Genomic DNA, 56,628 nt, shown 5'->3' with positions numbered 1-56,628 from the left:
GGCAGGCAGCGAAGATCGGCTACGACCGGCTCGCCGGGGAACTGGACGGCGGCATGGACGCCTGGCGCGCCGACGGCGGCCCGGTCGAGACCACCGGGATCGTGACGGCCGATCAGATCGGAGACCGTCCGGTCCTGGACGTACGTCAGGACGCGGAGTTCGCCGCCGGGCACCTCCCCGGCGCCGCGCACACCGAGCTCGGTGACCTGACCGCCGACGGCCAGGGGGTACGCGACGGTGCGGTGGTGATGTGCGGGCACGGCGAGCGTGCGATGACCGCCGCCAGCCTCCTCGCCCGCCGGGGCGGCCGGGACCTTGCGGTGCTGGTCGGCGGCGCCCAGGACTGGGTGAAGGCGACCGGCCGGCCTCTGGAGGGCGGCCGGTGACCACCCCGGCCCCCGCCACCACTGACGGGATCCGGCTCGGGCTTCGCGCCAACCTCGCCCAGTTCTCCCTGCTCGTCACGGTCAACGCCCTCGTCGGCGGCATGCTCGGCCAGGAACGCACCGTCCTGCCCCTCCTCGCCGACCGGACGTTTCACCAGTCCGCCTACACGGCCGCGCTCACCTACATCGTGGCCTTCGGCGCGACCAAGGCGGTCACCAACTTCTTCGCCGGCACCCTCTCCGACCGGTACGGCCGCAAACCCGTCCTCGTCGCGGGCTGGCTGGTCGCGCTCCCGGTGCCGCTGCTGCTGATCTGGGCTCCGTCGTGGGGCCTGGTCGTGTTCGCCAACGTGCTGCTCGGCGTCAACCAGGGCCTGACCTGGTCGACCACCGTCATCATGAAGATCGACCTCGTCGGCCCGGCCCGCCGCGGCCTGGCGATGGGCTGCAACGAAGCCGCCGGCTACGTGGCCCTCGCCGCCACCGCGATGGCCACCGGCGCGATCGCCGCCCACTGGGGACTACGGCCCGAGCCGTTCTTCCTCGGCATCGCCTACGCCGCGCTCGGCCTCGGCCTGTCGGCCCTCGCCGTGCGCGAGACCCGCGACCACGCCCGGGCCGAGGCGGCCCTCCACCCCGCCCCGGCGAAACCGGGCCACCACGATGAGTCGACCACCGGCCGGATCGCCCGCATCACCAGCCTCACCGACAAGGCCTTGTCCTCCGCCAGCTGGGCCGGCATGGTCAACAACCTCAACGACGCCCTCGCCTGGGGCATCTTCCCCCTCCTGTACGCGGCGCACGGCCTGAGCATCGCCCGGATCGGCCTCCTCGCCGCCCTCTACCCCGCCGTGTGGGGCCTCGGCCAGATCCTCACGGGCTGGTGGTCCGATCGCATCGGCCGCAAACACCTGATCACTGCCGGCATGCTCCTGCAGGCCGCCGCCATCGCCCTGGTCGCCGCCGGAACCACCTTCCCCGTCTGGGCGCTCGCCCAAGTCCTGCTCGGCGCCGGGACCGCGATGGTGTACCCGACCCTGCTCGCCGTGATCGGAGACGTCGCCCACCCCGCCTGGCGAGCCCGCGCGGTGGGCGTCTACCGGCTCTGGCGCGACGGCGGCTTCGCCGTCGGCGCCCTCCTCGCCGGAGCCCTGGCGGACGCCTACGGCATGACCACGGCGATCTGGGCCGTCGCCGCCCTGACCGCCGCTTCCGGTGTCATGGTCGGGGTACGGATGTACGAGACCCGTCCGCGGCCCGGCACGCCGTAGTGGTCCGGCCGGTCTTCAACGAACGTGCGCCTCGGTCCGGGAGCATGGAGGTGTGGACGGGAACCGGGATTTCGGCGGGGCCGAGCCGTTGAGTGTGCTCCAGGTGGTGCCCACGGCCCGGACGGCGGTGGCGTGGATGCCGCCGCAGGAGCTCTGGCCGGCGATTCAGGAGATTCGGTGGGAGCACGATCCGCAGGTCCGGCGGTGGCCGCCGCATGTGAATCTGCTGTTCGGCTTCGTACCGGAGGAGGAGTTCGTACGGGCTGTGCCGCTGCTGTCCGCCGGGGCGGCGGAGAGCGCGGCGTTCACGGCGCGTCTGTCCGGCGTGCGCTACTTCCGGCACCGGCATTACGCGACGGTCTGGCTCGATCCGGCCGCGGCCGGCCCGGCCCCGTGGGCCCGTCTCCAGCAGGCGCTGGGGTCGCGCTTCCCGCTCTGCCGCGGGCACGGCGGCCGCTTCACCCCACACCTGTCCCTCGGCCGCACACAGGATCCGCGGCAGCTCGCCGCCGAGTGCGCCGCCCGGCTCGGCGCACTGCCGGCAGTGGTCGAGGAAGTGGTCCTGCTCTCCCGGCGCGGCGACGGGCCCATGCTGCCCCGGGCCGTGATCGCGCTGGGCACGGGGGAAGTCCGCAGACTGCCGGAGTACGAGCTTTAGGACCGGCGGGCTGACGAGGGCTTGCCCAGTGCCGCCCGCGCCGCTGTGACCATGGCCGTGATCCCGGTCGGCAGGGCGAGGCGCGGGCTCGGGGCGAAGAGGGGGGAGTGGTTGGGCGGCAGGGCGGCGAGCTTCTCGGCGGCCGTGGTGCCCGGGGCGGCCGCCCACTGGCGGGGGCCGGCCGTGCCCAGCATCCAGTACACCGTGGGCACGCCGTCGGGCGCGAGGAGCGGGAAGTCCTCGGTGGCCATGGACGGCGGCCAGCCGGTGACGCGGGCCTCGCCGAAGGCCGCCGTGTGCGCGTCCCGGACGGCCGCCGTGAGCTGCGGATCGGGATGGTTGACGGGCGAGCGGGAAGCGAGGGAGATCTCCGGAGGCACCGGGCAGCCCGAGGCGTCGCACTCCGCACGGACGATCCGGTGCACGGCCGTCACGACCCGGTCCAGCGCGGCGCCGGAGAAGCCGCGGACGGTGAGGCCGAGTTCGGCGCGGTCAGGGATGACGTTGCCGCGGGTGCCCGCCTGGAGGCGGCCGACGGTCAGGACGACCTGTTCGGCCGGTGCCGTCTCGGCGGCGACCACGCTCTGCAGGCGCAGGACCACCGCGGCGGCGGTCACCACCGGGTCGACGGCCAGGTGAGGCGTCGCGGCGTGTCCGCCGCGGCCGTGGACGACGACGTCGAGCGAGACACTGCCCGCCGTCATGGGGCCCGCGCCATGGGCGACCATGCCCGCCGGCAAGGGCGCGGCGTGCTGGGCCAGGACGGCGTCGGGCCGGCCGAACCGGTCGTGGAGCCCGTCGTCGAGCATGGCCTGCGCACCGCTCAGCGTCTCCTCCGCGGGCTGCCCGACGACCATCACCGTGCCCCGCCACAGCCCCCGCTCCCCGGCGAGCACGCTCGCCGCGCCCGCGGCCGCCGCGAGGTGGAGGTCGTGCCCGCAGGCGTGCATCACCGGAACCGGGGCACTCACCCGGCTCGCGTACGGCAGGCCGGTGCGCTCCTGGACGGGCAGGGCGTCGAGTTCGGCGCGCACCATGACCAGCGGCCCCGCGCCGTTCTCCAGCAGGCCGACGACACCGTGGCCCCCGACGCCTGTCGTCACCCGGTAGCCGGCCCGGGCCAGCCAATCGGCGAAGCAGGCCGCCGTGCGGGACTCCTCCCCGGAGAGCTCGGGGTGGGCGTGCAGGTCGAGGTAGAGCGTCGTGACGGCCTTGAAGAGGTCGCGCGGGAGCGTGGACATGGGCTGGTGCGCCTTTCGGGTCGGCCGGTTGGCCGGGCCGCGCACAGCCGCTGACACCTGTTGTCAGCGGCATGCACAGAGATCTGTCAGCGGGCCCTGCTGGACTGATGGGGCAAGAACGGACGTACGGGCGGATCGCCGGCCGTACGCGACACCGACAGCGACACCGACAACGCAAGGAGACGCACCATGGCTCAGCAGGCCGAACTCGCCACGCTCGCCCAGGAGATCCTGGAGCTGGAGTCGGAGACCTTCGAGATCTCGGACTACTCGGACGCGAGCGAGGTCGTCCTCGCCGGTTCCACCAGCTCCAGCTCCACGAGCACCTGCTCCAGCACCACCAGCACCACCAGCTGCTCCGCCTGATCCCAGGCAGCGCGGCCGCCCGGCGTACGGCCGGTGAACCGGAAGCCCTCGTCCCCGCCCCGGCCGAGGGCTTCCGGCGCGTCGTCTGCCGGGGACGACGTTCACGGGAACGGGTGCGGCACCCGCCTGATCTCCTCCTCCCGCAGGTCCGTCGACCGCCACCCCGCACGCCGGAAGGCCGTCCGCAGCCGGTCCATGCCCAGGACCCGCTGCCGGTCCCAGCCGAAGTCGATGGGCACCAGCCCGGGCACCACCGTCGATACGGTGCACAGCCCCATCCGCTCCTGCTCCGGGGAGGTCTGGTCGACGACGATCACATCGAAGCCCGCGCCCGTCAGCTCGTCGCGGCACAGGAGCACGTCGTCCAGCAGATCGCCCGTGGCGGGCCGCCGCCGCTCCCAGCCCCCGTAGAGATCCGCCGGCGGCCGGACGGACTCCGGTTCCAGGTACTCGCGCGCGTGCCGCGCCATCCGCGGCAGGCCGTACAGCCGGGCGTGGTGGGTGAGTTCCCGTACCAGGGAGAAGTCGTCGGCCATGGCCTCCAGCGCGGTGCGGTGCTCGGCCACCTGCCGGTCGAGGTGCGGCAGGTACGTGAGCACCTCGGACAGCGCCGCTTCCACCGCCTCCTCCGGGTCCAGCCGGGCGCCTGCCGCGAAGGAGAGCGTGCCGGGCCCGCCGTCGCGGCGTACGGCCACGGCGGTCACCACGGGCACGGCGAGGTCGACGCGGTTGTCGAAGGCGTGGACGTCGTAGCCCTGGAGCGCCGCGCGGTCGGCCATGGCCCGCACCGCTCCGCCGCGGCACGACGCCAGGTCGATGCCGGGAAGACGGGCCCGCCCGTACCAGCCGAGCAGGAACGCGTCCCGCTCGATGAGTTCCAGCAGCCCGAACAGGACGGCCTCCTCCAGGCAGCTGCCGGTAGCGCAGCCGTTGGAGCTCTCGAAGACGAAGTTGTCGCTGTCGCGGCCGGCGCCGTAGTGGACCGCCCGCTGAGGCACCAGGACCGTGCGGTCGTCGCGCAGGGAGTACCCGTGCACCCAGGGGATGGGCCGTGCGGGGTCGAACGGGGCGAGCATCGGGTCGGTGCGGTAGACCTCGGGCGCGTACGTGCCGCAGGTACGCGGGTCGACGGCCTCGTCGCACACCTCGTCGTAGGCGGCGACGAGCGGTTCGCCGCGGTGGCGGCGGTGGATGCCCGCGTACCGTTCGAGGCCCTCCAGGTACGCCAGGGTCCGGCTCGCGGCGAAGGAGTTGGCCTGGCCGCTCCAGGTGACGTCGGACAGGCCCGCGTACGTCCGGACGAAGACGCTGCCCGCGACCGGGGAGGTCGTGGGGGAGGCGACGTTGAGCCAGGTCCCTTCGCCGAGCGCGCCGCACACGGGGTTGGCCAGGGCTCCTTGCGGCAGCGGGTACGTCCCGGCCGGCACCAGCCGGGACGCGCCGGGGCCGGGCTTGGGCCGGGTGACCAGCTCCGGCGGGGCGTACGGGCCCGGAAGGGGGCCGCACGCGGGGCACAGCGGATCGCCGAGCAGCGGCAGCGTGGTGACCCGCAGCGTGGCCAGGTCGACGCGCGTGACCTGGGGCAGCGGGAGGTCCGCGGACGTGTGCCACTCGCCGTCCGGCCGGCCTGCCCCGGCCGGGCGCCCGGAGAGGAGGACCGCTTCGTACACGGTCCAGATCGCGTCCACGGCGTGGTCGGGCAGTACGGGCCACAGGCCCGCCCCGGTCATGTCCGTGCCCACTTCGAGCGCGTCCCGCTCGGAGCGTGAACGCAGCCGCTGCCAGCGCCGCGCGAGACAACCGCCGCACGCTGCAGGGGCACCCTCCTGCGCGCCCCAGGGGCCGATCAGTGCCGCCTGCGCGCTCAGGTGCACGGTGGCGCGGGGGCGCAGCGCGCCGTACGGGTCCGCAGCCGGCCGGAAGGCGTCGGCCGCGCCCACCGGGACGACGATAGGCGCCGGCGCCGGGTGGCCGGGGACCTGCCGTCCCGAAGCCCGGAAGCGTTCGGAGAGGGACTGCTGGAGCCGTCGGCTCGCCGCGGCCATGGGGTCGCTGACGGGCGCAGTGTTGGTGGTGGTCGGGGCGGCAGTACTCATGACGCGTTGCTCCAGCGGAAGGTCTTCACCGCGATCCCGCCGAAGACCAGCGCGAAGAGCGCCAGCCCCCCGCACGCCACGGCGGTGGAGGCGAGGTCGGCGCGCCCGGAGACCGCCCGCGATATGCCGTCGTTGAGATAGTGCAGCGGCAACACCTTGGACGCGGTCTGCAGCCAGGAGGGCATCGCGTCCAGGGGGTAGAACGCCCCGGACAGGAACGCCATCGGCACCATGACGCAGTTGGCGACGGCCGCCACGGCCTCCGGGGTGTCGGCCCGCGAGCCGATCACCATGCCGATCGCGAGGAACGCGGTGATGCCGCTCACCAGGACCGGCACGGCCCACGGCCAGGTGGCGTCCACGTGCAGCCCGAAGACCGGCAGCAGGGCCACGCCGATGAACAGCACGGCCTGCACGGCTCCGACGGCCAGGGCGATGACGTACCGCGAGGCGAGTACCGAGCCGAGCGGGGTGGGCGTCAGCCGGATCAGCCGCAGCAGGTCGTCGCGGCGCCACTGCATCAGCGTGAACGCCACCCCGAAGACGGCCGCGTTGCCCACGCCCCACGACAGGACGCCGGGGGCGATGTAGTCGATGTAGCCGCGCCCGCTCTGCTCCACCGTCTTGCCGCGGAAGATCAGCCCGAAGACGACCAGGAAGATCAAGGGGAAGGCGAAGGTGAAGAAGACGGTGGTCCGGTCGCGGACGGCGGCCCGGTAACTCGCCCCGGTCAGTGCGGTGTAGGCGCTCATGCGTGCTGCTCCGTTCCGGCGAGCTCGCCCGTGAGCTCCAGGTAGACGTCTTCGAGGGTGGCGGTGCGGGTGCGGATGCCGTCGAGGCCGACGGCCGTGCCGAGGGCGGCCAGCAGCGGTCCTGCCGACCGGGTCTCGATGATCACCGAGCCGCCCTCGGCGCTGACCCGGTCTGCGCCCTCGAATGCCTGCGCCCGCTCCACGGTGATCCGGTCCGCCGGCACCAGCAGCCGGGTCGGCGCCTGCGCGGCGCCGACCAGCCGGTCCGGGCTGTCGAGCGCCACCACCCGGCCCGCGACGACGATGGCCACCCGGTCGCACAGCGCCTCGGCCTCGTCCAGGTGATGGGTGGTGTAGACGATCGTGCGCCCCTCGCTCTTGAGCGCGCGCAGCACCTGCCACAGGGCGCGGCGCGCCTGCGGGTCGAGGGCCGCGGTCGGCTCGTCGAGGAAGATCAGCTCCGGGCCGTGGACGAGCGCGGAGGCGATGGCGAGCCGCTGCCGCTGCCCTCCGGAGAGAACGTCGACGCGCACGTCGCGCTGCTCGGCCAGTCCGACGAGCGCCAGGGTGCGCTCGACTCCGGCGGGGTCGGATCCGTAGAGGGCCGCGACGGTCGCCAGGTGTTCACGTGCCGTCAGCCGGGTGAAGAAGGCCGAGGTCTGGGTCTGTACGCCCATGCGCGGCAGCAGGGCGAGGTTCCGGGGCCAGGGGGAGGTGCCCAGGACCGAGACGCTGCCCGCGTCGGCCTTGCGCAGCCCCTCCATGATCTCCACGAGCGTGGTCTTGCCCGCGCCGTTCGGTCCGAGCACGCCGAAGAACTCGCCGCGCTCCACGGTCAGGGAGATCCCGTCCACGGCCTGTTTGCCGCCGTAGCGCTTGCGTACGCCGTCCAGCACCAGGGCGGGGGCCGCCGCGCGTGCGGACGGCTTGGTGTCTGTCATCGTTCCTCAGTTCTTCTTGCGGGGTGTGTTACGCGGTGTGTTGCGTGATGCGGATGAGGTCTGCGAGTGCCGGTCGCCCCGCCGGGCCCACGGGCCCGTCACGGCCACCAGCGCGGCCACCAGCAGGGCCGGTACGACGGCGGACCACACGCCGTAGCGGCCCCCGGCCAGGTGATGGCACAGCAGGACGAAGCCCGCCCCGCTGCCGCCGACGAGGACCACCGCCCCCAGGCCGTAGGCGGTGTACGCGATCCGGGCCGTCCGCGGGTAGGCGGCGACACCGTCGCCCCGCCGTACGGCCCGCGCGCCCAGCAGCCGCAGGAAGCGGCGGCTCTCGGTCGCGTAGTCGGCCATGCCCAGGGCGTGGCCGAGCATCTTGTAGCCGTCCAGCGGCGGCAGCGGCACCAGATTGGTGAGCGCCAGCACCGAGCCGGTGAACAGCAGGCCGGCCAGCGGGCCGCGGGCCGAGTCGCCACCGGGCAGGAGGGACCACAGCAGCCAGAAGGGCAGCAGGAAGACCAGGTTCATGACCGTTCCGGCGGCCGCGGTGGCGACCCGTGCCCGGCGCGTGGGCAGGTAGGGATAGTTCTCGACCGTGCAGTACATGAACACCATGGGCAGGTGCCAGCGCAGCCCGATCTCGCCGACGGTCCCGCCGAAGTGCCGGGCGACGACCCCGTGGGCCAGCTCGTGCAGGGCCGTGCTCGCCCACAGCAGGGTGAACGCGGCGAACAGCGCCCCCGGCTGCCGGAACAGGCGCACGGTGTCGTCCAGGAACATCCCTGCGTGCACGGCGACATACGTCTCCATGCCGAGCACCAGCAGCAGGACGGGCACCACGACCACCGGCGCCAGTGCGAAGCCGACGGCCCCGTACAGCCGGTCGGTGGTGGCCGTGGCATCCGCGGCCAGCCGCAGCGTGCCCTTGAGGAGGGTGCCGGTGACCAGCTTGCGCGGCGCGGCCCCGTCCGGCTGCCGCCCGGAGACGGCGGGTCCGGGGCCGCCGGCGGACTCGGTGCTCTCGGCCCCCTCCAGCAGCCGACGCTCCCACAGCAGCTTCAGCAGCTGCTGCCAGTGGGCCTCGCCGAGCCGCCGCCCGAACCGCGCCGCGTACTCCTCGCCGACCTCACCGAGCGTGCGGGAGCCGTCCAGACGGGACATCAGGAAGTGCTCCTTGACCCCGACCTCGAAGGACTGGCCGCTGCACGGGTCCTTCACCAGGTGGACGACGGCCGGTCCGCGCCGCAGCGCAGAGCTGCGCAGGATCTCCGGGCGCAGGGCCGGCCGCTGCTCCAGCAGCCCATGACGCGTCGGGGGAGGCGTCTGCGGAGTCATCGGGAGTCCGCCTCGCGCAAGGCGCGCCCGAGGACGTACGACAGGTACGCCTCGTCGCGGATGGTCACGTGCAGCCGGTTGTTGGTCATGTGCATGTACGGCGACAGCAGCAGGGGCAGGGCGACCGCCGGGTCGGTGACCTGCTCGTCGGCCGTGCCGTCCCACGAACGGAAGACGAGGTCGCCGCGGACGGCCAGCGCGGTGGCCCGGTCGCGCAGTTCGGCACAGTGCTCGGCCCAGGCGCGCAGGAAGCGGGGCAGCTCGGTGAGCCCGTCGGCGCCTTCTCCGGCCAGGGCGCCGAGGACGGCGCCGAAGCGCCGCGCCGGCGCCGGGCCCATGGTCGCGTAGGCACGGTCGTACTCGTCCGCGCCGATGAAGTTCGTCCCGGAGAAAGCCTTCTGCCAGAACACGTGATAGCGGTCCAGATACTCCGCGAGCTCCGCCCGGCCGGGCAGGAACGTACCGGCCATCACCATCATCAGCTGGGCGGACGTGCCCAGGCGGACGGTCCGCAGATGGAGGTTCATGGTGCGGACGGCCTCGATGACCAGGTCGCTGGAGTGCCGGAAGTGCCACTCGGCGAGCTCCACGCCCGCCGGGCCGCCGTACTTGCCGTACTCGGGCTCGTACGCCTCCCGGCTGACGGTGTTGTTCGGCCGCAGCCGCATCCGCCCGTCGGCGTCGAGGAACCCGCCGCGCTCGTCCTCGGGGAACTCCAGCTCGAAGAGGGTGTTGTAGAACTCGTTGAGGAAGCCCGAGGAGTCCACCTCGTAGAGCGCGGGCCGCTCCCGCAGGAAGGCGGTGACGGCCTGCTCGGCGCGCTCGGCGACCTCGTCCGCGACGGCCTCGGACGAGGGCCTGAGCCGCAGCCGGACGTGCGGGCCCTCCAGCCAGTAGTTGATGAAGAAGTGGCCCGCCAGCAGCCCTTCGGCCGTGAGCTCCGCAAGGAGCGGGCCGATGCACCGGGTCATCAGGGGCTGAGGGCTGGCGGCGTAGTGGATGTGCAGGGCCTGCCAGGCGCCGGGCGTGGCGAGGGCGGGTTCGGTCATGTCGGCGCACCGGTTCCTTCGCGGTCGTGACGGGGCGTGCGGAGGGTTTCGACGGCCAGCTCGGCCATATGGGTGCCGCGTACGGAGACGGCGTGCAGCTCGTCCTCACCGGGCAGGGCCTCGCGGAGCACGACGCGGTCGGCCGGGTCCTTGAGCAGCCCCTCCAGGGCGGTGAGGGACAGCCGGCTGTCGAAGTCGACGTACTGCGGCTTCGCCCGGTCCGCCCCCGGGGCGGCCGCGGCCGGGGTGACGGTGGCGAAGACGCGGCGCGGCAGCCCGTGCCGCACGCGCCACCGCTGCCACTGCAGGAACAGGCCGGCGTCGCCGCCCCCGCCGGGCCCGCCGGCGGCGGGCAGCGCGGCGGCAGGGGCGGTCCAGCTGCGCCGGCTGAGGACGAGACCGCCGCAGCGCACCCGGGGCCGGGAGGTCACGCCGTCGTCGGGTTCGCCCTCCGGGACGCCGCCCCACACGTCGAGCGGTGCCATGGACGTGGGGGAGAGGAGCAGCAGGGTGCGGGGGATCTCGGGGAGCGCCAGGGGGACGAGGTAGCCGAGGTAGACGGGAACGACCTCGCGGTCCAGCCGCCGGGAGCGCAGCACCAGACGGTCGGCCTGTACGTCGTGCTCCACGTACAGGTCGTCGAGAGCGATCCGGCCCTCCTGCGGGACGCCGCCGTCCTCGCCCGGGCAGACGATGCGGTAGTCCGTCAGGCGCCCGTGCAGATTGAGGTTGCTGGTGACGGCCCCGCCGGTGATCTCGGCGAAGACGGCGCCCTCGGGTGGTGTGCCGGCCGCGGTGCGCCGGATCCGGGTGGAGAGCGCCCCACCATCGTTCTCGCGGTCTTCGCCGCCTTCACCCGCTGCTTCGCCGCCTTCGCCGTCGAAGCAGTGGGTGAAGCGGCTGAAGGGGAAGGCGAACCCGCCGTAGGACTGGTTGAGCACCGCCAGCGCTTCCCCGTCGCGGCGCACCAGCTGCAGGAAGTGGCTCTGCGGCGCGAAGCGGGGCGCGACGCCGGCGAGCCGCCCCGCGACGGCCTCGACCGTCTCGGGGTGGACGCGGACCTCCTCGGCGCCCCGCGCGGTGTCCCAGAGGCGGCGCATCCGGGACGCCCACTCCTGGCGGGCCGCGTCCACGGCCGTGATGCCGGGCAGGCCCAGCCAGTTCGGCTCGGGGACGTAGTCGCCCTGGGCGTCGAAGGGCTTGCGGCGTGCGGTGAACGTCAAGTACTGGTCGTAGAAGTCCTCGTGGAAGTCGTGTACGAGCTTCAGGAGGTCCTCGCAGCGGCCGCCGCTGCCGTAGCGCGCGACGAAGAAGCCCTTGAGCGTGATGCGCTGCGGCAGGGTCAGGTCGAAGGCCGGCAGGATGCGTTCGAGCGAGCGCAGGGTCTCCAGAGGCCCCTCGCCCCCTGCTGTGGCCGGAGTGCTCCAGGGCCGGAGGTCGCAGACGACGCCGGTGTCTCCGTCCTCGTTGCCGCTCCCGGCCCGCACGTCCTCGTACAGCAGGGTCCGCGGCAGCGTCGGCTCCACCGCCCCGAGATCGCGCTGGATGCCTGTGAGGGACTGCCGCAGCTCGGCCAGCAGTTCCCGGCGCGGCTCCGGCCCGGCGGCGGCGTAGCGGCCGATGCAGTCGATCGGCCGTTCCAGTGCCTCCGCGAGCCGTGCCGCCCACGGCCTGTCCAGGGTCTGCAGGGCGTCACGGAAGGCGCGCAGCGGGTCGGCGTCGTGGACGTCGGTGCGCAGGCACGGGATCTGCACCATGCCCAGGTCCAGCAGGGCCGTCAGATAGCGCTCGCACTCGTCCGGGCCGGCGCCCCGCTCCTCGGCCAGCCAGCGCGCGAGGTCCCGGTAGCGCAGTTGCGGCCGCTCGCCGAACAGTGCCAGCAGCTTCTCCAGCGTGCCGCTGCGGCGGAGGAAGAACAGGCGGTCGCGGGCCGCGTCGAAGGTGACCGCCGCGCCGTCGTCGCCCGCGGTCACCGAGCGGCGCACGTAGCGGATCCGGTCCTCGTCGTGCCTCCAGCCGGAGGACAGGGCGACGGGGAGGTCGCCGCGCCGTCCGGGGTCGGCGGCTATGAGCTCGGCGAGCCGGGCCAGGACCACCACGTTCAGGCGGGGGTGGCCGGTCCACTCCTCCGGAACGCGGACGATGCCGGGGACGCCCTCCGTGCCCTCGCCGCCGTCGGCGCCCTCGGTGAAACGGCCGAGGGCGACGGCCGTGAAGGTGCTGAACGGGCTGGTCTTGCAGGCCGTTCGGTAGAGGTAGGCGAGGGCGGAGCGCTCGGCCTTGCGCAGCCGCTTGTCCGGGCGACCTCCCGGGTCCGCGCCGATGTACGCGTCCAGCCGCTCCTCCAGCTCCGGCGACGCCAGCAGCAGCCCCAGCCGCAGCCGTTCCTCACCGAGCAGGCCGCGCAGCGCGGTGCGGGTGCGGGTGGTTTCCGCGGCCAGGAGCGGGGCGCCCTCGGCGAGCAACCCGTCCAGCGCCCGCCGGTCGCGCACCCAGCGGGCCGCATCCTCGGCGGCCCCCGCGTCGCCGGCGGCGAGCAGGGCGAGGGCCTGCTCGGGCGCGCCGGGCAGCCGGCCGTTGAACACGTCCCGCCGCAGCCGCAGCAACAGCCGCCGGGCGCCGTCGTCCTCCGCCGCCTTGACCAGAGGGTGCAGCCGGTCGCTGAGCGCGGCTCCGCGCGAGCGCAGCCGCTCCTCCTCGCGGAGTACGCGCTCCGCCCAGCGCACGGTGGCCGGGCAGCGCAGGGCCTGTACGGACTCGACGGGCAGTCCCGCCACGCGCAGCACGAAGTACGGGCTCAGCGACCAGTGCCCGGTCCCGGCCTTGTGAGAGACGGTTCCGGCCTTGTGAGAGCCGGTCCCGGCTCCGTGGGACGGGGATGATGTCGTGTCGGTCATGGTGTCCCCGTGCACTCAGGCGATCTCGTAGCGGAAGTCGGCGGAGCCGGGGCGTTCGTGTCCGACGAGCATGATCAGCAGCGGTGCCTCGCCGCTCTCCGCGAGCTCCAGCTCCTCGACGAACGACACGGTGTCGAAGCCCAGCGCGACCCCGCTGCCCACGCCGAGCGCGGTCGCCGCGGTGTAGAAGGCCTGCGCGACCGCCCCGACGGTGGCGTTGACCAGCCGGTAGCCGCGGTCGCCGACCGCGTCGAGCACGGCGGCGGTCCGCACGGCGGGCACGACGACGGCCGCGGCCTGTTCCAGGTTGTAGTTGGAGAGGAAGTAGTTCCGCTGGAGGAAGCCGCCCGGCGGCCCCTGCTTGACCAGCCGCAGCCCGTGCACGCTGCCCGGCTCGTAGGCGTACGCGCCGGGAGCGATCCCCTCGACGTGGTTGACGAAGACGTACAGCCGGGTGAGCCGAGGCGTGTCCGGCCCGGTCGCGTCGCTGCCTACGGACGCCGATGCGGCGGCCGCCAGCGTCGCGGCCAGCTGATCGGCGGCGAGCGGCCGCCGGGCGTCGAACCGGCCGAAGCTGCTGCGCCGCCGGCGCAGCGCCTCCCGCACGCCCATGCCCAGTGGCGCGGGTTCCGGCAGGGCCACGGGTGCCGCCCCCGGCGCGCTGCTCGGCGGCCGGGGCGAAACGGCCGCCGGAGCGAGCGCGCCGGGCTCCGGGCGGGCGGTGGCGTTCTCGAGGGTCGCGGCCTGGATCCGCCGGACGGTCTCGAAGGGGATCACGCGGAGGGAGCGCTCGCTCTCGGTGCGGCGCACCCGGGGCGCGGGCCCGGTGGCGCGTCCCGTGGCCGTGGCCGTGGCCGTGGCCGTGGCCGTGGCCGTGGCCGCCGAGCGTTCCCAGGAGAGCGGGACCACCGCGAAGACGCCCTCGTCCAGGACGTCGAGGCCGAGCAGCCGGGCGATGCGCTCCTCGTCGAACCACAGGGCGGGCTCGATGCGCAGGCCCCGGGCGCGTGCCCACATCCGCCAGGTCTGCAGCAGGGCACCGACGTCCATGCTGACCGCGTGCATGCAGAAGCTGTTGTACTTGAAGGCGTTCTGCCAGAACTTGACGCCCAGCACCAGGAACTGGTCGGTCGCCACGTCCGGGCCCACGCCGGCGGCCCCGCGCACCTCCGCCGAGACGTCGCCGGTCAGCAGCCGCTGCATGGCGTGGTGCGTCGTGGAGTAGTGGTGCACTCCCGGTGCCAGGGGCCCGCCGGGGCCGTTCACCCAGTAGACCGTCGCCGGGTAGAGGCCGCCGCCCGAGGCCGTTCCCCGCGACCAGTTGGCGTCGGTGTACAGGGGCAGCGACGGCAGGTCGGTGTTGGCCTGGACGCCCAGCCGGCGCCCGGTGCGGCCGTACGAGTCGAGCAGCATCCCGCCCAGCAGCGGCAGGGAGAAGAGCCCCTCCTGGAGACCGGTGCTGCCGAACACCCCCTCCTGCACGGTGGCCGCGGGCCCTGCGTCGTCGCCCTCCGGCAGCGGGAAGGACTCGGCGCCCGGGTAGAACTTTCCTTTGCGCGGCCGGTCCGACCAGTCGGGAACGAAGCCGACGGGCTCCATGGGAATCCTGCCGCGATGCATGATCGCGGTCGCGTATTCATGGGCGAAACCCACTGGTTCTCCTTACGTGACGTCGTGAGGGATCAGTCATGAGGGCTCAAGGGGACGGATGCCTCAAGGGGACGGGTGCCTCAAGGGATCAAGGGATCAAGGGAACGGATGCGGAGCCGGGTTGAGCTCGCTCGCCCGTAGCTCGCGCTCGCGCATCCCGGCCGCATACAGCGCCGTCCGCATCCGTGGCATCCGCAGCGCCCTCTGCCGCTGCCAGCCGAAGTCGATGGGCAGCAGACCGGGCACGATCACACAGACCGTGTGCAAGCCCAGGTCGCGCTGCTCGGGAAGGGTCTGGTCGACGACGATCACGTCGAAGCCCGCGCCGGTCACCGCGGCCACGCACTGCTCGACGTCGTCCCGGAGGTCGTCCGCGACGGGCAGCATGCGCTCGCCCGGTGCGTACAGCTCCGCCATGGGCAGCTTCGGCCCGCGGTGGCCGAGGAGGAACGAGGCGTGAGGGGCCATCTCCGGGAGGCCGTAGACCAGCGGATGGTCGTGCAGGGCCAGGACCTTGTCGAAGTCCGCCGCCATGGCCCGCAGCCGTGGCCCGTCCCGCTCGGCCCGGCCCCGGATGTTCACCGCGTCGGTCGCGATTTCGCACAGCCCTCCGGCCAGTGCGGCCTCCGGGTCGAGGCCGGCCCCCGCGCCGAAGCACAGCGTGCCGGTGCCTCCGTCGCTGCGGACCGCCACTGCGGTCACCACCGGCACCGGGAAGGTGATCCGGGTGTCGAAGAACCTCGCCTCGTAGCCGTACATCGCCAGCCGGTCGACCATCTGCCGCGTCCGGGGATCCGTGCTGGTCTGCGGGTCGATCTCGGGGAGCGCGGCCCGCCCGTACCAGGCGAGCAGGAAGGCGTCCCGCTCGATCACCTCCATCAGCCCGTGGTACACGGCCTCCTCCACAGAGCCGCCCGAGGCGCAGCCGTTGGAGCTCTCCTGGACGAACCGGTTCTCCAGGCCGGGCGTGCTGTAGTAGGTGAGGACCTCCGGTACGAGCAGCGGCCGCCGGTCCCGCAGGGAGTACCCCCACACCCAGGTGATCTCCCGGTCGGGGGAGAAGGGCACCACACGCGGGTCGGCCCGGTGGAACTCCTCCGCGTACAGGCCGCACTCGCGCGGGTCGAGCGCGTCGTCACCCAGGGCGGCGAGGGACGCCCGCACCTGCGGGGACCGGCCGCGGGCCCGCATGCCCGCCGCGCGTTCGAGGCCCTCCAGGACGCCGATGCGCTCGCTGTCGGCGTACGAGTCGGCGTGGCCGCCCCAGAACGTCTCGCGCAGGTACTCGCCCGAGCGCAGCTCGAAGCAACCGACCGTGGCCGATGTCGACGCCGAGGCGACGTCGTGCACGACACCGGGGCCGAGCGCCCCGCACACCGGATCGGCGAAGGCCGTCACGGGCAGCTCGTACTGCGAGACCGCCCGCACCCGGAACGAGCCGGGCCGGTACTTGGGCGCCGGCTGCAGGGTGAGCTCCGCGGCCTCCGCACTGTCGGGCACTCGGCGTCCGCAGTCGGGGCACTCCGCGTCCGGGACGAGCAAGTGGCGGCTGATGCGCAGGGTTTCGAGGTCGAGGAGGTGGACGGTGGCGAAGGGGCCGTCTTCGCCGGTGGTATCTGTGGCGGGGCTGTTTGCGGTACGGGCGGCAACCAGCGCGGCCACCGCGTCCGTCAGGAACGGTACGGCGTACGGGGGACGCCCGGCCGCCCGCGTGTCCGACCCCAGCTCCAGTGCATCGCGCAGGGCCCGGCCGCGTACGGACTGCCAGCGGCGGGCCAGGCAGCGGGGGCAGGGCACGCCGCCGCCGCGGTGCGCAACGTCCGGCCGGGGGAAGGGGCCGATGAGCGCGTGGTGCCCGTAGAGGTGGACGCGCGGCGCGAGGTCACCCTCGGGGAGGGCCTCCTGGGCCAGTTCGTCGCGTACGCCCAGCGGTGCCACTTCGGTCGGGGCGCCCGCACCCGCGGGTGATGCGCGCAGGAGCGCGGCGATGTCGCGGCAGGCGTGCTCCCACTCGGGCGGGGCGGGGGAGAGGCCGGTGCCGGTGTCAGTGGGAGTCATGGGAGCCCTCGGGAGCGTTCCCGGCGGAGCCGTCGCGGGTGAGCAGCACGCGGACCGTGCTGATGCCGCCCGCGAGGAGGTCGGCCGAGCCGGTGGGCACGACGAGCGCGTCACGTCCTGCGGCACGCAGCCGGTCCAGCACCGCGGCGTACGTCGTGGCGCAGGAGGCGTCCAGACGGCCGGCGCTCGTTCCCATGGTGGTGAGGGTCTCGGGGGCGAGATCGCCCAGCAGCGGATCGCCCAGGTCGACGGAGGAGGCGCGGCCGCTGTGGTCGGCTCCGGCGAGTTCGCGGCCGAGCTGTTCCCGGCCCAGCAGGTCGCGCAGGGCCGCCACGGCGGCCTGCCGCCGGTCCGTGCCGCCTGCCACCGCCCAGGCCCACGTGCCGGAGTGGGGGAGGAGCGCCCGGGCGAACAGGACGTGGGCGGAGGAGCGTTCCGCCTCGCCGAGGTCGAGGAGCTCGTACGCGATGCCGAGATTGCGGGCCGAGCTGACCAGGAAGGTGAGCTCCGGATCGTCCCCGTGGGCGTCCGGGGCGATCAGGGCCGCCCCGCCGGTACGGCGCAGGGCGCGTTCCAGCGCGTCGTGGCACAGTGCGGACAGCAGCCCCCGGGCCGTGGCCTCGGCGGTCGTACGGCCCGCGCCGGTGCCGGCGGACGTCGGGGTGTGGAGCCGGTCGCGGTTGTACGGGCCGAAGGTGCGGACCGCGCCGGCGGGCACGAGCGCCGGGCCTGCGCCGGTGAGGGAGGAAGCGCGTACCCAGGCGGTGACGTCTTCGGCGCGGGCGGGCAGGCCGCTGGCGACGGTGAGCGAGCCGGGACCGAGGACGCGGAGCCGGCCCTGTGCCCGGTCGGGGCGGACGGCGTCCGCGGGGAGCACGCCCACCAGGGGGACGACGTGCTCGGCGTAGACGCAGGCCGCGGTGTCCAGGGCCGTGAGCCGGGCGCCGGCGACGGTGTGCAGGTCGAACGCGGCGATCTCGCGGCTTCTCCCGTGCCCCAGGGACAGACGCACGGTGCCGGCCTTGAGGGGCGTCTGGGTCCACGGCTCGTCCGTGAACCGTTCGAAGACGCCTGTGTGCGGCCGGACGAGTATCTGACGGCTGTTGAGTTCGGCGAGGAGTGCGTCCGAGTCGATGCTGGTGGGGCTGGTGGGGCTGGTGCTTGTGGGGTCGATGCCGACGAGGTTGACGTCTGTGGGGTTGATGCCTGCGGGGGTGGTCGTGGTGGCGACCGGGGCGGGAGCCGAGGCCGGTTCAGGAGCCACGGCGCCGGCCGTGCGGCAGAACGGGCAGCGGGGGTGCGCGAGGAGGGGTTCGGCGACCACGTCGAACGACTCGGTGTCCTGGATGATCACCTGTCCGAGCGTCTCGGCGGGCAGCGCGCCCGTGGTGAGCCGGAAGACCTCGTAGCCCAGAAGATTGCCGATCATCGCCGAGAGGCTGCGGCCGGGCTGCTGCGCGAGGGGCTCTCCCGCTGCGGGCAGGCAGATGCCGCTCCACAGATCGGCGGCGGCAGCGGCGTCGCCCTGGGCGCCGAGGCGCAGCACGGCACAGGCCCAGCAGCCGGTGCTCCCGTGCGTCATGAGCGGGCCGACGACCGCGCGGCTGCCGAACATGGCTGCCGGTACGAGCGACTTGCCCTCCGGCACGCCGGCTTCGAGCAGGCGGAAGAGCGTGCGCGGGCCGTCCGTGCCGCTGGTGACGACGACGATGTCGTACGCGGTGAGGTCGCTCCACTGTGCTGCGGAGCCCGTCGCCTCGATCGGCTCGATCGGCCCCAAGGAGACGGGGCATCCGGTGGCGCGGAGGCTCTCCGCCTCCTCGTATGCGCGGGCGAATCGATTCTCCGCCCCGGCCGGATGGCCGACGCAGGCGATGCCGTTGCGGACCAGGCTGAGCGCGCACCAGGCCGCGACGGCATCGTCGCCGAGTACGGCCACCCGGGCCGTACGGAAGGTGTGGAAGCGTCGTTCCGCGTCGTCGGCGTAGTGGTCGACGTAGGCGATCTGCGGCGCGAAGCGCTCCGCGACCTCGGGGGAGAAGGCGGGGGGAGCCGAGGTGCCCGGGGCGGGTGTGTCACGGGCGAACTCCCGCTCGTACAGCGTGCTCACCAGGCTGCCGACCATGGCCCGCTGCCCGTCACCGAGCCCCTCGCACAGGTCGGCGACCCGGTGCTTCCCGTTCAGGTGCGGAACGAGGAGGGTGGCGAAGCGGTACGCGGACGGGGAGTTGACGTGGAATCCGCCGTGGGCGTTGTGGAACAGCACGCCGTCCGGGGTCCGGGTGAAAAGGACGTCACGGCGGATGCGGGGCCGTGTCCCGGAAATCTCTTCGTAGGCTTCCAGCATGTGTGTACACCTCATGGACTCGTGCTCGTGGAATCGTGACGCTGATTGTTGAAATCGGAAACGTGATGGAGGTGAAGGTTCGTGGTCTCGTAAAGATGTGGACTCGTAAAGATGCGGAGATGAATTCACTGCCGCGACGGCAATGCGAGGGAGTCGTCCTGGTACCCGGTGGCGCACCGGGCGAATGTCCGGAGCAGTTCGTGCATGCGGAAGCGACCGGCGGGCTCCTCTTCGAGCAGGCCTGCATCCGCCAGCCGCTCCAGAATTTCCTCCGCAGGCACCGGCGGTATCCCGAGGAGGCCCGCGGCGTCGGTGACCGAAAGCGGGGCCGGTGAAGCTCCGCCGACGCGGAGGAACGCTTCCGCGAGGCGGGGGTCGAGCCGCTGCAGGGCGCCACTCAGGACTGAAGGAACCGACATCCGCGGATCGTCGGGCAGGGACAGCCGGCGCATCGGGTCCTCGCGCAGCCAGGCCAGGCAGTCGGCGACCGCCAGGCGCGGGCGGGTGAGGAGCCGGGCGGCAGCGATCCGCAGAGCGAGGGGGAAGTGACCGCAAGCGGCCGCCAGCTCGCGTACGGCCTCCGGCTCCGCCCCGGCCCGGTCGTCCCCGAGGGCGGCCGACAGCAGTCGGCACGACTCGGCCTCGGCGAGGGCGTCCAGGCGCGTGGCCCAGCCACCGTGTGCCGCCACCAGCCCGGCCAGGCCGAACCTGCTGGTGAGGACGGCGGCGCTGCCCGTGCCGGTCGGCAGCAGCGGCCGGACGAGGGCGGGGTCCGTCACGTCGTCCAGGATCAGCAGCACTCGGCGGTCCGCACCGCAGGCACGTGCCGCGCCGGTCGCCGCCATGCCCTGAAGCTCGGCGGCGACTTCCGCCGACGTGCGCGGCGTGCCGTCCGTCCGCGTCATGCGGACCGCGAACCGGCCGTCGGGAAAGTGGTGCCCCACGAGCTGGGACACGTGCAGGGCGAGGGCGGTCTTGCCGATGCCCGGGGCGCCCGAGACCACCACCAGCGCGGGGCCCGAGCGGTCGGCGGTGAGACGGGCGGCGATCGCGGCGCTCTCGGCCGCCCGCCCGGTGAAGGAGGAGACGGCGGTGATGGGGAGGGTGGGAAGGGTGGGAGGCAGCGGGAGGGGAGGCCCGGATACCGGTGCGGAGGTCGGAGAAAGGGGCGGCGTGGTGACTTCGGCGGGCCCGGCGCCGGGATCCCCGCCGGCGACGTCCCGACCGGTGCGAGCAGACTCCCGGACGGGCGCGGCAATCGGCGGAGATCCCAGGACGTCACCGCGCAGGATGCCCAGCTCCAGGCGCTGCAGCCCGGGGCCGGGGTCCACCCCGAGCTCCTCCCGCAAGTACCGCTTGACCTCGCGGTACTCGGCCAGGGCGTCGGCCTTCCGCCCACTGCGGTAGAGCGCCTCGATGAGCTGTTCCCGGAACCGCTCGTGACCGGGGTGGGCCCGGGAGACGGCCCACAGTTCCACGAGGGCCTGGCCGCAGCGGCCCAGCAGCAGCTCGATGTCACAGGCCCGCTCGACGACCGACAACCGCTCCTCGACGAGCCCCGGCAGCTCGCCCCGGCGCAGGAAGTCCGAGGGGACGTTGGACAGCGGCGCGCCCTGCCATAGCGCGAGCGCCTCCCTCAGCAGGCACAACTCGGTCTCGGGGTCCTGCGCGGCCCGTGCCCCGGCCCGCAGTTCCCGGAAGCGCACCAGGTCCAGGGCGCCGTCCTCGACCACGACCCGGTAGCCGCCGGGCACGGACTCGATGACCGCCTCGGCGATCCCGTACTTGATGAAGGTCTTGCGCAGCCGCAGCACGCACGTGTGCAGGGCCGCCTTGGCGGACGACGGTTCGTCGTCACCCCAGATCGCCTGCCGCAGGAAGTCCGACGGGACCACCGCGTCCGGGCGCAGGAGCAGAGAGGCGAGCAGAATCGTGGGCTTGGAGGGCGGGAGGACGACCACCTCGGGCCCGTCGGCGATCCGTAACGGGCCGAGAACCTGAAAGCGCATATTCTGACACCCCCAATGATGGCTTATAGGTATCCAGAATCCGGACACGTGGACGCACGGACATACGGACACACCGGACACACGGACAGATGGGTACACGGGTACACGGGCATACGGGCATACGGGCATACGGACTTACGGCGCCGGACGCCATGGGACGTACTCGCCGCGACGCCTGCTTCGCTTCCAGAGTGTGCATCACGCAATCCGCCACTCGTAGTGTCGTGAGTTCCAGTGGTGGTACGGGTGAGGGCGGGACGTGGCCGTGTCGAGAACCGGACGGGAGGCGAAAACGCGCAATGAACTCGCCTCGAAGAAAAGGCGGATGACAAGGGCTGGTCAACGTCACCCAGATCAGGTAGAAACGGGCAGAGTAATGATCGTTTTCAAGACAGGCCCGTGAATCCATGGAACATCAGGACCAGAGTCCCGAGCGCCCGGCGACGGTGACGTGCGCCCCGCACGCCCAATCCGTCAGTCGGCTGCTGCGCGCTTGGAGGGAACGTGTCGACCGGCGGCGCATACCCGAACTGCGCCGCTGGGGACACCGGTCCGGAACGCGGATGTCGCAGGCCGACGTGGCCAGACTCACCGGCGTGAGCGAAGGCTGGTACCGCGCTCTGGAGACCGGCGCCCCCCGCGAATTCTCGGACGCCTTCCTGCTCCGGGTCGCCGAGGCGCTGCAGTTGAGCGAGACCGAGACCCTCACCCTCTTCCTCGGCGTCTCGGGCCGCCGCCCGCCCGTGTCCGGCACGCACGACGGCCTGCCGACGGCCGCCCCGGCCACCGTCGCCCTCCTGGAACACCAGGCCCCGCACCCGGCCTACCTCTCCGACGCCGCCTGGAACATCCTCGCCGCCAACTCGCCCATGACCGAGTGGTTCCCCTTCGCCCTCGGCCCCCGGCCCAACCTCATGCGCTGGGCCCTGACCTCGGCCGAGGCCCGCGAACAGATCCTGGACTGGGAGGACACCTGCGCCCGCACGTACCTCCCCATGCTCCGCGTCGCCAGCCACGGGGCCCCGAAGAACGCGGAGATCCGGGCCCTGATCGACGAGATCCTCGCCACCAACGGCACCTGCCGCCGCATCTGGGCCGAGCAGCACGCCGTAGTCGAACACCCCGGAGGCCACCGCCTCCGCCTGCGCCTGCCGTGCCACGGCGGCATGGAGACCCGGGTCACCAGCCACGTCCTGGTCCCGGCCGAGCAGCCGGACGTGCGGTTCGTCATCGTGACGACTGTGGACTGACGCGTGACCGACGGCGGACTGAGGCCCGCCGGGCCGGGGCTGACCCTGGCATCGGTGAACCCGCCTCCCTGAGATCCGTCGGGGTAATCCCCCATTTCCCCGGTCGGATGTTGCCGGTCTCCTGAGGCTGTCAGCAGACTGAAGCCATGGCAGGCGATCTCTCCAAAGCAACTGATTCTTCACTCCGTCGTCATGTGTCCGAGCAGCGGGTTTCTCATCGAGACCGGGATCAGGCCGTGGAGATCCTCCGGGTCGCGGCCGGTGACGGCCGGTTGACGATCGCCGAGCTGGACGAGCGCGTCGAAGCGGCTATGGCGGCACGGACCGCCTCCGATCTTGCGGTGCTGACCGCCGATCTGCCACTTGAAGGGATGCCGCGGCAGGCCCGCGAGGTGATCCGGATCGACCAGCGCTTCGGCGAAGGCAAGCGCACCGGTCGCTGGCTGGTTCCGCACCGGATGGAGATCCGGCTGATGTTCAGTGACCTGAAGCTCGACTTCACCGAGGCCGTGATCACCCACGACATCCTGCACATCGAGGTCGATCTGCGCATCGGCGGAAATCTGACCCTGGTCACCGGACCGGGGGTCTTGGTCGATGCCGACGACGTCACCTACAGCCGCGGCGAGATCAAGGTCCGCCCGGACACCGACCCGGAGGCTCCCGTACGACTGCGCGTGGTGTTGGCCGGCAGGTCGACCGGTGGTGACATCGTGGCCCGGCCCCCGCGCGGCACGCCTCGGCAGTGGCTTCGACGCAAGCCTCGAGCAGCAGGCAACCGCCCGTTGACGGGCTGACGGAGGACCGGCCTCCGCCGGAGACGGTCGCCACGACGTGTGATCTGCGACCTGCGACCTGCGACCTGCGACCTGTGACCTGCGACCCTGCGGCCTGTGAACCTGTGACCGGTTGACGAAAACCCTTCCCGTTCAGGCCTGTTGTTAGGGAGCATGAGCGACGGATCGTGACGGGGGCGACCGGGAGTGCATCCCGCTCCCCGCGACACGCCGGAAGCCGTTGAAGCCCGAAGGGAGAGCAAGCCCATGAAGCACGCTCGAAGAAGTCTCTGGAAAGTCCGGTTGTCCGCCCTGGCCGGGTTACTCGCTTTTGCAGCAGTATCCGTCCCCTCCTCGGCAGCACACGCCACCGACGGCGCCCAGTCCGGCCCCGTGGAGCCCGGCGTTCCGTACTACCTGGTGGCCACGAAGCTCGACCGGGGCATCACGGTCGGAAGAGCCAGTGAATACGGGGACTTGGTCCACTACACGGAACGGGCGGGGGACCGCGGAACACCCGTCGTCTTCGAGAAGGACACCAACACCACATGGGGCGAGGGGTATCAGATACGCCTGCAGCGCCGGGGCACTGCCACCATGGTCTGCCACACCTACCGCCGCTGGGTCGCCCTGATGGACAGCTGTCGGCAGAATCCCTGGATGCTGGAACCCAGTGGGGACGCATTCCGCCTCAAGACACGGTGGGACGGTACCTACCAGTACCTCGCGGCGTCCCCCACCTTCCCCAGAGACAAGACGCTCTACTGGCAGGACGTGTACGGGGGCGATGACCTTAAGGTGATGGAGTTCAAGCTGGTCAAGGCACCGCGGTAGGACAGGGCGCCCGCACCCCCTGTGGTGCCCCGGTGCCGCCGGCTCCGGCCGACGGCACCGAAGGACGTCCGTTTGCGAAGCCGCTTGGCGCCGGAGAGCGGGTCGGCGCGGACGCCCTGCGGGGCTGCCCCTTGGCGGCTCCTCACTGGCCCCGGCTCACCATTCCCGGCGGCGCCGCCACACGTCGTGGAGCGGCCAGTAGTACGGCGACGTCTCGTCGATGGTGCCGTCGAGGGCGTCCAGCAGCGCGTCACCGCGGTGGTCGTCGCGCAGGGCCAGTTGCACCGCGGCGGTGACCCGTACGGCCTCCTCAGAGTCGGAGAGGCAGGCGGCCAGGGCGTCGCAGGGGGCGGGGTCGTCGGCCCGGGCCCGGAGGAGGGCCCGGCAGGCGCTTTCCCGGACGTGGGCGTCCGTGTCCCGGGTGCAGGCCAGGACGGCGGCCAGGGCGTCGGCGTTCGCCTGCTGGACCTGCCAGTGCAGGCCGCCGACCGCCCAGGAGCGGACCTGGGCGTCGGGATAACGGGTGAGGGCGGGCAGCGGACCCTCGGCGCGGGGGTCCATCGCGTCGGCCAGTCCGGCGGCCAGAGGTCGCATCACGCGGGGATCCTCCTCCTGCTCCACCCAGGGGAGGAAGAGGTCGACGAGAGGGATGTCGAAGGGCGGTTCCTCGTCCTCACCGCTTTCGTCGTAGAGGTTGATGCAGCGCAGCACGTCCGCGCCGAAGTAGCGCGCCAGCGGATCGGGGTGGTGCCGAAGAGCGGCTGCGGCGTCCCAGACGGGCGGCAGTGCCGGGCCCTTGCGTCCGGCGGTCGCGACGACGGCCTCTCCCCACACCGGGTGGTCGACCTCGGGCTCGGCCATGGCGCGGTCCAGCAGTTCGGCGAAGGGCGTGGCGATTCCGGAGCACCGTTCCAGGTGGGTGAGGATCGCGGTGTGGCCGTCGCGGACGGTCTGCTCGCCGATCACCAGCTCGCGGCAGATCTCGCCGTTGCCGTCGCGCACGGTCCGCCGGTAGACCCCCGCTCCGGTGCCGGTCGTGTGCCAGTGGCGGGCCAGTGCGAGGGCGTCGCGACCCTCGCGGTCCGTGACCCGGGGGTCGGCCCCGGCGAAGTGCAGGGCGGTGGCGATGTCGTGGGCGCCGCGGTCGACGGCGCGCAGCAGGGGCGTACGGCCGTCGGCGTCGATGCCGTCCAGGTCCAGCGCGTCGAGATCGGCCAGCTTCAGCAGAGCATCGAGGACCTGGTGGTCGAGGGCACCCGCGGCCAGGCGCAGGGCGGCTGCGACGAGCGGGCCGCGCGCGTGAGTGGTGCCGTAGTCCTCGTGGAGCAGGGCGGCCACTGCCTTGGTGTCGCCGTTGCGGACGGCGGTGAGGAGCGGGTGTTCGGGGGAGGGCATGCGCACAGAGGTGGAGGAGCCTTTCGGGGATGAGAGATGAGGGATGAGGATAAGGGACGGGGGATGAGGTACGAGTGTTCCCGCCGCAGCAGGTTACGGGCGGCGGGCGAGGTCACGGTCATGGACCGAGCCGTGGACGGTCCGGGCGAGCATCGATGCCTGGGCACCAGGTGGCCCGCAAGTGAGCTCTTGTCAGTGCCGTATGACAAGGTCTGTCGCACGAACAAGGAACGGCACAAGGAGTTCGGGATGACGGGGGCCTGGGACAAGGCGCGTGTAGTGGAGCTGGCACGACGGCTGAGGGGAGCGGAGACCGGCGGCTGGAGAGGGTCGGCGCTGCGGGCAGTGGTGGAAGGCCTCGGCTGGCAGTGGCAGGAGGGCGCCGCGGGACCGCGGCTGGTCACGGGTACGCAGCCGGACACGTCCCCGCGCTGGACGCCCCGGCTCCGCCCGGTGGACCGCTTCGAGAAGGACTACGTGCACGACGGCGAGGAGTACGTCGGGCTGTATGTGCCCGTCGCCCTGCCGGAGGGCGGCGCCGCGGGGAAGGCCGCGGCCTTCCGGACGGTTGCCGAGGTGCTGACGCAAGAGTTCGGCCCCGCCCACATCATGGGTGCCTACGGCGACCCCGGTCCGTTCTACGACTCCGCCCCGCTGTGGGGCAGCCCGTTCCTCCGCTGGCGTGAACGGGAGAACACGCTGGAGCTGCACGCCGGCGAGCACGGCCCCGAACTGCTGCTCCAGCCGACCGATCCGGTGGAGAACTGGCTCTGGCGGCAGGGGCACGGCGAGCACTACGCCCTCGGCGGGTTCTTCGGCAGCAACCGTGACCCCGCCAACGCGGGCCTGGGCTACCCCGGCCGCTGGCGCACCGACGACTGGGACGTCTTCTCCCACACCCTCGGCGACTTCCTCGACACTCTCCCCGCCGAGACCCACGCTCTCGGCATCGAGCTGGACTTCGGCTTCCACGCTCTGGTGCCCGGCACCTATGGCCCGATCCTGTTCAGCCTCCTCTGCGGCGAACAACTGGAGATCATCTACGACCCGGAGCGACTCGGAGAGGGCGTCACCGATCCGAGCTCTTTTGGCTGGATCCCGCAGGCCACCCGCCCGGCCGCCCTGGACCACTGGCACGAGGCCCCCTACCACTCGGGGGACTTCGGCATCGGCGAGGTGGACGGCCGCCGACTGGCCCGCATGATGGTCGACACCTTGCGTGACCTGGGCGTCTCCTCCCCGAAGGACCTCAGCCTGACCGATCACGCGCAGCAGGTGGGGGACTACCACATCTACTACTACGGCCTCACCTTGCAGGAGAACCCCTAGCCGTTTTCGTTCGGATCACGGAGCCCGGCTACATCGCGATGCCGCGGCACGGGTGAGGCTGGTTTTGCACCGCTCGTCGTCTTCATCTCCCTCGACGGCGTCGTGGAGGTGCCCGGGCGGCGAGCGTCGAACCGGGGCGAGACCACGAATCTGCGCTCACTCGACGCCGCCGCCCTGAAGGAGACCGAGGGCAGCCCGATCATCGTGCACGGCATTCGACGGCGCCCCGCCCGTCGCCTGACGACCCTGGATGCCCGCGCCGGCGCGCCCCGATGCCCTGCCGGGCAGCAAGGGCTGTGGCAGTTGGGCCCGTCTGCTGGGCCGGCGGCGCGTCAGCACGGCATTTGGACCAGGCGGATATCGCCATGAAAGCCTGCACCGTATGCATGTTTTGGACATCCTCGTACCCTTCGCCCGGACCGGCCGCATTGGCGCGGTCCGCGTAGGCGCCCAGCTCAGGGACGTCACCAGGGAGTTGGGACCCCCGTGGGCGGAAGGCTCCTCGACCGGAGCCGACGGGCTGCCTTATCTGTACGCGTACGGATGCCTGGAGATCGCCACCTGCCACGCCCACTGCCAGGTGATCGAGTCGATCGTCGTCCAGACGGACCAGGCCACGATGCAATGGCCGTCGCGGGAGCCGGGCCGGGCGGAGTCGTTTCCCGGATATCCCACGCACAGGGAAGTCGTGCGGGCGCTGAGCGAGACCGGCTGTTCCTGGGACGACTACGCGCCGCTGACTTGCGATGACCAGTGCGCGATCCGTGTCCCCGCCTCGGGTGCCATCTTCGTCTTCACTACCGAGGACGTGGAAGAGCCCACGCTCTGCAACGCGTCGGTGGCCGACCACCGCCCCCGCTCCTGCGGCTAGTGCTGTGACCGGGAACTTTCACCGGGGTGGGGTTGCGGTGGTGGATGATGCTGCGGGCCGCTTGCAGGACTGCTCCGAAATCGTTGGACACCCTTCGGGTTGGTCGGTGAGCATCCGCAGGTGACAGATGGGGCCGATCATCAGAGACCGCTCACGCGGAGCCCGAAATGTGTGCGTTTTGTTGAGCTGTCCGGGAGGACGATGGCCGCTTTGCTCGATGGAGACCTGTCCGGGGCCAGCAGGATGGCCGGGGTTTTGCTGACCGAGTACTTCGTGACCGACAGAGCACGGTGGCTGTGGCAGTTCCGGCTCGACCAGATGACCGCCGATCCCGGCCGTGCGCGATGGATGGTGCGGCAAGCGGTCGTCGGCGAAAAGGGGCTCGTCGTCGGACATGCCGGGTTCCACGGACCGCCTGATGAGGTCGGCATGGTCGAGATCGGCTACTCCATCGCTCCCGACTTCCGTCGCCAGGGATATGCCCGATCCGCGCTGATCGAGTTGCTTCGCCGGACAGCAGCCGAAACCTCTGTCACGACCGTGCGGGCGACGATCAGCCCCGACAACGTGGCATCCCTGGCCACGATCTCGGGCTTCGGCTTCGTTGAGGTTGGAGAGCAGTGGGATGAGGAGGAGGGTCTCGAGCTCGTCTTCGAGGTCCCTGCCCGCCGGGTTCTACCTGCTTGATGGGAAGGTTCGCGGCAGAACGCTGAGCTGCGACCGCGGAGTCGGCGCGGTGGTCAGGCCGCAGCGGCAAGTGCGCGTCCGCCCCAGCGGATGCCTTTCTCGATGCAGATGCGGATGCGGGCGCGTTCGCGGCGTTGAGCGGCCAGGACGTCGGGGTAGTGGGCATTCGCGTTGCGCCACCGCAGGTAGTGGTGCAGGGCCCGGGATTGCACGGTGTGGTTGGGGTGCTCGGAGTTGGCGATGGTGAACTGCCGCAGCCGGCCGAAGTGCGCCTCGATCGGGTTGGCCCAGGAGGCGTTGGTCGGGGTGAAGCACAGCTCGACCTTGCTCTTCTTCGCCCTCTGCTGGATCTTGGCTCCCTGGTGGGCGGAGAGGTTGTCGAGGACCACATAGATCGGGGCACCGTCCAGGCGGGCTGCCCGGATCGACTTCAGCGCCGCCAGGGTGTTTGCCGTGCCTTTGCGGCGGCGGTTGACGCCCCACAGGGTGTCGTCGCTGATCGAGTAACAGCCGTGGAAGTAGGTGACGCCACGGGTGCGGCGGTAGGTCGCCGGCAGCCGGTCGGGACGGCCCTGCAGGACCCGCCGGTGGGACAGATGCCCCCAGCGGGCCGAACTCGTCGAAGGCGAAGGCGAAGGCGCGGTCGGGGAAGTGCTCGATGACGTACTCGATCCGATCCAGCTTGGCATCGCGGTCGGGGTCGGTGGACTCCTTCCAGGTCTTGGTGCGCTGGAAGGTGATCCCGCGGCGGGCGAGCAGGCACCGCAGGGCTTCGCGGCCGATGCGGATCACCCGGCTGTGGCCGCGACGCAGGTAGGCGGCGAGTTTGCGGATGGACCAGCGAGCGATCACCGACACGCGGTTCCCGCCGGCGGAGGCCAGGATCATCATCGCGCGGCGGTACCGCACCGTGCTGGTGCTGCCCCGGCGGACGATCTGCTGCAGCCACTGTCCCTCTTGGCCGGTGAGTCTGCGGACCTTGACCGGCGCTGCCACCGCGCCTCCATGCGTCCGAGCGGATGTGTCGTCACATCCAACCGGCCAGTGGTACCCGGCGCGAACACCAACCCGGCGAACCTTCCCGATCACAGTACGAGGGACCGTCCGGCGAGTCAGGCGGAGGTAGAGATGTACGGCAGTAAGCAGTAACGGTCACGGTGCCATGAGCGACGTATGCCCTCTTGTGTGGGGTGGTGTCGTTCATGGCTGGTTGACATGGAGTGCGCTCTAACGCCTAGCTTCCTGGGCAGATGGTTCAGAGCTCAGGAGGCAACACCATGAACAACGTCCCCACCCGCCACCTCGGTGAACTGGCGGTCTCCGCGCAGGGTCTGGGGTGCATGGGCATGAGCCACGGCTACGGTGCGACGGACGACGCGCAGTCGATCGCGACGCTGCAGCATGCCCTCGACCTCGGGGTGACCTTCTGGGACACCTCCGACTACTACGGCGCCGGGCACAACGAGGAGCTCATCGGACGGGCCGTCGCCGGGCGCCGCGACGAGGTGGTGCTGGCCACGAAGTTCGGCTTCGCGAACCGTCTCGGCGAGCCCACCCGTGTCCGCGGCGACGCCGCCTACGTGCGACAGGCCTGCGAGGCGTCGCTGCGCCGGCTCGGGGTCGACCACATCGACCTCTACTACCAGCACCGGGTCGATCCGCAGGTGCCCATCGAGGAGACCGTCGGCGCCATGGCCGAGCTGGTGCGGGCCGGAAAGGTCCGCCACCTCGGCCTGTCCGAGGCCGGCACACACACCATCCGGCGGGCCCACGCGGTGCATCCGATCGCCGCGCTGCAGAGCGAGTGGTCGCTGTGGACGCGCGACCTGGAGGCGGAGATCGCCCCGGTCTGCCGCGAACTCGGCATCGGCCTGGTCCCGTTCTCCCCGCTCGGGCGCGGCTTCCTGACCGGCCGCTACAACTCGGTCGAGGGTCTGGACGAGGCGGACATGCGGCGCTCCCAGCCGCGTTTCGCCGACGGCAACCTCGAACGGAACCTGGCGATCGTCGCCAAGCTGAACGAGCTGGCCGCGGAGAAGGGCGTCACCGCCGGGCAGCTCGCGCTGGCCTGGGTGCAGCACCGGGGCGAGGACGTGGTGCCGATCCCCGGCACCCGGCGACAGCGCTACCTGGAGGAGAACCTCGCAGCCCTCGCCATCGAGCTGACCCCCGAAGACCTCGCCGCCATCGAGGCCGCCGCCCCGCCCGAGCGGATCGCGGGCACCCGCTACGACGCGACCAGCCTCACCTTCGTCAACAACTGAGCCCGCCGCGGCTGCCGAAAAGCAGAATATCTGCGTGGCGCATTAATTGCGCCACGCAGAGAGGCCATGCCGGGCGCTTCTCGAGGCGACGCGCTGCGTAAGTGGACCGCTGAGGCTCCACGGGGGAGCCTGTAGACATGCGGTGGCTCTTCCGCTCATCCCCTCGACCAGGAACGGGCACCCACAGCAGGGGACTGTTCACGCTGGGGCAATGCCTGCCCTTCGTGCTCACCCTGATCGTGATCGCCATCGAGTTCTCACCCGCGCACTTCCTGTACACCGGCCCTCTGCTGACCGCGACGCCGGCGCTGGCCGCGGTCACGATGGGCCCCAGGGGCACCGTCGCCGCGGCGGCCGTCGCCACGGTCGTCAGCGTGTGCACGGCGACGTACAACCAGGCGTGGGGCAGCCAGCAGGTCTACACCAATTTCCTCGCTCTCTTCCTGGTGTCCGCGGCGAGCATCACGACGAGCAGCGCCGTACGTACGCGCAGGCGACACGAGCTCGACCAGGTCCGCCGCATCGCCGCCGCGGCGCAGGAGGTCATCCTCCGGCCCGTACCCGACCGGCTGGGCCCGCTCCGGGCGGCCAGCATGTACCTCGCGGCCGAGAAGGGCGCACAGATCGGCGGCGACCTGTACGAAGCCGTGCAGACCCGGTACGGGGTCCGGCTGCTCGTGGGGGACGTCCGGGGCAAGGGGCTGCCCGCCGTGCGCGCGGCCGCGGCCGTGCTGGGCGCTTTCCGGGAGGCCGCGCACTACGAACACGACCTCGCCGAGGTCATGGACCACTGCATGGCCTCGCTGAGGCGGGAAAGCGCCGTACCGGGCGCCTTCGCCGAGGAATCTCTGGTCGAGGGCTTCGTCACCGCGCTCGTGGCCCAGGTGCCGGACGGACCCGTCGTCGACGTGGTCAACCGCGGCCACCCGCCTCCGCTGGTGCTGCACCGGGGCGAGGCCCGGATGCTTACGCCCGCCTCCCCGCAGCCACCGCTGGGGCTCGAGGACGTCGTCATCGGGCTCTCCGAGACGGAGACCTTCCCGTTCACCCCCGGCGACCGCCTCCTGCTGTACACCGACGGCGTGATCGAAGCCCGTAACCGCGACAGCGACTTTTTCCCTGTGGCTGAAGCCATGGAAGCGGTCCACCCGGACCCCACCCCGCAGGAGTTCCTCGACCATCTGCACCAGGGGCTGCTCCGGCACACCGGGGGCAGCCTGGCGGACGACGTGGCGATGCTTCTCGTCGAAAGGGTCGAAAGGAGCAAGGACATCGGCCATCACATCGAGGCAGTCGCCGACTGAAACTCGGACGGCGATGTCGCGAATCCGTGACCGGCTCCGTCCCAGCAGTGAACGCGACCACAATGGGCGGGTCGCACCAGCACCGAGGAGAATCACGATGGCCAAGTACTTGCTGCTCAAGCACTACCGCGGCGCCCCGGCTCCGGTCAACGACGTGCCTATGGACCAGTGGACTCCGGAAGAGATCTCGGCGCACGTGCAGTACATGAACGACTTCGCGGCCCGGCTCGAGAAGTCCGGCGAGTTCGTCGACGGTCAGGCGCTCGCTCCCGAGGGGGCGTGGGTCCGCTACGACGGTGAGGGACGCCCGCCGGTCACCGACGGCCCGTTCGCCGAGACGAAAGACCTCATCGCCGGCTGGATGATCATCGACGTCGACAGCTACGAGCGCGCCGTCGAACTGGCCGGGGAACTGTCCGCCGCGCCGGGGGCCGGCGGCAAGCCGATCCACGAGTGGCTGGAGGTGCGCCCGTTCCTGACCGCGCCGCCCACCATCACGGAATGACGTCACCGATGGACGAGGCCCTGCTCCGCAGCCTCACTCCGAGCGTGATCGCCGCCCTCGGCCGCCGCGGAGCCGACTTCGCGGCGGCCGAGGACGCCGTGCAGGACGCCCTGGTCGAAGCGGTCCGCGTCTGGCCGGCCGAACCGCCGCGGGATGCGAAGGGCTGGCTGATCACCGTCGCCTGGCGCCGGTTCCTCGACGCGACCCGCGCGGACGCCGCCCGCCGCCGGCGTGAGGACCGGGCCGAAGAGGAGCCGGCACCCGGGCCCGCGCCCGCGGAGGACGACACGCTCCAGCTCTACTTCCTGTGCGCCCACCCGTCCCTGACGCCGTCGTCCGCCGTCGCGCTCACCCTGCGCGCCGTCGGCGGGCTGACCACCCGCCAGATCGCCCAGGCCTACCTGGTGCCCGAGGCGACCATGGCGATGGGGGTCCCCCCATGCCGTTCAGGCTATGGGGGAGCATCAGCCGGGCCAAACGCATCGTGGCCGAGCACGGTTCGACCGGCCCGGCGATGTCGCCACCGTGCTGCGTGTCCTGTACCTGGTCTTCAACGAGGGCTACTCCGGCGACGTCGACCTCGCCGCCGAGGCCATCCGCCTCACCCGGCAGCTCGCGGCCCAGGTCGACCACTCCGAGGTGGCGGGGCTGCTCGCCCTCATGCTCCTCCACCACGCCCGGCGCGCCGCCCGGACTGCGCCCGACGGCAGCCTGGTGCCGCTCGCCGAGCAGGACCGCGGCCGGTGGGACACCGAGTCGATCGCCGAGGGCGTCAAGTTCCTGCAGGCGGCCCTCGCCCTCGCCCGCGACCGGCTGGGCGAGTACCAGGCCCAGGCCGCCATCGCCGCCCTCCATGCCGACGCTCCCACCGCCGAGGAGACCGACTGGGTGCAGATCGTCGAGTGGTACGACGAGCTCACGCGCCTGACCGACAGCCCCGTCGTCCGGCTCAACCGCGCGGTCGCCGTCGGCGAGGCCCACGGACCGCGCGCCGGCCTGGCGGCGCTCGCGGCGCTGGACGACTCGCTGCCCCGCCACACCGCCGTCGCGGCCTACCTCCACGAGCGCAACGGCGACCTGGCGACGGCGGCACGGCTGTACGCCGAGGCGGCCCCCAAGGCACCCGACCTCGCCGAACGCGACCACCTGATCCGCCAGGCCGCCCGGCTCAACGCCCGCCGACGCCGCTGACGGATCGCGCTCGGGCTTTCCCGCGGCACTGGGCGCGGCTCAGCGGGTGGACGCGGTGGTCGCTCTCGTCCAGCACCACGTCACCGAAGGGCGCCGAGACGGTGAGTGCCCCGCGCGGGCCCGCGGCGCCGGGTCCCCCGGGCAGGCGCACGGCGCGGAACCAGCCACTGCCGCCACATCCCGGCCACTGCCCTGACATGGTGTTTTACAGTGGCTTCCGTCAGATCTGGCGACAGGACCTGTGAGGTATTCGCGAACATGTCGACTGAAACCTTTGAGTTTCAGGTAGAGGCCCGTCAGCTGCTGCAGCTGATGATCCACTCGGTCTACTCGAACAAAGACGTCTTCTTGCGGGAGCTTGTCTCCAATGCCTCCGACGCGCTGGACAAGCTGCGCCTCGAGAAGCTCTGGGACGACTCGCTCGACGCCGACGTGTCCGACCTGCACATCGAAATCGACATCGACGGAGACGCCCGCACCCTCACCGTGCAGGACAACGGCATCGGCATGTCGTACGACGAGGTCGGGCGGCTCATCGGCACGATCGCCAACTCGGGCACCGCCAAGTTCCTCCAGGAGCTTCAGGAGGCCAAGGACGCGGCCGGAGCCGAAGGACTCATCGGCCAGTTCGGCGTCGGGTTCTACGCCGGCTTCATGGTGGCGGACGAAGTCACCCTGATGACCCGGCGCGCCGGCGAGAGCCGGGGCACCCGCTGGACCTCGCGCGGCGAGGGCACGTACACCCTGGAGACGGTCGACGACGCGCCGCAGGGCACCTCGGTCACGCTTCACCTCAAGCCGGCCGACCCGGAGAACCAGCTCCACGACTACACCTCCCCGTGGAAGATCAGGGAGATCATCAAGCGGTACTCGGACTTCATCACCTGGCCCATCCGGATGGTGCCCGAGGACTCGGCCACAGCCGACGAGAGCGACGAGGCACCCGAACCCGAGACGCTCAACTCCATGAAGGCGCTGTGGGCTCGCCCGCGCGGCGAGGTGACCGACGACGAGTACCACGAGCTGTACAAGCACATCGGCCACGACTGGCGCGACCCGCTGGAGACGATCCGGCTCCAGGCGGAAGGCACCTTCGAGTACCAGGCCCTGCTGTTCCTCCCCGCCCACGCACCCCACGACCTGTTCGCGCGGGACTCCAAGCGCGGCGTGCAGCTCTACGTCAAGCGCGTGTTCATCATGGACGACTGCGAAGCGCTGCTGCCGCCGTACCTCCGCTTCGTCAAGGGCGTCGTCGACGCGGCCGACCTCTCGCTCAACGTGTCGCGCGAAATCCTCCAGCAGGACCGTCACATCGAGATGATGCGGCGACGGCTGACGAAGAAGGTCCTGTCCACGGTCAAGGAGATGATGACCAAGGACCAGGACCGCTACGCCACGTTCTGGCGGGAGTTCGGCACCGTCCTGAAGGAGGGACTGGTCACCGACTCGGAGAACCGCGACGTCCTCCTCTCCGTCGCGTCGTTCGCGAGCACGCACCACGACACCGAGCCGACCACGCTCAAGCAGTACGTGGAACGGATGAAGGACGGGCAGGACGACATCTACTACCTGACCGGCGAGTCCCGGCAGAGCATCGAGAACTCCCCGCACATGGAGGCGTTCCGGGACCGGGGCATCGAGGTGCTGCTGCTCACCGATCCCGTCGACGAGGTGTGGGCCGACGCCGTCGGCGAGTACGAGGGCAAGAAGCTGCGGTCCGTCGCCAAGGGCCGGATCGACCTCGACGGCGAGGACGAGGGCACCTCCGACGGCGAGCGGGAGAAGCAGACCGAGGAGTACGCCGGACTGCTCGGCTGGATGAAGGAGCAGCTGGACGGGGACATCAAGGAGGTGCGCCTGTCCTCCCGCCTCACCGTCTCTCCCGCCTGCGTCGTCTCCGATGCGCACGACCTGACCCCGGCTCTGGAGAACATGTACCGTGCGATGGGCCAGGAGGTGCCCCGCGCCAAGCGGATCCTGGAGATCAACCCGGACCACCGGCTGGTGAAGGGCCTCAACCAGGCGTACAACGAGCGCGAGGACCGCACGGCGCTCGCCGAGACCGCCGAGCTCCTGCACGGCCTGGCGGTGCTCGCCGAGGGCGGTCAGCCGAAGGAACCGGCCCGGTTCGTCAAGCTGATGGCGGAGCGTCTGGAACGCGCGCTGTAACACTGTAACCCGGATCCGCCAGGTGTAGGCGGCCTGCCCCAAAGGTGGGGGTCAGGCCGCCTACGCTCCAGTACCACGACGGCTACCTGCGGAATTCTCTCTCAGTGGCTCTGCTGAAGAACTCGCGGACGTCGCTGACGAGCAGGTCCGCGGCTTCCATCGCGAGGAAGTGGCCACCGCGGTCGAGTTCGGTCCATCGCACGACATTGTGGTCGCGTTCGGCCCAGCGGCGGATGGTCACGTCGTGGGTGGAGACCAGTACGGCGGTGGGTACCGTCCCGCGCAGGTCGGCCGCCCAGTCGTCCCGGCCGCTGCCCCAGTCGTCCCGGCCACTGCCCCGGCCGGGGTCTTGCGTGCTCTCGGCATCGGAGTGGGTGCTCCAGTCGGCGGCCGCAGCCTCGCTCCAGGCGTTCGCGGAGATCTCCTCGTAGTAGATCTGGGCGGCTGATGCAGCGGTGCCGGTCAGCCAGTACAACGAGACCTCGGTCAGGATGCGGTCCCGGTCGATGCTGTCCTCGGGCAGAGCGTCTTCCGGGTCGGTGAGCTCCTTGAACTTCTCCACCATCCAGGCCAGCTGGCCGACAGGGGAGTCGGTGAGAGCGTAGGCCACCGTCTGCGGCCGTTTGGAGTTGCACTGCAGGTAGCCGTCGTTGAAGTTCTGCATGGCCTGCCAGCGTCGTTGTTCGACTGCGGTGAAGTCGTCCATCTCGCCGTCCGCGCCGACCGGGAACGTGATCATCGCATTGACGTGGATGCCGATGACGTGATCGGGGGCTCGCCTGCCCATCTCGGGGGCGACCCATGACCCGGTGTCGTAGCCCTGGACACCGTAGCGCGCGTAGCCGAGGCGGGACATCAGCCGGGTGAGCGCCCCGGCCATCGTTGCCGCGCCCATACCCGGCCCGGCCAGCGGGGTGGAGAACGCGAACCCCGGCAGCGAGGGGACGACCAGATGGAAGGCGTCGGCCGGATCACCGCCGTGCGCGCGGGGATCGGACAAGGGGCCGATGACATCCAGGAAATCCACCACCGAGCCCGGCCAGCCGTGCAGCAGCATCAGCGGCGTGGCGTCGGGCTCGGGGGAGCGGACGTGCAGGAAGTGGATGTTCTGCCCATCGACGGCGGTCATGTACTGCGGGTGCTCGTTGAGCTCCGCCTCGTGCGCGCGCCAGTCGTAGGCGGTGCGCCAGTACTCGGCCAGGTCCTTCAGATACGCCACCGGAACGCCGCGGCTCCAGCCGACCCCGGGCAGCTCGTCCGGCCAGCGGGTGGCGACCAGGCGGGAGTGGAGATCGTCGAGGTGGGACTGCGGGATGTCGATACGGAAGGGGCGGATATCGGGTGTCGCGTTCGTCATGGTGGCGAAGCTAGTGCCGGCTGAGGTCAGTTTCCGTCCTAAGCTTCCGGCAGTCTTGAGTGATGCTGAAGACTTCAGGGCGGCTGCTGAAGCTGCTCTCCCTGCTGCAGACCCATCGCGACTGGTCCGGCGCCGAGCTCGCCGAACGCCTCGCGGTCAGCCGGCGCACCCTGCGCCGCGATGTGGAACGGCTGCGTGAGCTCGGCTACCCGGTGCACGCCACTCAGGGCACCGCCGGCTACCGGCTCGGCGCCGGGGCCAAGCTGCCCCCGCTGCTGCTCGACGACGATGAGGCCATCGCCGTAGCGATCGGGCTTCGCACCGCGGCGGGCGGCTCGGTCACCGGGATCGAGGAGTTCTCCCTGCGCGCACTCACCAAGCTGGAGCAGGTGCTGCCGTCCCGGCTGCGCCACCGGGTGAACACCCTGCAGACCGCTACCGTCCGGGCCGGCGAGGTCCCGGCACCCAAGGTCTCCGCGGACACGCTCATGGTCATCGCCGAGGCGTGCCGCCGACGGGAGCGGCTGCGCTTCGACTACACAAGCCCCCGTCGCGGCCACAGCATCCGCTCGGTCGAGCCGCACAGCCTGGTCAGCTTCGACCACCGCTGGTACCTGGTCGCCTGGGACACCGAACGCACCGACTGGCGCACCTTCCGTATCGACCGGCTCACCCCACGCCCTCCGACCGGCCCGCAGTTCACCCCTCGCGAACTCCCCGACGGCGACGTGGCGACCTATCTGACCCGCCAGTTGTCGTCGCGGACGTGGGCCTTCCAGGCCACCGTCACCCTGCACGAGCCCGCCGCAGCGGTCACCGACCGCGTCTGGCCCGGCATGGGCGCCGTCGAACCCGTCGACGATCACAGCTGTCTGCTGCACCTGGGCGCCGACACCCCCCGTGACCTCGCATGGATGATCACCTCGGTCGACGCGGACTTCACCCTCACCGACGCCCCACCCGAACTCGCCGACGCTCTGCGCACCCAGGGCGCCCGCTGCCTGAATGCCGTACGCGAGCTATAGGTCCCCATTTCGTGCGGGTGCCGCATTCAACTAGGCGGTGCACGAGGACACCGCCGCCCTGCAGATCGCCAAGCGCGCCGAGTACGCGGACCCGCTGCTGCGCATGAGTGTTTGGTCCATGGCCAAGCAGTTCCTCGTCATGCTCGTCATGCTCGCCGTGATCGCCCGCATCGCCTGGCGCGAGGCCCCCCGCGCCCTCGCTGTCTTCGCCTCGCTGCGCGTGTTCGTCGTCGGCGCGCTCGCGCTGATCGCGGCACCCCGCTGGCGGGGCGCGGTCGTCGTCATGCGGCGGGCGTACGCCTCCCGGCACGCGTGGATCGACCACGCGCGGGCCGTGGACGTCCTGACCTACCCGATCACGCCGGCCGACGCGACGCCGGAGCTGCGTGTCCACGGCGCCGGGCGCGTCCTGGTCATCCGGTACCCGTACCCGGGCGCGGAGAAGGACGCGCTGCGCGAGGTGTCGCTGACGATTCCGCCGGGCAAGGTCGCCCTGCTGTCCCGGAACGTACAGGCGTGGCCCGCGCTGGACCCTCGGGCGGAGATCGAGATGTTCGAGTCGCTGCACAAGCTGACCGGCGACGGCGGTACGCCACCACGACCACCGGGACGACGAAGGTCCCGCACCAGCGAGGGGGATGCGCATGAAGATCCGGAACTCGGCCAACGGGCTCGTCGTCCGCGACGGGCACGTACTGCTCCTGCGCGGGAACTGGCCGCAGCCGGACACCTACTGGCTGCCGGGCGGCGGCCAGGAACCGGGGGAGACCCTGCCTGCGTGCGTCGAGCGTGAGGTCTGGGAGGAGACCGGCGTCCGCGTCCGGGCCGCAGAACTCCTCCTCGTCCGCGAAAACATCCCCACCAACCACCCGGACGGGCCCTTCCCCCGCAGCCGCAGCCACCGCGTGGAGATGCTGTTCTGGTGCGACCTCGTCGACGAGCCCGAAGTCCTCGGCGGCACCGAGCCGGACACGGTGCAGGTCAGCGCAGAGTGGATGCCGGTGGACAAGCTCACCGGTCTGCGGTTCCTGCCCCTGTGGTTCGACGAGCGGCTGCCCGAGCTCATCGCCCTGGGGCAGAAGCGGGGCAGGCCGGGCGTCTACGCAGGAGATGTCGTCTGAACGCCGGCGAGTGATACGGGCCGGCCGCGGTCACGCCGTGGCAGGACCCGTACCAGCGGGGAGCGGATGGCAGCTCCCGGGCGGGTACTTCGAAGAGTAACGGGCCGCTGTGCGCTCGGGTGTCAGCCGGTACGCCGGTACGCCGGTACGGCGCCGGTACGGCGGTGGCGCCGTCATGCCGTTCGGCCGGGCTCCTCCCACGCCTTGCCCTCGGCGAACGCGAGCCAGTCCAGGTACCACTGGGCGAACGTCAGGCGCTGAGCGCCGGCGTGGGCCTGTTGGCCGCCGCACCGGACTTCCGCAAGGCGGCGGCGACCGGGCGACCGGACGACCGGGCGGGCGGACGACCGGGTTCGATTTCCGTGTACAGGTGCCTCATGCACGGCCCAGTTCGAGCAGCATTCCGCCTCGTCGATAGCCTGCGTCTTCATGATGCGCGCTTGGACCTTGCCGTTGCTGTTTGTACTCTGCGGGTCAGTCGTAGCGACTGGGCTGATCGTTACGGGGAACCCCGGCGCAGGCACGACACTTCTGCCGCTGTTTGTGCTGCTCGCAGGCGTGCACTCCCCTCTGGTCTTCCCGAGGTCGATCGGCGCACTGGAGGCACAACGCCGCAGTGCGGTCGACGACCGACCGGTCGTTTTCTGGCGGTCGGGCTGTAAGTACTGCCTGCGCCTGCGCATCCGGTTGGGCCGTAGCGCCCGTCAGTTGCATTGGGTCGACATCTGGCGCGACCCGGCTGGAGCGGCAGCGGTGAGGGCGGCCAACAACGGAAATGAGACCGTGCCGACCGTCGTCGTGGCGGGCCGGCCGCACGTCAACCCCGATCCTGACTGGGTGCGCGAACAGCTCTCCCCTCCCGCGTGATGAGGAGCGGTGCCATGGCGGGAAGGCATCCGTAAGCCCTGAAGATCAGCCCTCGCCGTGGGTGGGCTCGGCCACTTGACGTATCTCCCTTCACCGGAAGATCCTCCGTTCGTTCCCAACTCCTTTTCCAAATAGCAGTAAAATAGGAGAATTGCCCATGACTTCACCTGGCATAGGCCTGCCCGCGACCGCGACCATCTCCCGGCGGGGCGTCGGCCGGCTGTTAGGAGCCGCTGCGGCCACTTCGCTGCTCGGTGGCACGGGCCGGGCTGCCGCGTCCGAATCGGGTACCGCGGACCTGGTGTTCCACAACGGTGATGTGATCACGATGGACCCGAGGCGGCCGCGAGCGACGGCCGTGGCCGTCCGGGCGGGCAGGATCGTCTACGTGGGCCCGGACACCGGCGCCCGGGCGTTCGCCGGCAGAGGCACCGAGACGGTGGACCTGCGCGGCCGGACGCTGACCCCCGGCATCAACGACACCCACCTGCACGCCGCGGTATATCGGCTGAACCTCCCGCCGTACGCGCTCGATCTCGGCCCGGCCGCAGCGAAGTCCGTCGCCGACATCGTCGCCGCCGTGGCAGCCGAGGCCGGACGCACCCCGGCGGGGGAGTGGATCAGGGGCTCCGGTTGGAACCCCGCCCGGCTGGCCGAGAACCGGGAGCCGAACCGCGACGACCTCGACCGGGTGTCGCCCGACCACCCGGTCTTCCTCCAGGACAGCGGCTATCACGTCAGCGCGGTCAACTCCCGCGCCCTCGAACTCGCCGGGATCACCGACGTCGGGCCGGACGGGACCAGAAAACCCGGCGTCGACTACGACGCCAACGGGCGCCCCACCGGCGTACTGCGATACGGAGGGCAGGCGCTGGTCCAGCTGCTGCTCCCGCCCCGCACCCGGGAGCAGCGCAAGCAGGCGATCCAGGACGCGCTCACCCGCCTGCGGGCGGAGGGCATCACCAGCTTCACCGACCCCGGCCTCGGGCCCGGCGGCGACGGACTCGGCGGTGGCACCCAGGGCATCGAGACCCTCAACGCCTACGTGGACCTGGCCCGGGCCGGGGCCCTTGACGCCCGGGTGAGCGCGCTGTTCCTGCCTTGCTCCCAGTCCGGCGGATCCGCCGCCGCGGTCGACAAGGCGTTGCGCGAGTTCACGCCACCGGCCGGCGTCGACCCCCGCCGGTTCGCGGTGCGCGGGGTCAAGCTGTTCTCCGACAGCGGCGGTGACCTGCTGGTCGCCGGTAACACGAACGAGGAGCGGGCGGCCGAACTCGCCGAGATGGTCCGTATCGCCCATGCCGCCGGCTACCAGGTAGGGGTGCACTGCTACCGCTGGGTGCCCACCGTCGTGGACGCGTTCACCGCCGCCCTGCGCCGCCACCCGCGAGCCGATGCCCGTCACATCGCGATGCACGGCGCGTTCGTCCCGGCAAGCCTCCTGCCCACGATGGCCAGGTACCGGATCGGCCTCGGGCCGCAGGCACAGAGCTGGGCCAACGCGATCCACCGAGCGGCACAGGGACCGGCCGGCGACGCGTTCCTGCCGTGGCGCTCGGCGGTGGACGCCGGCGTGCCGCTCCTCGGCAGTTCGGACGCCCCGGTGAACGCGCCGAACTGGCGCGCAGGCGTGCAGGCCCTGGTGACCCGGCGCGGCACCTGCGGCGACGTGCACGGGCCGGAGCAGCGCCTGACCCTGGAACAGGCACTGGCCGCCTACACCACCGCCGGTGCCTGGCAGGACTTCGCCGAGAGCTGGAAGGGCTCGGTGAGCGTGGGCAAGGTGGCCGACCTGTGCGTGCTCGGCGGCAACCTGCGCACCACGTCCCCGGACGAGATCGCCGGTGTGCCCGTTGCCATGACCGTCTTCGACGGCCGGGTGGTCCACGAAGCCTGACGGCGATGGCGCCATGCCCGCCGCTGGTGTCCGTGTTCGCGATCACGATCGCGATCGCGAACGCGGACACCAGCGGCGGGTCCAACTCGCCATGGACTCAAGGTCGGTCATATAAGCCGATGTATCTTGTGAAGCTGGTTTTATTCCGATACATCGTGCATCGGGTCAAGCGCCGCGGGGGAGCCTGTCGAGGATCAGGCGGGAGAGTTCGGGTCGAGGGCCTTTGTCTGGCCTGCGCGCCGGTGACTGCGAGCAGAGCAACCGACGGCCCGGAAATGGACGACGGGAACCCGCCGCCGCTGTATCACTGGTCGCGGGAGTTCATCTACGACTCGTCCGTCTTCAACGAGATCGCCGGGGCCGCCCTGGGACTCTGCAGCTGTAGTGCGGGCGGAGAGCCCCGAATCGCGCGCCCGGTGCCCCGTACGCCGCACCCCGTGCCCCGTGCCGCGGAGTCGCTCTGTCGGTGATCGACCAGGTGTGGTCTCATGGCGTCGGCGACCGCTGCCGCTCATCCCCCGCCGGAGGACGACCCGTTCGCTGTGGAGGCGCGCGTGCTGATCGACGGATCGGGTTCTGTCCGTCCGGAGTCCGGCCTTCTGGCCGAGGCACGGAAGCTGCTGCCCGATGTCGTGGCGTTACGGCGCCGGATCCACAGCCTCCCGGAAGTGGGCGCGTACCTGCCCCGTACCCAGCAGGCGATCCTGGAGGCAGTCGACGGCCTGGGCCTGACGGTGACGCTCGGCAGGAAGCTGAGCTCGGTGGTGGCCGTGCTCGACAGCGGACGGCCCGGGCGGACTCTGCTGCTGCGCGCGGACATGGATGCCCTGCTGCAGCAGGAGAACACCGGCCTCGCCTTCGCCTCCCAGGTACCCGGTGTCATGCACGCGTGCGGGCACGACGCGCATACGGCAATGCTCGTAGGCGCCGCGCGGTTGCTCAACGCTCGCAGGGACCGGCTGACGGGGCGGGTGGTCTTCATGTTCCAGCCGGCCGAGGAGACCGGCGGCGGGGCCTTGCCCATGATCGAGGAGGGGCTGCTCACCCTGGCCGACGGTACGGCCGTCGATGCGGCGTTCGCCCTGCACATCAACGCCCGCAACGAGACGTGCACCGTCCACGTCCGGCCGGGCACGCAGTACGCCGCTGCCGACCTCGTACGAATCACCGTCAGGGGCCGGAGCGGGCACGCGGCCGGCCCTCACCGGGTGCTCGATCCGGTCCCGGTCGCCTGCGAGATCGTCCAGGCTCTCCAGACCATGATCACCCGGACTGTCGGCATCTTCGAGCCCGCGGTCCTCACGATCACCACGATCCGTGCGGGCAGCGCGTTCAACATCATCCCGGAGACCGCGGAGCTGTCCGGCACGTACCGCACGCTCTCCGAGGCGAGCCGCCGCACGGTGCGCGAGGGCATCACGCGCGTGGCCGAAGGGGTGGCCGCCGCCCACGGCATGACCGTCGCTGTAGAACTCCCCGAGGGCTACCCCACGGTGCAGAACGACCCCGCCTTCACCGCTCTGGTGCGCCGTGCTGCGGCCACCGCCCTCGGCCCCTCCCGCGTACATGAGCTCCCCCACCCCACGATGGGTGGCGAGGACTTCTCGTACGTCCTGCAGCGCGTCCCCGGCGCGATGGTGTTTCTGGGCGCCTGCCCGCCCGGCGGCGTGCCGGGGAAGGTACCGGACAACCACTCCGACCGCGTGCTCTACGACGAGGAGGCGCTGGCCGCCGGAGTCGCCCTGCACTGCGCGGTCGCCGAGGACTTCCTGCGCGGCGGAGGAAACGATGGCAACAAGGGGAACAAGGCCAAGAAGGGGAATAAGGGGAATAAGGTCAAGAAGGAAAATAAGGGAAAGGGCGAGCGCCGCGAGGCCATTGGGGTAGCAAGCACGGGCGACGGGGACTGAGGGCCGGCATCAGCCGGGAGGGTACCTCTGCTGCTCCCAAGACCTCTGTCTACCCCAGCAGCACTTCGTCCGGGCGAAACCCTGCACCAAGGCACGCGTTGTGACAGGCATGACCACAACGAGCAACAGGCACGGCGCGCGACGCGTCGGTGTCACCGCACCCGCTCTGGCCGCTGCCCTGTCCGCCGTCCTGTTCGTCGCCGTGCCGCTCGTACATGCGGCTCCGTCCGGGCCGCTACCGCCCGGGCCGACGGCCGCGCACAAGGGCATGTCCGGGGCCGCGCGACACGTGTACTACCCGAACGTGGACCGGATCGTGTGCGAGGTGAACAAGGAGCGGACGAAGCGGCGGCTGACCTCTCTGCTGATCTCGAACCCCGTCTCCGACGCGGCGCGCCGTCACGCCCGCGACATGGCGAGGATGGGGCGGCTCACCCAGGTCGGGAGTGACGGACGGGACCTGCGTGCCCGGCTGAGTGACGCGAACGTGTACTCGTCCCACATCCTCGAGTACCTCTTCCAGGGCTACGATCATGACGGCTACTTCGCGGACATGGCCACGGACCCGGACCCGGACAACAGCTTCTACAAGGCGCTGATGAGCCCGGACACGGTGGCGATCGGCATGGGTTACGAGAACCGATATTGGGACGTGGTTCTGGTCGGCAAGCACCGGAGGCTGGTCACCCGCCCGCCGTCGTGCGGGAGCGCCTGACCACGGCGTCCGGATGGCAGTCGCCGGCCCGGGCGGCGGCTCGTCCCGCGGTGCGGGCGCCGACGCACCGCCGTCGGAACTGCAGCCGGGAGCAGCTTCCTTCACCGCCTTCCTGGGGGTGCGAACTTCCTGGGGTGCGACGCGGCCCGTCGGCTGAATCCTGAATTCCGCCGGTGGGCCGCAGGGCCCCGTGCCCAGCTCGAGTATCCTCCGCGAGCATGACGCTTCCCCGCATCCGCCCTCCCTTCGCCGCGGACGAACGGACCCAGCTGCTCGGCTGGCTCGACACGCAGCGCGCGATCGTCCAATGGAAGTGCGAGGCGCTGTCCGAGGCCGACGCCCACCGGTCCGTACTGCCTGCCTCGCCCCTGATGACGATGGCGGGGATCGTCTCGCACCTGCGCTGGGTCGAGCACCTGTGGTTCGAGGTGCTCTTCCTCGGCCGCCCCGCCGAGGGACCACAGTTCGAGGGGCCCGACGACGCCGAGATGATGGTGGAAGGCATCCCGCTCGCCCAGCTCTTGAACGAGTACGAGCAGCAGTGCACGGTGTCGAACGAGATCGTGGCGGCCCATTCACTCGACGTGACCGGCCGGCACCCGGACTACCGCTCAGCCGGCGCGAGCCTACGGTGGATGCTGATCCATATGGTCGAGGAGACTGCCCGGCACGCCGGCCACATGGACGCTATCCGAGAGCTGCTTGACGGCCGCAAGGGCTACTACTGACAGCGCAGCGCAGCGCAGCGCTGCGCTGCGCTGCGCTGCGGCCGGTGGCGTGGGTCGGCCTCTGCTTGAGGCTCGGGGATGACAGGCGCCGCCGGCCATGCACCCACGGCCCCCCATCCGATCAGGACCCGGTTACGTCTCTGGGCGTGCGTCAAACGTATCCGGCCTGCTCAGGGGGCCCGGCGGGTGCCCAGGGGACAGACGGCCACGGTCTCGTACCGGGGACGTTCGCCGACGGCCCCGACCCCGCCCCCGGGCAGGTTGCTGCGCATCAGTTCCAGGCGCTCGACGCGCCACCGGCGGCCCCGGAACTCGGCCAGTTCCTCCGCGTACGGCCTGAGGTTCACATGCCCGGTGACGCGGGCGAGGGTGAGGTGGGGGCGGAAGGGCCGGGCGTCGTCCATGTGTACTCCGGCCTGCCGGGCCGCGGTGGTGGTGGAGCGGGCCAGACCCGCCAGGGTCTCCAGCGACCCGGTCGCCCCGACCCACAGGATCCGGTCGCCGAACCGGCCGCCGCCCGCGAACCGCAGCTCGTGCGCCGGGTGCCGGTGAGCGGCACGGGCGAGGCACTCGCCCAGCTCAGGAACCAGGGCCTCGTCGACCTCACCGAGGAAGGCGAGGGTGAAGTGCCACGTGGCGGGGTGGGCCCAGCGCAGCCGACCGTGCCGCTCGGGGAGGGCGGCGCGCAGCTGTGCCACTTCGGCCGCCAGCTCGTCGACGGCGGCCTGAGGGGGGATCACTGCGGCGAACAAACGCATGAGGCCAGTGTGACGCGCCCCGGACGCATTTCCTTGCGTCCGCAACGGCGCCGGTCCGTCAGACGACGGTGACCGAGGCCCCCGCTACGTCAGGGCACGCGCTGCCAGAGCCGGAGCCCGCAGTAGCGCGGATATCACGGGTGTCCTGCAGCAGGTCGTACAGGGTGCGCACCGAGGCCAGGCGGCCTTCTCGTCGGCCACGTGCACGGTGCAGGGCAGATTGGTAGTGTCCGCCGCCCGCTCCCGGCGACCGGCTCGCCCGCGGCGTTGTAGACGTAGACGCGGAAGCGCACCGCCGCGCCCTGCTGCTTCACGGGAACTCCTCGCCTCTGTTGCCGACCCGTGCCACCCCGGTCGCGGGGTGGCACGGGTTCGGTGGACGGCGGGCGGGCGGGGGGCGGACGGGCCGGTTCAGGTTTCAGTCATGGGGATGCCGTTGGCGTCTCTGCGGCGTGTGGCGGACGCCTGGTAGAGGCTCCTGGGGGCCTCGCCGATGCTGCCGCCTCCTCCCAGCGCACGGTGGCCCGGTCCAACGACGTGTGCTCCTTGTCCGTGGCGGACTGGAGCACCAGGCCTCGTCGTACGGGGTCGCTTGCGGGTCGCCGGGTGCGCAACCGATGGGCATCAGCTTGTGCTTGACGTGCCGACCGGTGCCGAAGGCGTACGGCAGCATGCTCCAGTAGGCGTGTCCTGCCGCTTCCGGGGCGCCGCGGAGCCACGACAAATTCGTTCACGCGTTCGATATCTGGCAGGATGTGGGGATGGCGATGGAACGTGAGGTCCCTTCGGGGTTCGGCGCCCATGATGCTGGGCTGTGGGGACCCGGGATCCCCGGTGATCTACTGAGGGCGAAGGCGCTGGTGTACGACCCGGGTGGGTTCACGTGCTCACGGCCGGTACCCGAAGCGGAGAGTGCTGAGTACGGGGCATGCGGATTCACGTTGGACGGGTTCTCGGTGAGATTCCGGGTGGCAAAGACGACCCCGACGAAGGTCGGTCAGTTCGTCACGGTCTGGAAGAGGTCTGTGAGTGGACCCATTCAGCCCTTCGACGCTGAAGATCCCGTTGATCTTTTCGTCATCAGCACCCGTGAGGGCGATCGGTTCGGGCAGTTCGTGTTCCCGCGGGACGTGCTGCGCGAACGAGGCATCTTGTCAACGAACGGTTCCGGCGGGAAACGGGCCTTCCGTGTTTATCCGCCGTGGGTGACGACCACCAACCGCCAGGCCCGCAGCACACAGATTTGGCAGGTGGAACACTTCCTCCAGCTGCCTGACGGCGAGACCGCCGACATTCCCCGCGCCCACGCCCACGCCCTCTATCACCCCCGACTGGCCTGAGCGGCCGGGCTGCCACGGGGGCGCAGCCCACTGGTTCCGTACGCGGTGAGAACTCTGAGCGCGGCACTCGCGCTGTCACCGCGGGCCCGCCCCCACCTCTGGCTCGCCTCCGGCCCATGTCCCGGCGGTCGGCGTATTCGCAGGGCTCACCGAACTTCATGGCGGTAAGTGTCATGGGCCGGCCGTCGAGCTCGGCGCCCGCGGCAGGCAGGTTGTAGAAGCCGGCGGCCTGTGCCTGGTCTGCGCGGACCTCGCTCAGACCCACAATGTCCGCATTGGATCAGGACGGGTCACTATCCGTATTCATGCGCGATCCGGAGCTCGGTGGCTCACACAGGGTGACGATGCGCGTACCGGATCGCCTCCTGTTGGCGGGCGCCGCACCCCGGAGGTGTCGTTGCGCAGATCAGAGGGATGCCCGCGAGGTCGCAGCAGTGGTCGTCGTTTCGGCTGGAACACATGCCGGAGCGCACCGCGTGTGAGCACCGTCGTCACACGTTGAGGTCATCACCGAACTCGACCACCGGCTCATCAGGCACGATGTGCATCGCCGCCTCTTCCGCGGACGCCGCCCCGCCGTCGATTCCCACATCCCGGGCGAAGACGTCGTTGCGCCGAGGGGGCATGGCGTCGATGGTGGCGGTGAGGCGCCCGGCGCGCTCGCCGCCGACCTCCTCGTCGATGGGCTCGCCCTCCCCGTCGGGCAGATCGCCAATGCCGTTCCCGCCCGTCACCGCGATGTCGGGGATCTCCTCGGCGAGCCTCTGGTCGAGGCTTTCACGCTCGCGTTGCTCGCGGGCCGTCGTGCCGTGGTGCCCCACGCCGAGCGGCTTCTCCGGGGGCGAATAGCCCATGTCCAGCACTTGGTCGTAGAGGTCGTCGTCGAGTGCGTTCTCCAGGTCCAGGTCACCAGGGTTGTCCCGGCGGTCGGACCGGGCAGGCTGGTAGACCTCGTCACCCATCAGGTCATCGGACATAGTGAGGCAGCCTCCTCCCGCACGGTTCCACGGCGACGGCCTACCTCCACTCTCCCCTGTATGGCCGCTTCGCGCTCTCCGGAGGCGACGGAGGTCGGATGGCTGCCACCCGGCATCCGGGCCGACCGTGGCTTTTCCGGGCCTGGCGCGTCAGGTTCCAGGGGGGCCGACTGGTCGTTGATGCCGTCCAGAATCGGGTGCCGGCAGAGACATCGCCGTAACCCAGAAGCTCCAGCCACCCGAGTTCTCCAGATCGGGGCGGTATCTGCCGTCGTGGCCTTCGGCCATGCGCCGGCCCGGCCGAAGGTGTTCCCCCAGACGCCGTCGGCGGCCGGGCGGCTGGTCAGGCGGGTGCCGCGGATCGGGTTGGTGGCCGCAACGGTGCCGTGCGCTCACCCGGCGTAGAACCCCGGGGCGATGTCGGCGGGGCCGGGCTGCCGCCGATCTTCAGGCGCAACATGGGCAGTGCGGGTTGAGCCCGGGCAGAGCGGTATGCGATCGCGGGCGAGTGGTCTCCCCACGGCTCGGGAGGTTCCGGGCACGGATGCCCCCGACGTCGTGGTCCTTGCCTCAGCCGGCCGGAACCGCCTCGGCCTCAGGCATGCCATCAGCGAGCACCTTCCCCTCGGCACCTACCTGCCCTCCCCAGGACAGGGCGCCCTCGGCATCCAGGTCCGCGAGAACGGCGAGGCGGCCGGACGTGCCGTCGGTCGCCTTGAACGCTGCGCCGAGCGGCCGGGACCGACTCGCGCCGCCTGGCCATGAGGGCGATGGTTCGTGTGCCCACACCGGCGTAGGCATCCCGGCCGGTACCGCTACCAGTACCGGAACGACCCGAGCGGCTACTTCCGCAAGTGTGTAGGCCCCATCTGGTCACCACCGCCGTAGAGTGCGGGGGCGAGCCCCCTCTTGGGGCAGGGAGCGGGTCGTCAGCGTCCTGCGCCGCCGGGAGCAGCCTTGCTGCCGGAAGGACGACGACAGGGGTACACGGTCGGGTATGAGTTTCGAATTCTGGGTCCTGATCTGTGGGGCGGCCCTCTTGCTGGCGGCGGCGGCCGGGGCCGCCGTGTTCCTGGCGGTCCGGCTCTTCCGGGCCCGTCGGCTGCTGCAGCAGGCAGGGGCACCTGAGGGCAGCAAGGTGGTCTTCTGGGGCGCCCTGCTCTATCTCATCTCTCCCCTCGACCTCATCCCCGACCCCGTCTATCTGGACGACATCGGCGTCCTGCTCCTGGCCTTGCGCTCGCTTCACGGAGCGGGCCTTCTTCTCCCGGGCCTCCGGCAGGCCGAGCGCCGCCGGCATCAACCACCTCGCCGAACACGCCGCGAGCAGATGAGCGCGAAGTCTCCAGTCAAGTAAGGCAAGTTGGCTGGGAAGGCGTCGTGACATCCTTGCGCTGAGCCTGGCCCGGCGGGGAGGGGGACATGCCCGTGACGGGTCCGCCGGGCCGGCGCATCTGGCACAGGGAGGGACCACGGTGGCCAGGGAGCCCGGAGCGCTCGACGACCTGTTCATGTACGTCGTTGATGAGCGCGAGATTCAGTTCGTCAGACACGCCGGTACAGAGGGCCTCGACTGGGGCGCCTACGACCGGGGCCGGTTCCTCGGCATGGTGCACTCCGTCACCACTGGGGGCCTTCCCCTGCCCGCCAGGCGGGCGCCTGTGATCTACGAGACCTGCCGGCCCATGTCGTACGGCACACCGGATGGCCGGGCGCGGGGGCCGGTCACGGGTCGATGGTCACTTGGTACGGCTCGTTCTCGAGGATGCGGTCGGCCTGCACCGCGCGGCCGAGCTCGCCGCCCGCAGCGGTGTTCACGTCGTTGGTGACGTGGGAGCGCACACAGGGCGCGTCCGTGGTGCCCCGCAGGGTCTTGACATCCTTGACACTCCACACACGCCTACCTCCTGGGGAAGGATGTCCACGCACAGGGCACCGATATTGCCGCCCTCCTTGGACTGGGCGAAGGGGAACTCATCACACGAGTCGTCCGGCACCAGCAGGGGGTCCCTCACGTCGGCCAGGTGCCCGTCGACGATGCAGCCGGGCTACTGGCCGACCATGGCGTCACAGCGCAGGGTGGGGCCGGCCCAGTCGGTGTTGACCGGCGGGAGGGGTGTCGTCGGCTGCCCGTCTGCGGGGGTGAGTCTCCCCGAAAAGTGGTATCCGGGCCGGGCCTTAGGGCCTGTTGGCCGCCGTCGCCAGGCCTCTGCGGTCGGAGCGAAGGGCGAACCACCCTGGAAGGGCTTCGCCGCATGCGGCAGGGAGCGTTCGGCCACGGGCGCCGGTCCCCTGGGCCGGGCTCGGGGTGGAGACGCGCAAGACCCCGCACGGAACCGGGGGGCCCGGGGGTCCACGCGCGGGGCCGCGCTCACGGGCAGGAGGCCGTCAGACTGCGGTCAGGGTGTACGTACCCGTACCGTCCTGCCTGCCGCTGGAGTACTGACGGATCAACTCCCCGTCCGCGTACCGGTCGTAGCCCATCATGGAGCCGGTGTACTTGTTCTGCAGGCCGATCTTCGTGCTGCCGGGTACGTCGCGGTAGATGTAGAACCGCTGGAGGTCGTCCTCCCCGCAGGTGGCCGTCGTCAGGTAGGCCTGCTCCCGGTTGGCGATGTCCGCCGGGATGGTCGCGCATCCGCCGTTGCCCCAGTTCCACAGGGACGCCTCGATGACCCCGTTGCGCTCCGTCACGTTGCACAGCCGCCAGTTGTCCAAGTGGGCGCTGAAGAAGGTGGATTCGCGCAGGCGGATGCCATCGTTGGCCAGGAGCGGTGCGCTCCAGTTCAGGGGCTTGCCGGGGACGTCGATCCTGTAGACGGCGGATTGGCAGTTCAGGGCGGCCTGCGCGCTTCGCCCGGTGGCCTTGGGCTGTTCGGCGGACGTGCCGCTGGTGGGAGCCGGGCGCTGCACGAGGCGGTCCTGCGTCTGCTTCGCTGTCGGGGCCACCGCACCCGCCGGGTGCTCGGCCTTCGCGGCGGGCGAGCCGCAGTCGAGGAGGCCTTGTGCCTTGGCCATGATGCTGTTGGAGGGCACCTTGTCCTGGCAGCGCACCGCGCCTTCTTCGAGGGTGGTGTAGGTGGTGAAGCTGCCGCTGCCGGGCCCCTCGATCCACTTCAGCGCCCAATTGCCGTCGCCCTGTTGGATGCGGTTGCAGTTGAGGCTTCCGTACGTTCCGGTGACCTTCTTGGTGCCCTTGTAGACGCCGTAGTAGCCGGGCCGTTGGAAGTTCCACGTGACCGAGTTCGACTCGCTGCTGGTGGTGGAGTAGTTGACCTGAACGTTCAGGCCCAGGCTCGCGCCGACGGTGCCGAGGGTTTCGACGGCGAAGCTGCCCTGGACGTTGCCGTTGAGGCCGACGGAGACCGAGATGGTGGTCTGAGTGCTGGTGGTGACGTTCTGGTAGCCGGTTGAGCCCTCGGTGACGTACCAGCCCTTGAAGTGGGTGATCTCCGGGGAGACTTCGGTCGTCTTGATGTACGGGTGGCGTGTGCCGAGGTCGGCCGCCGTGCAGGCGTCACCGGGCTTGATCCGCGTGGCCGTGGCGGACTTGGCAGGTGCGGCCGAGGCCGGTGAGACGGCGAGGCCCACGGTGGCTACAGCGGCCGAGGCCGCACAGGCCATGAGCGCTCTGCCTATGCGGCTGACGGGTCTTGTGGGGCGCATCGTTGCCCTTTCCCCCTGGTCGTGTGTGTCCGGTCAAGGGGTGAACGTAGCGGCCACGTGGTGGTGGCGTGAGCCCGCAACGGGCCAAAAATGATCGAGAGGGGCTTGTTCCGCCCCTGGCGCACACGGGCACCGGACCGGTTCCATCCCCAACGGACCCGTACGCCACCGAACAGGGAGACCACCCTTTGAAACATGTCATACGCCTGCTCGCGGCGATAGCCTCGCTCGCCCTCACCGCAGTCCTCCTCACCCTGGGCGTCTCACCGGCCGCCGCCGCACCACTATCGGCGGCTCCCGAGGGCCACGGCGCCTGCACGGCCACCACCCCCGGCTCCAAGCTCGCACGCCAGGGCGCGGCATGGACCTGCGTCAAGGAGCGGCCCGTCACCGCCGGGGATCTCGCCCGTATCCGCGCCCGCACCGCCGCTGTCCCCGGGGTCGCCGCCGCCCCCCAGGATGGCGTCGACCCCGGGGACGACCCGGATGCCAGCCCGGAGGCGCTGTGCACCTCCAAAAAACGCCAGGATGTCGTCTCCAACCGCCATGCCTACTGTATGCGGCACGGCATCGTGTACGTGCTTGAGAACCGCGCGGGTGACACGATCGGCACCGCCGAACTCCTGGTCACGGCCCGGTCCGCGCTGGACCCCAACAGCGTGACGTGGCAGGAGAACATCGCCGTCTACGCTGGCAAGTACGACGGTGTTTCCGCTGTGAGACTCGCTCTGTCGTCGTCGTGCACCTCGTGCATACCGGGGCCGCCCGCCTGGGGCGGCGGGGCCATCGAGCTGCGCGCGGGCACGGAGGACCAGACCGGACACCTCTCCTACGAGACCACTACCCGGGGCGGCGGCGAGCGCTCGCGCAGCATGATCGCCTACCAGAGCCGGACGGAGAGCCCCGACGCGGACTACCCCGTCATCAGCTATGGGCAGTGGGCGGGCCCCTCGGTGGCCTGTGACGGGCAGGTCGGCAATACCCCCGGCTGCATCGCCACCGAGAACCTGGCCAGGGTGGTCCTCAGCAAGTCCCAATACGGGGCCTCCGCAGTGGCCTACGAATGGGCGCAGAACAACCTGAGCGACAACAACGCCATGGGCACCGCAAAAAGACCGCTCACGCGTGACGGCGACAAGGCGAGGGCGGCCAGCAGGAGTTATTACACCTGTAAGGCTCCCCCGAAGCCCTTCGTAGCCGACCCCACCGTCGTGGACGATGAATGTGACGAGTTCCCCTTCGCCAGGACCCGCCAGGGCGGCACGCTCGGCTCCCTGTGCGCGGAGATCATCCCCCGCTACGTGGGCGGCGGCGCATGGCGCGTGGATGTCGTACGTGACGAACCGGTCGCGCCCTGCATCAGGGCCCATGTCCCCTCAGGCGAGAACCAGAACGCGGGGCGGTCCGTGGGCCGTCAGGTTCAGTCCGAGCGCATCCTCCAAGGCGAGGCGTACCAAGTGGTCATCACCCCCTAAGGACTGTCCGGTGGTTCACGAGCGAAGCCACAGGCGAAGAGCAGCAACGGCCACCGTGCCGTGGAAGACATAGCCCTCTTGTCGAAGCGCGTGGCCACGGCGCGGAAGCCCTTGAGCGCGTTGATCGTTCGCTCGACTTCGTTGCGGCGCTGGTAGATCGTCTGGTCGAAGCCGGTGGGTCGGCCGCCCGCGCTACCGCGGCGCCGGCGGTCGGCCCGCTGGTCCTTGCGCTGAACCTCCTGGAGGTGCTGGACCTTCACGGTCAGCTCGTCGTCCTCCTCGTCGGCCAGGCCGCTCAACAGGACTGCGGAGGTCGTCGCCTCCTCCGGGGTAGGTTTCAGGATCTCAGTGGTGGGATGGGCGAGCAGTACGGAGACGTCGACCTGCCGCACCCTGGCCGCAGCATCGTCGTCCACTGGTTCATCCGTGCCTCCGCAGTACGCACTCTCCCGACAGCGGCCTGGCCGCGAGGTCCGTGGTCAGCCGTCCCGCCCACAACAGGGCCATGAGCGGCGGACGGGCTTCTTCGGGCTCTCGGTCTCCGGCCAGCCGTCGCTCGGCGAGCGCCGGCTCCTCGCCGTCGACAACTTCCTGCCAGGCCCGTTCGAATTCGTCGGCGGGGACAACGCCGGGGTGCCGATAGGTGGCGAGGAACCTGATGTTCTCCGTCCCGGCCAGGCCGGTGCCTGCGCGATCTTGGGGTCTTGCAGGCGCGAGGCCGACTCGACGTTCACGATGCGCACCGTCCCCGGGCCCATCACCAGAAGGAAATCCGGAACGTGGCTGCGTACCTTGCCGTCGACCCGCGCCACCATGCGCAAGGGCTGGGCAAAGATGCCGCCGAGTAGTGCGCCATTCCGTGTACCGAACGAACCCGGCGCCACGGGTCCGACTCGTCGAAGTCCCTCAACCGCAGCAGGTTGAAGGGGGCTTCACGAGTCGAGCCGTCGGCGTACCGAATCGACGCCGTAGGAGCGTTGTGCTTGCCGCGGCCCATTCTCGGGCGCTGTACGGCCATACCCGTGCGGGGAGCACCGCCGCCGACCCCGTCCACCGTGACTCATCCCCGGGGCCCGGCCGGGCAAGGACCGGGCGGTGCTCTGACCGGCCGGGAGCCCGGCTGTAATTCGTTTGACCTGGGCACGGGGCAACGCTTCACTGTTGCGGGACACCGTGATCATGGTGCCGGTATTTCGAGGAGGCCGCGGCAACAATGGAGATCCGGCCTACGACCGACAAGGATCTCGACGTCTTCGTCGACACACTTCATGCCGCGTTCGGGCTCTTCCCGGAAACCCCGGCCGAGGGCGGCGGCGGACTCTGGTGGTCGGCGCTCGAAATGGACCGCAGCCTGCTCGCCATGACGGCGGGCGGGCGGGCCGTCGGCACTGCTGGTGCGTACTCCTTCGAGCTCACCCTGCCCGGTGAGATCCTGGCCCCGGTCTCCGGGGTGAGCTTCGTCGGGGTCCTGCCCTCGCACCGGCGCCAGGGCGTGCTCCGCGCGATGATGCGGCATCAGCTCGCCGAGCTACGAGCCCGCGGGGAATTCCTCTCCGTACTGCTGGCTTCCGAGTTCCCGATCTACGGCAGGTTCGGCTACGGACCGGCGACCTACGCGCAGCGGCTGACGGTGCAGCGCAACCAGGCCGCCTTCGCTCTGCCCCGGGCGCGTGGAACGGCCGGCGCCCCAGCGGCCGGATCGGACGCGGGCTCGGTCGAGCTGCTGCGGCGTGCCGAGTGCGGCGAGATCCTGGAAAGGGTCTACGACCGGTACCGCCGCGCGCAGCCCGGCGCGTTGTCACGGCCGCACCGCTGGTGGGCCTTGGGTGCGGGGCGGCCCCCGGTCTCTGCGGCGCCGCGATACATTGCCGTCCACCGGGACGCTGACGGTGTCCCGGATGGGTACGCCGGCTACTCGGTTGAGTCCGGCACCCTGACGGTCGACGAGATCATCGCCACCGACGATGCCGTCTTCACGGCCCTGGCCCGGTTCGTGCTCGGACACGATCTGGTCACTCGGGTCGTGTTCAAGAACCTCCCGCTCGAGTACCCGCTGCGCTGGCAGCTTGCGGACTTCCGTGCCGGCCAGGTGAGCGACGACGACTGGCTCTGGGTGCGGCTGCTGGACGTCCCGCGTGCGCTGACCGCGCGCGGTTGGTTCACCGACGGCGAGCTCGTCCTCGACGTCGACGACCCGTTCCTCGGCGAGCACGGCCGCTACCTGCTGACCGTCCGGGACGGCAAGGCCGACTGCGTCCCGACGGACCGTGCGCCCGACCTGTCCCTGGACATCAGCGACCTGGGCTCGGTCTACCTCGGCGGCACCGCCCCCAGCACGCTCGTGCGTGCCGGGCACATCGGGGCTCACCGTCCGGGCGCGGCCACCCTCGCTGACGCCCTCTTCCGCGCCGAGCGCCCGCCGCACTGCCTGCACTGGTTCTGACCGCGCGCTCGCCGACCCTGCACAAGTCTCGTCAGGCCCCTGGCCCGCCACTGCCGGCTCGTCCACGGGCGGGCAGTGGCGGAAATGGTTCGCCGACCTGGCCACGCTGCCATGGTGGAAGGAGGATGCCCATGTCCGAGCCGTCGGCGGCCCCGCCCGGGCCGACGGAAGCCGAGAAGGACATCCTCCATGACGCCGAGCAACGCCTGCTGCGCGACTGTATGGGGGCCGAGTGGGCACGCCAGCACGGCTACGGGAGTGACCTCGAGCGCCGGCGCGAGGAGACCCGGTGGAACGACCCCAATCAGCGGTACTTCCGCAGCCCGCAGCCGCCAACGGCGTCCGACCGGCCTGACGGCGAAGACGCTCGACAGCCTGCAGCTCACCCGTAGCATGCGGGGGCGTTGGGCGGAGGCCGAGCGTAGGCTGTACGGGGACCTCGGGGCATGGTTCCGCCGCCCGGCACTGATCCGTACGCCCGCCGGCCATCAGGACACTGGGACGTCACCGACCCGCACCACCCCGGCCACGTGGGCGCGGTCAACGCCGTGCTGGTGCCGCCCAGGTGCCGCCGCGGGATCGTCACGGTCGGCGCGGACCATACGGCACAGATCTGGCAGACCGACACCCGCCACGCGATACGCCGCGCCTGCGAGACGGCCCGCCCGCTCATCACCCGCCAGGCTTCCACGCTGACGCCAGCCGTTGCCTGCAGTTG

At 71.1% G+C, this 56,628-nt stretch carries 48 protein-coding genes and 3 pseudogenes (2 of these 51 cut by a window edge); 31 read left to right on the top strand and 20 right to left on the bottom strand.

The features are described 5' to 3' along the window. The 3 genes in view from FGW37_RS00930 to FGW37_RS00920 are tightly spaced (at most 52 nt apart) and all read left to right on the top strand, a layout consistent with a single transcriptional unit that may run on beyond the window. Positions 1-386, top strand: the end of a protein-coding gene (locus tag FGW37_RS00930) for an MBL fold metallo-hydrolase (RefSeq protein WP_246430196.1). The gene continues 994 nt to the left of window position 1, outside the view; only the last 386 of its 1,380 coding nucleotides appear in the window; the start codon falls outside the window, past its left edge; it ends in the stop codon at positions 384-386. After that, positions 383-1,657, top strand: a complete 1,275-nt coding sequence (locus tag FGW37_RS00925) for an MFS transporter (RefSeq protein WP_179079275.1) — start codon at positions 383-385, stop codon at positions 1,655-1,657. Before FGW37_RS00930 ends, FGW37_RS00925 begins: the two co-directional genes overlap by 4 nt. A 52-nt stretch (positions 1,658-1,709) precedes the next feature. Then, positions 1,710-2,315, top strand: a complete 606-nt coding sequence (locus FGW37_RS00920) for a 2'-5' RNA ligase family protein (protein WP_246430195.1) — start codon at positions 1,710-1,712, stop codon at positions 2,313-2,315. On the opposite strand, the gene FGW37_RS00915 is transcribed toward FGW37_RS00920, so the two are convergent. Continuing rightward, complete coding sequence (locus FGW37_RS00915; protein ID WP_179079274.1) at positions 2,312-3,556, bottom strand: amidohydrolase; 1,245 nt, start codon at positions 3,554-3,556, stop codon at positions 2,312-2,314. The genes FGW37_RS00920 and FGW37_RS00915 overlap by 4 nt on opposite strands. 189 nt (positions 3,557-3,745) lie before the next feature. On the opposite strand from FGW37_RS00915, the gene FGW37_RS00910 reads away from it, so the two are divergent. Further along, the gene (locus FGW37_RS00910; protein ID WP_058043691.1) at positions 3,746-3,922 is read left to right on the top strand and encodes a thiazolylpeptide-type bacteriocin; all 177 of its coding nucleotides are present in this window, start codon (positions 3,746-3,748) and stop codon (positions 3,920-3,922) included. A 101-nt stretch (positions 3,923-4,023) separates the two neighbouring features. Here FGW37_RS00910 and FGW37_RS00905 read toward each other — a convergent pair whose 3' ends face one another. From FGW37_RS00905 to FGW37_RS00860, 10 genes are all read right to left on the bottom strand, one after another. Beyond that, positions 4,024-6,018: a TOMM precursor leader peptide-binding protein gene (locus tag FGW37_RS00905; RefSeq protein WP_246430194.1), complete on the bottom strand. Its 1,995-nt coding sequence runs from the start codon at positions 6,016-6,018 to the stop codon at positions 4,024-4,026. Continuing rightward, entirely contained in the window at positions 6,015-6,770 is a 756-nt protein-coding gene (locus tag FGW37_RS00900) for an ABC transporter permease (RefSeq protein WP_179079273.1), read from the bottom strand. Before FGW37_RS00900 ends, FGW37_RS00905 begins: the two co-directional genes overlap by 4 nt. After that, on the bottom strand, positions 6,767-7,711 hold the full coding sequence (locus FGW37_RS00895; RefSeq protein WP_179079272.1) for an ABC transporter ATP-binding protein: 945 nt from the start codon (positions 7,709-7,711) through the stop codon (positions 6,767-6,769). Before FGW37_RS00895 ends, FGW37_RS00900 begins: the two co-directional genes overlap by 4 nt. A 6-nt stretch (positions 7,712-7,717) precedes the next feature. Beyond that, complete coding sequence (locus FGW37_RS00890; protein ID WP_246430193.1) at positions 7,718-9,046, bottom strand: M50 family metallopeptidase; 1,329 nt, start codon at positions 9,044-9,046, stop codon at positions 7,718-7,720. Further along, a complete protein-coding gene (locus tag FGW37_RS00885; RefSeq protein ID WP_179079271.1) occupies positions 9,043-10,095 on the bottom strand; it encodes a lantibiotic dehydratase C-terminal domain-containing protein in 1,053 nt (350 codons plus the stop codon). The genes FGW37_RS00890 and FGW37_RS00885 overlap by 4 nt, the downstream gene beginning before the upstream one ends. Then, positions 10,092-12,992 (bottom strand): lantibiotic dehydratase, encoded by a 2,901-nt coding sequence (locus FGW37_RS00880; RefSeq protein ID WP_179079270.1) that lies wholly within the window; start codon positions 12,990-12,992, stop codon positions 10,092-10,094. Before FGW37_RS00880 ends, FGW37_RS00885 begins: the two co-directional genes overlap by 4 nt. 15 nt (positions 12,993-13,007) lie before the next feature. Next, positions 13,008-14,645 carry a nitroreductase family protein gene (locus FGW37_RS00875; RefSeq protein ID WP_179079269.1) on the bottom strand — a complete coding sequence of 546 codons (1,638 nt, stop codon included), beginning with the start codon at positions 14,643-14,645 and terminating at the stop codon, positions 13,008-13,010. Positions 14,646-14,738: 93 nt separating this feature from the next. Continuing rightward, entirely contained in the window at positions 14,739-16,700 is a 1,962-nt protein-coding gene (locus tag FGW37_RS00870) for a TOMM precursor leader peptide-binding protein (RefSeq protein WP_179079268.1), read from the bottom strand. Next, positions 16,687-19,047 carry a TOMM precursor leader peptide-binding protein gene (locus tag FGW37_RS00865; RefSeq protein ID WP_179079267.1) on the bottom strand — a complete coding sequence of 787 codons (2,361 nt, stop codon included), beginning with the start codon at positions 19,045-19,047 and terminating at the stop codon, positions 16,687-16,689. Before FGW37_RS00865 ends, FGW37_RS00870 begins: the two co-directional genes overlap by 14 nt. 125 nt (positions 19,048-19,172) lie before the next feature. Continuing rightward, positions 19,173-21,056 carry an AfsR/SARP family transcriptional regulator gene (locus FGW37_RS00860; protein ID WP_179079266.1) on the bottom strand — a complete coding sequence of 628 codons (1,884 nt, stop codon included), beginning with the start codon at positions 21,054-21,056 and terminating at the stop codon, positions 19,173-19,175. A 407-nt stretch (positions 21,057-21,463) separates the two neighbouring features. Here FGW37_RS00860 and FGW37_RS00855 point away from each other — a divergent pair, with 407 nt between their 5' ends. The 3 genes from FGW37_RS00855 to FGW37_RS00845 all read left to right on the top strand — a co-directional run bounded on the left by FGW37_RS00855 (position 21,464) and on the right by FGW37_RS00845 (position 23,916). After that, positions 21,464-22,306 carry a helix-turn-helix transcriptional regulator gene (locus tag FGW37_RS00855; RefSeq protein WP_179079265.1) on the top strand — a complete coding sequence of 281 codons (843 nt, stop codon included), beginning with the start codon at positions 21,464-21,466 and terminating at the stop codon, positions 22,304-22,306. A 146-nt stretch (positions 22,307-22,452) separates the two neighbouring features. Then, on the top strand, positions 22,453-23,103 hold the full coding sequence (locus FGW37_RS00850) for a DUF1707 SHOCT-like domain-containing protein (RefSeq protein WP_179079264.1): 651 nt from the start codon (positions 22,453-22,455) through the stop codon (positions 23,101-23,103). Positions 23,104-23,349: 246 nt separating this feature from the next. Further along, positions 23,350-23,916 carry a hypothetical protein gene (locus FGW37_RS00845; protein ID WP_179079263.1) on the top strand — a complete coding sequence of 189 codons (567 nt, stop codon included), beginning with the start codon at positions 23,350-23,352 and terminating at the stop codon, positions 23,914-23,916. Between the two features lie 156 nt (positions 23,917-24,072). Here FGW37_RS00845 and FGW37_RS00840 read toward each other — a convergent pair whose 3' ends face one another. Next, positions 24,073-25,311, bottom strand: a complete 1,239-nt coding sequence (locus FGW37_RS00840) for a HEAT repeat domain-containing protein (protein ID WP_179079262.1) — start codon at positions 25,309-25,311, stop codon at positions 24,073-24,075. Positions 25,312-25,560: 249 nt separating this feature from the next. Here FGW37_RS00840 and FGW37_RS00835 point away from each other — a divergent pair, with 249 nt between their 5' ends. The 4 genes and pseudogenes from FGW37_RS00835 (at position 25,561) to FGW37_RS00820 (ending at position 28,198) form a co-directional block, all read left to right on the top strand. Further along, on the top strand, positions 25,561-26,640 hold the full coding sequence (locus FGW37_RS00835; protein ID WP_179079261.1) for a hypothetical protein: 1,080 nt from the start codon (positions 25,561-25,563) through the stop codon (positions 26,638-26,640). 126 nt (positions 26,641-26,766) lie between these two features. Beyond that, a pseudogene (locus tag FGW37_RS00830) lies at positions 26,767-26,853 on the top strand (dihydrofolate reductase family protein); the annotation flags it as partial. Positions 26,854-27,022: 169 nt separating this feature from the next. Beyond that, a complete protein-coding gene (locus FGW37_RS00825; RefSeq protein WP_179079260.1) occupies positions 27,023-27,511 on the top strand; it encodes a hypothetical protein in 489 nt (162 codons plus the stop codon). Positions 27,512-27,712: 201 nt separating this feature from the next. Next, complete coding sequence (locus FGW37_RS00820) at positions 27,713-28,198, top strand: GNAT family N-acetyltransferase (RefSeq protein WP_179079259.1); 486 nt, start codon at positions 27,713-27,715, stop codon at positions 28,196-28,198. Between the two features lie 53 nt (positions 28,199-28,251). On the opposite strand, the gene FGW37_RS00815 is transcribed toward FGW37_RS00820, so the two are convergent. After that, entirely contained in the window at positions 28,252-28,887 is a 636-nt protein-coding gene (locus FGW37_RS00815; RefSeq protein WP_425506470.1) for a transposase, read from the bottom strand. A 588-nt stretch (positions 28,888-29,475) separates the two neighbouring features. Here FGW37_RS00815 and FGW37_RS00810 point away from each other — a divergent pair. The 5 genes and pseudogenes from FGW37_RS00810 (at position 29,476) to htpG (ending at position 35,631) form a co-directional block, all read left to right on the top strand. Continuing rightward, positions 29,476-30,462: an aldo/keto reductase gene (locus tag FGW37_RS00810; RefSeq protein ID WP_179079258.1), complete on the top strand. Its 987-nt coding sequence runs from the start codon at positions 29,476-29,478 to the stop codon at positions 30,460-30,462. Between the two features lie 224 nt (positions 30,463-30,686). Next, positions 30,687-31,766 carry a PP2C family protein-serine/threonine phosphatase gene (locus tag FGW37_RS00805; RefSeq protein ID WP_343066961.1) on the top strand — a complete coding sequence of 360 codons (1,080 nt, stop codon included), beginning with the start codon at positions 30,687-30,689 and terminating at the stop codon, positions 31,764-31,766. Between the two features lie 97 nt (positions 31,767-31,863). Further along, positions 31,864-32,271, top strand: a complete 408-nt coding sequence (locus FGW37_RS00800; protein WP_179079256.1) for a YciI family protein — start codon at positions 31,864-31,866, stop codon at positions 32,269-32,271. 8 nt (positions 32,272-32,279) lie between these two features. Then, positions 32,280-33,462, top strand: a pseudogene (locus tag FGW37_RS00795) (RNA polymerase sigma factor). 258 nt (positions 33,463-33,720) lie between these two features. Next, the gene (gene htpG, locus FGW37_RS00790; protein ID WP_179079255.1) at positions 33,721-35,631 is read left to right on the top strand and encodes a molecular chaperone HtpG; all 1,911 of its coding nucleotides are present in this window, start codon (positions 33,721-33,723) and stop codon (positions 35,629-35,631) included. A gap of 82 nt (positions 35,632-35,713) precedes the next feature. On the opposite strand, the gene FGW37_RS00785 is transcribed toward htpG, so the two are convergent. Continuing rightward, complete coding sequence (locus FGW37_RS00785; RefSeq protein ID WP_179079254.1) at positions 35,714-36,988, bottom strand: epoxide hydrolase family protein; 1,275 nt, start codon at positions 36,986-36,988, stop codon at positions 35,714-35,716. 62 nt (positions 36,989-37,050) lie between these two features. Between FGW37_RS00785 and FGW37_RS00780 the strand changes: the two genes are divergently transcribed. The 8 genes from FGW37_RS00780 (at position 37,051) to FGW37_RS00750 (ending at position 45,251) form a co-directional block, all read left to right on the top strand. Continuing rightward, positions 37,051-38,013 carry a helix-turn-helix transcriptional regulator gene (locus tag FGW37_RS00780; protein WP_179079253.1) on the top strand — a complete coding sequence of 321 codons (963 nt, stop codon included), beginning with the start codon at positions 37,051-37,053 and terminating at the stop codon, positions 38,011-38,013. 37 nt (positions 38,014-38,050) lie between these two features. Next, on the top strand, positions 38,051-38,806 hold the full coding sequence (locus FGW37_RS33070) for an ABC transporter ATP-binding protein (protein ID WP_246430192.1): 756 nt from the start codon (positions 38,051-38,053) through the stop codon (positions 38,804-38,806). After that, complete coding sequence (locus tag FGW37_RS00775) at positions 38,709-39,134, top strand: NUDIX domain-containing protein (RefSeq protein ID WP_246430705.1); 426 nt, start codon at positions 38,709-38,711, stop codon at positions 39,132-39,134. The genes FGW37_RS33070 and FGW37_RS00775 overlap by 98 nt, the downstream gene beginning before the upstream one ends. Positions 39,135-39,563: 429 nt before the next feature. Further along, positions 39,564-40,001, top strand: a complete 438-nt coding sequence (locus FGW37_RS00770) for a glutaredoxin domain-containing protein (RefSeq protein ID WP_179079251.1) — start codon at positions 39,564-39,566, stop codon at positions 39,999-40,001. Between the two features lie 157 nt (positions 40,002-40,158). After that, positions 40,159-41,898: an amidohydrolase gene (locus FGW37_RS00765; RefSeq protein ID WP_179079250.1), complete on the top strand. Its 1,740-nt coding sequence runs from the start codon at positions 40,159-40,161 to the stop codon at positions 41,896-41,898. A gap of 488 nt (positions 41,899-42,386) precedes the next feature. Beyond that, positions 42,387-43,808 (top strand): M20 metallopeptidase family protein, encoded by a 1,422-nt coding sequence (locus FGW37_RS00760; protein ID WP_179079249.1) that lies wholly within the window; start codon positions 42,387-42,389, stop codon positions 43,806-43,808. A 109-nt stretch (positions 43,809-43,917) separates the two neighbouring features. Next, positions 43,918-44,523: a CAP domain-containing protein gene (locus FGW37_RS00755; protein WP_179079248.1), complete on the top strand. Its 606-nt coding sequence runs from the start codon at positions 43,918-43,920 to the stop codon at positions 44,521-44,523. A 218-nt stretch (positions 44,524-44,741) separates the two neighbouring features. Further along, a complete protein-coding gene (locus FGW37_RS00750; protein WP_179079247.1) occupies positions 44,742-45,251 on the top strand; it encodes a DinB family protein in 510 nt (169 codons plus the stop codon). Positions 45,252-45,421: 170 nt separating this feature from the next. Here FGW37_RS00750 and thpR read toward each other — a convergent pair whose 3' ends face one another. Beyond that, complete coding sequence (gene thpR / locus FGW37_RS00745) at positions 45,422-46,009, bottom strand: RNA 2',3'-cyclic phosphodiesterase (RefSeq protein WP_179079246.1); 588 nt, start codon at positions 46,007-46,009, stop codon at positions 45,422-45,424. Between the two features lie 767 nt (positions 46,010-46,776). On the opposite strand from thpR, the gene FGW37_RS00740 reads away from it, so the two are divergent. Beyond that, complete coding sequence (locus FGW37_RS00740; protein WP_179084422.1) at positions 46,777-47,349, top strand: MepB family protein; 573 nt, start codon at positions 46,777-46,779, stop codon at positions 47,347-47,349. Positions 47,350-47,840: 491 nt separating this feature from the next. Here FGW37_RS00740 and FGW37_RS00735 read toward each other — a convergent pair whose 3' ends face one another. Further along, positions 47,841-48,326, bottom strand: coding sequence for a DUF5709 domain-containing protein (locus FGW37_RS00735; RefSeq protein ID WP_179079245.1), 486 nt, complete (start codon positions 48,324-48,326; stop codon positions 47,841-47,843). Positions 48,327-48,743: 417 nt separating this feature from the next. Between FGW37_RS00735 and FGW37_RS33960 the strand changes: the two genes are divergently transcribed. Next, positions 48,744-49,091, top strand: coding sequence for a hypothetical protein (locus FGW37_RS33960; protein ID WP_179079244.1), 348 nt, complete (start codon positions 48,744-48,746; stop codon positions 49,089-49,091). A 232-nt stretch (positions 49,092-49,323) separates the two neighbouring features. Next, on the top strand, positions 49,324-49,683 hold the full coding sequence (locus tag FGW37_RS00725; protein WP_179079243.1) for a YkvA family protein: 360 nt from the start codon (positions 49,324-49,326) through the stop codon (positions 49,681-49,683). A 368-nt stretch (positions 49,684-50,051) separates the two neighbouring features. Here FGW37_RS00725 and FGW37_RS00720 read toward each other — a convergent pair whose 3' ends face one another. The 3 genes from FGW37_RS00720 to FGW37_RS00715 form a co-directional block, all read right to left on the bottom strand. After that, positions 50,052-50,222: a hypothetical protein gene (locus tag FGW37_RS00720; RefSeq protein ID WP_179079242.1), complete on the bottom strand. Its 171-nt coding sequence runs from the start codon at positions 50,220-50,222 to the stop codon at positions 50,052-50,054. Next, positions 50,141-50,323, bottom strand: coding sequence for a NucA/NucB deoxyribonuclease domain-containing protein (locus tag FGW37_RS34045; RefSeq protein ID WP_425506468.1), 183 nt, complete (start codon positions 50,321-50,323; stop codon positions 50,141-50,143). The genes FGW37_RS00720 and FGW37_RS34045 overlap by 82 nt, the downstream gene beginning before the upstream one ends. Before the next feature lie 391 nt (positions 50,324-50,714). After that, positions 50,715-51,992 (bottom strand): hypothetical protein, encoded by a 1,278-nt coding sequence (locus tag FGW37_RS00715; protein ID WP_179079241.1) that lies wholly within the window; start codon positions 51,990-51,992, stop codon positions 50,715-50,717. Between the two features lie 188 nt (positions 51,993-52,180). On the opposite strand from FGW37_RS00715, the gene FGW37_RS00710 reads away from it, so the two are divergent. After that, complete coding sequence (locus FGW37_RS00710; RefSeq protein WP_179079240.1) at positions 52,181-53,467, top strand: NucA/NucB deoxyribonuclease domain-containing protein; 1,287 nt, start codon at positions 52,181-52,183, stop codon at positions 53,465-53,467. Positions 53,468-53,482: 15 nt separating this feature from the next. Here FGW37_RS00710 and FGW37_RS00705 read toward each other — a convergent pair. Next, positions 53,483-53,694: pseudogene (locus FGW37_RS00705) on the bottom strand (IS5/IS1182 family transposase); the annotation flags it as partial. A gap of 986 nt (positions 53,695-54,680) precedes the next feature. Between FGW37_RS00705 and FGW37_RS00700 the strand changes: the two are divergent. The 3 genes from FGW37_RS00700 to FGW37_RS00690 form a co-directional block, all read left to right on the top strand. Further along, positions 54,681-55,910 (top strand): GNAT family N-acetyltransferase, encoded by a 1,230-nt coding sequence (locus tag FGW37_RS00700; protein WP_179079239.1) that lies wholly within the window; start codon positions 54,681-54,683, stop codon positions 55,908-55,910. Positions 55,911-56,041: 131 nt separating this feature from the next. Continuing rightward, on the top strand, positions 56,042-56,302 hold the full coding sequence (locus tag FGW37_RS00695; RefSeq protein WP_179079238.1) for a hypothetical protein: 261 nt from the start codon (positions 56,042-56,044) through the stop codon (positions 56,300-56,302). A gap of 54 nt (positions 56,303-56,356) precedes the next feature. Continuing rightward, on the top strand, positions 56,357-56,628 hold the 5' portion of the coding sequence (locus tag FGW37_RS00690) for a hypothetical protein (protein WP_179079237.1). The gene runs 7 nt beyond the window's last position; only the first 272 of its 279 coding nucleotides appear in the window; it begins with the start codon at positions 56,357-56,359; its stop codon lies off the right edge, out of view.

It is taken from the genome of Streptomyces rectiverticillatus (assembly GCF_013394065.1).
Taxonomy (GTDB): domain Bacteria; phylum Actinomycetota; class Actinomycetes; order Streptomycetales; family Streptomycetaceae; genus Streptomyces; species Streptomyces rectiverticillatus.
The sequence above is the reverse complement of the archived record's forward strand: the minus strand, read 5'-3'. Positions and strand labels throughout refer to the sequence as shown.

What these genes read in the sequence shown, in the direction of transcription:
- FGW37_RS00915 (WP_179079274.1), bottom strand. Translation starts at nt 3,556, where the DNA reads ATGTCCACGCTCCCGCGCGACCTCTTCAAGGCCGTCACGACGCTCTAC.
- FGW37_RS00910 (WP_058043691.1), top strand. Translation starts at nt 3,746, where the DNA reads ATGGCTCAGCAGGCCGAACTCGCCACGCTCGCCCAGGAGATCCTGGAG.
- FGW37_RS00905 (WP_246430194.1), bottom strand. Translation starts at nt 6,018, where the DNA reads ATGAGTACTGCCGCCCCGACCACCACCAACACTGCGCCCGTCAGCGAC.
- FGW37_RS00900 (WP_179079273.1), bottom strand. Translation starts at nt 6,770, where the DNA reads ATGAGCGCCTACACCGCACTGACCGGGGCGAGTTACCGGGCCGCCGTC.
- FGW37_RS00895 (WP_179079272.1), bottom strand. Translation starts at nt 7,711, where the DNA reads ATGACAGACACCAAGCCGTCCGCACGCGCGGCGGCCCCCGCCCTGGTG.
- FGW37_RS00890 (WP_246430193.1), bottom strand. Translation starts at nt 9,046, where the DNA reads ATGACTCCGCAGACGCCTCCCCCGACGCGTCATGGGCTGCTGGAGCAG.
- FGW37_RS00885 (WP_179079271.1), bottom strand. Translation starts at nt 10,095, where the DNA reads ATGACCGAACCCGCCCTCGCCACGCCCGGCGCCTGGCAGGCCCTGCAC.
- FGW37_RS00880 (WP_179079270.1), bottom strand. Translation starts at nt 12,992, where the DNA reads ATGACCGACACGACATCATCCCCGTCCCACGGAGCCGGGACCGGCTCT.
- FGW37_RS00870 (WP_179079268.1), bottom strand. Translation starts at nt 16,700, where the DNA reads ATGACTCCCACTGACACCGGCACCGGCCTCTCCCCCGCCCCGCCCGAG.
- FGW37_RS00865 (WP_179079267.1), bottom strand. Translation starts at nt 19,047, where the DNA reads ATGCTGGAAGCCTACGAAGAGATTTCCGGGACACGGCCCCGCATCCGC.
- FGW37_RS00860 (WP_179079266.1), bottom strand. Translation starts at nt 21,056, where the DNA reads ATGCGCTTTCAGGTTCTCGGCCCGTTACGGATCGCCGACGGGCCCGAG.
- FGW37_RS00855 (WP_179079265.1), top strand. Translation starts at nt 21,464, where the DNA reads ATGGAACATCAGGACCAGAGTCCCGAGCGCCCGGCGACGGTGACGTGC.
- FGW37_RS00850 (WP_179079264.1), top strand. Translation starts at nt 22,453, where the DNA reads ATGGCAGGCGATCTCTCCAAAGCAACTGATTCTTCACTCCGTCGTCAT.
- FGW37_RS00845 (WP_179079263.1), top strand. Translation starts at nt 23,350, where the DNA reads ATGAAGCACGCTCGAAGAAGTCTCTGGAAAGTCCGGTTGTCCGCCCTG.
- FGW37_RS00840 (WP_179079262.1), bottom strand. Translation starts at nt 25,311, where the DNA reads ATGCCCTCCCCCGAACACCCGCTCCTCACCGCCGTCCGCAACGGCGAC.
- FGW37_RS00835 (WP_179079261.1), top strand. Translation starts at nt 25,561, where the DNA reads ATGACGGGGGCCTGGGACAAGGCGCGTGTAGTGGAGCTGGCACGACGG.
- FGW37_RS00825 (WP_179079260.1), top strand. Translation starts at nt 27,023, where the DNA reads ATGCATGTTTTGGACATCCTCGTACCCTTCGCCCGGACCGGCCGCATT.
- FGW37_RS00820 (WP_179079259.1), top strand. Translation starts at nt 27,713, where the DNA reads ATGGCCGCTTTGCTCGATGGAGACCTGTCCGGGGCCAGCAGGATGGCC.
- FGW37_RS00815 (WP_425506470.1), bottom strand. Translation starts at nt 28,887, where the DNA reads ATGCCAAGCTGGATCGGATCGAGTACGTCATCGAGCACTTCCCCGACC.
- FGW37_RS00810 (WP_179079258.1), top strand. Translation starts at nt 29,476, where the DNA reads ATGAACAACGTCCCCACCCGCCACCTCGGTGAACTGGCGGTCTCCGCG.
- FGW37_RS00800 (WP_179079256.1), top strand. Translation starts at nt 31,864, where the DNA reads ATGGCCAAGTACTTGCTGCTCAAGCACTACCGCGGCGCCCCGGCTCCG.
- htpG (WP_179079255.1), top strand. Translation starts at nt 33,721, where the DNA reads ATGTCGACTGAAACCTTTGAGTTTCAGGTAGAGGCCCGTCAGCTGCTG.
- FGW37_RS00785 (WP_179079254.1), bottom strand. Translation starts at nt 36,988, where the DNA reads ATGACGAACGCGACACCCGATATCCGCCCCTTCCGTATCGACATCCCG.
- FGW37_RS00780 (WP_179079253.1), top strand. Translation starts at nt 37,051, where the DNA reads ATGCTGAAGACTTCAGGGCGGCTGCTGAAGCTGCTCTCCCTGCTGCAG.
- FGW37_RS00770 (WP_179079251.1), top strand. Translation starts at nt 39,564, where the DNA reads ATGATGCGCGCTTGGACCTTGCCGTTGCTGTTTGTACTCTGCGGGTCA.
- FGW37_RS00765 (WP_179079250.1), top strand. Translation starts at nt 40,159, where the DNA reads ATGACTTCACCTGGCATAGGCCTGCCCGCGACCGCGACCATCTCCCGG.
- FGW37_RS00760 (WP_179079249.1), top strand. Translation starts at nt 42,387, where the DNA reads ATGGCGTCGGCGACCGCTGCCGCTCATCCCCCGCCGGAGGACGACCCG.
- FGW37_RS00755 (WP_179079248.1), top strand. Translation starts at nt 43,918, where the DNA reads ATGACCACAACGAGCAACAGGCACGGCGCGCGACGCGTCGGTGTCACC.
- FGW37_RS00750 (WP_179079247.1), top strand. Translation starts at nt 44,742, where the DNA reads ATGACGCTTCCCCGCATCCGCCCTCCCTTCGCCGCGGACGAACGGACC.
- thpR (WP_179079246.1), bottom strand. Translation starts at nt 46,009, where the DNA reads ATGCGTTTGTTCGCCGCAGTGATCCCCCCTCAGGCCGCCGTCGACGAG.
- FGW37_RS00740 (WP_179084422.1), top strand. Translation starts at nt 46,777, where the DNA reads ATGGAACGTGAGGTCCCTTCGGGGTTCGGCGCCCATGATGCTGGGCTG.
- FGW37_RS00735 (WP_179079245.1), bottom strand. Translation starts at nt 48,326, where the DNA reads ATGTCCGATGACCTGATGGGTGACGAGGTCTACCAGCCTGCCCGGTCC.
- FGW37_RS33960 (WP_179079244.1), top strand. Translation starts at nt 48,744, where the DNA reads ATGTCGGCGGGGCCGGGCTGCCGCCGATCTTCAGGCGCAACATGGGCA.
- FGW37_RS00725 (WP_179079243.1), top strand. Translation starts at nt 49,324, where the DNA reads ATGAGTTTCGAATTCTGGGTCCTGATCTGTGGGGCGGCCCTCTTGCTG.
- FGW37_RS00715 (WP_179079241.1), bottom strand. Translation starts at nt 51,992, where the DNA reads ATGCGCCCCACAAGACCCGTCAGCCGCATAGGCAGAGCGCTCATGGCC.
- FGW37_RS00700 (WP_179079239.1), top strand. Translation starts at nt 54,681, where the DNA reads ATGGAGATCCGGCCTACGACCGACAAGGATCTCGACGTCTTCGTCGAC.
- FGW37_RS00695 (WP_179079238.1), top strand. Translation starts at nt 56,042, where the DNA reads ATGTCCGAGCCGTCGGCGGCCCCGCCCGGGCCGACGGAAGCCGAGAAG.